A 56867-nucleotide genomic window follows, 5' to 3' on the forward strand; every position below is an offset into this window, starting at 1 on the left:
CGTGAACAGGCTGTAAATGTGTGAACAGAGGTGCGCATGGGAGTCCGTTGACTGGCGAAGCTGCTCAAACTCTGCTTCCGCTGCCTGGACAACCTCGTTGGCTTGTTTCCGCTCCAAATTGAGCGCGTCATCATTTGCTGCGAGCCTGGCAGCTACCAGAAGCTGCTTCGCCAGGCCTGCGTATGCCAGGTCGTATTCGAGCGTCCAGTGAGTCGCAACGAAGGTTTGAACATTCTGGGCATCGTCGCTTTTGAGCATTGCACGACGAGCCGCTAGGGCCTCATCACGGGTTTTCTTGTTATCCCCGAAGTGCCGCATGGCCTTCCACCGACGGTGCTTCCCGAACCACCTGGGATCATTGTCATCGTCTACCAGCCCCAGAATCGCGGGCGCGCAGTCAGGCATCACATCCATGTCCGCAATCCGAGCGACGGGTATATGGAGCATACCGTCCTCCGGTTTTGCCCGTTGCAGTATGCGGGAGTATCGACCTAGCCCGGTGCCGCCCACATTCACCACGGAAACCCCGTGCCGGGTGAAATCCCGGCCCATGATCTTCGCTAGTGCCGGGAGCAGGATCGCCTCGCCATCCCCCTCAACGATGACCACACCTCGCGCGAAGAACAGGTTGGCTTTGGTGACGTCCAGGAACCGCGCTAGAAATCAGTAATCGGTGGCATCAAGGTTGGTTTGCTGCTCCGCGAGCGAGTACGCCTTGTGCCGATGCATGAGCACCAGATTGTTCAATGCAATCTTGGAGCTCAGGTTGGGGCTGTGAGTGGTCAAGATGACTTGCACGGGGCGTTGCTGAGTGGCTTCTTCCGGTTCGGATTCTTCAAGCTTGGGTGCTATCGGTTTAGCCGCCGCTTCCAAAAACTCCATTAGCCGCAGTTGCCGTTGCGGATGCAGGTGCGCCTCCGGCTCCTCGATAAGCAGCAAAGGGAGTCCGTCAGGCTCTCTGCCCAGAAGCAGCAGCTCGCAGGCCATAAACAGCAGGTTGTTGGAGCCGAGTCCGTAGGTACCTTGCGCGTCGCCGGATTGCTGATCCTGTAACCCGAGTTCCAGGCGCTCAAGGATCTGGCGTAAGCGCGATGATTCTGACCCGCCCTCTACAAAGTTGATGCGGCTGTGCAGGTCATCGCCGTCCAACCCCAGGTGCGAAAGGTAGTTTTCGTTGATCGTGCGCTGGGCCTTCTTCACGCCCCCGTGCAAGTTGACCAGGTGCCGCAGGTACTCCGCCAAGCCTGCGAGGCTCAGGGTCGCAGGATCCAAGTCGGCGAGAAGCTGGGCAGCGTCAAAGTCAGCACCGCGCTTGATGTCTGGAAAGTTTTTCAGCACCTGAGACAGGCGAGACCCACGGCCCGGTGACATCTCGCGTTCAGCATCGCGCAGCGGTCGCAGGTACGCGGCGGCTAGCAACTGACGCACATTGACGTCCAAGCTAGGCCCTCCCCCGGAGTGGCCGCTGCGAACCGCGATATCCACCCAGCGGCGAGCCAGCGGTTCGTCGTTCAATCGACGTGCAGTCCAGTGAACGTATACAACTGCTTCTTGGCCATTGAACGTGATGTACTCTGAAAGCGCACCTTGGTCAGCAGTCGAAAGGTCGGAGAACTTGGCGACAATCTTGATTTGGTGAGCTTGCGGGCCATCTTTCGGGATGTGGAAGTCTTCTGGCTGCAAGCGCACGAACTCTCCGTCCCGGGTCTGTAGCACCAACCGTAACGCGTCGATAACGGACGATTTGCCCGCATCGTTCTCACCCACCAGCGCCGTGACGCCCTTGTTGAAGCGAATCATCAACTCCTGCTGGCCGTCTCCAAACTGCCGAAAGTTATTGACCACGAGAGCTGACAAATACATCCATGTTTTCCTGTCGCAAAAGGTTTTGGTGCGAAACGCGCATGCAGTGACATGCCAGGGATAGTAACCGAAGTGGGGTTCTTTTCGTGAAGGCGCCCTTGCTGGTGCCTGGGAACTTGCCTTGAGTTCGACGTGTTTGGCCTGGGTGTCGAGACCAATCTGACAGCAGCACCCACATGTCCGTCAGGCGGTAGTCGAAAATTTCTGGTATCGCTATCCGCCAACTTTAGCAGGGAGCATTTTCCTTGGCTGGGGCAGACTGACTAGAATTCCTCGAACAACCCTTCTAGGCGCCTTTGTAGGATCGTAGACATGGATGCACGGCTAGGACGCGAGCATGCAGCTGCTTGCTTTAATTCCCCCTCGACCTTCAATCAACCGACGCTGCGCAGCAGAGAGTACGCATTGGCCGCACTGGCCGAGATCGAGAGGTTGCAGGTTGACCAACCTGAAATATTGCGAAAATTGCTCAAGGGCGGCAACCAAGGGGCAAAGCTGCTTAATACCGACCCCTTTCAAGGGTTGCGAGAGGTCGTACAGAACGCTGATGACCTAGGTGCCACTACCGTTCGCTTCGGTACTCGCACCTTCAATGGCCGCAAGCAGTTGGTGATCGTACATGATGGTGCGCCGGTGGAACTCCCGCATGTTCTACCGATGATTTATCCCTTTTACTCGACTAAACAAGATTCTGCCGAGCTCAAAGGGCGCTTCGGAATTGGTCTCAAAACCCTCGGCCAGTTGGGTAGCGATTTGACTATCCATAGTCCCCCTTTCCATTTCGGATCAAGGGACGACCATGCTGCGATGGTTGACGAGGCTTCCGCCATCCCAGGGTTCTATGATCCGTCAGCTGAGAACACGCTGTTTACCATCGACCTAGAGCCACAGTACGACCATCAGTCGTTGAAGGACTGGTTCGGGAGCTGGATGCCCAGCGATCTGGTGTTTCTTGATCGAGTTCACACGGTCACCCTCCACGACGTGGATCAGGATGCGGATCCCGAAGTCCTGTCGATTCAGCAGTCCCAGAGCCCCGAGGACTTCCATCTTCCGGTGAGCGGTTTCCCGAGCAAAGTTAGCCGGACTACTTTCTACGTCGCAGGCTGCAACTGGGTACGATTCGTCTGCCAGGTCAAGGTGCCCGCTGGCTTGGCACGGACAGCGAAGGCAACAGGGGATTTATCGCCTATCAGCATCGCGCTATCCGTTGATGGAGGTACACAGGGGCGAATCCATGTTGCACTGCCCACAAAAATCCTCACCCATGCCGCGTTCTCCCTCGACGCCCAGTTCGACCCCTCAACCTCAAGGGAGGAGTTGACTGCGACCAGCTGGAACCAGTGGCTTATTGAGGCGTCGGCTCAATTCATGGGGGCCCTTGCAGTCTATCTGGCGCAGCAGAAATCGCCCCTAGCCTGGTACGTCATTCCAGTATCAGCGCAAACGGACAGCAGTTCGGGCTCGCTTAACCAACAATTTAGACGGCAATGGGCGAAGGCCATTGAAGTGTTCCTCGATTGTCAAACCCTGATCGAGGGCCAGTTTGCCTTGGCGCAGGTTTCGTATTGCGACGAAACCGTGGATGGGTTGTTGACGGAAGCGGATCACATCAGCATCTGCGGATCCCCCATGCTTCCTGGCTGGCTTAGAGATGAAAGAGGGCGATGGCGGGAAGTGATGGACAGCTTGGACGTATCGCCCAGGCTCGGATTGGCAGATGTTCTGGAGCATTGTGGTCGAACAGGCTTTAAGCAGAATCCCCCAGAGTGGTTCCTGGAGGTTGCCCAGCGCTGTCTAGATGCCTATGACGAAGACCTCCTGCTGGACGCAACCTGGGTACCCCTTGCAGAGGGTGGCCGTGCAGCGCCCTTAACGAGTCACGAGGCCGACACCTGGCTCGTCGCACAGCTCCCTGAGTTTGACCTAGCCCACCGCCATAATCTCTGCCAGGCCGTTCACCCCCTTCTAACCAGCCCGCTCTATGAGGCAGTACTAACTTGGCTTACTGAAAATGCCAACTATCTGCCAGACGTCACGGCAGAGCACACGCTTCGAGCATTCTCCAGACGTTACGCTGACACACCTCTCGTTGCAGAGCGCCAGGATCTACTGGATCTTCGCGACCTGTTTGAGTACGTCAAACCGAGTGAGAAGGATTTGGGCCGTGAGGTCGGCGCGGCCCTGCTGATTGAGGCCTTCAGCTATGACGGTAATGGCTCGGGCCGTGGCAGAACCATTAAACAACTCGCGTCGCCAGCCAAGCTCTATCTCCCTCCTTCGATAGCGGATGCCCACGACACCTGGCCACGAGCCGCCGGCCTTACTCCTGGCTTGCTGTGGGCATCGACCAGCTATGCGGAGATGTTTAAGATCAGCAGAGACGTACGCAGGCGAAGCGCCATCGACCCCAAATCGTCAAGCAGAAAGAGGGGCGTGAAACGTTTCCTGATGCTCTTAGGCGCGGAGACTACCCCACGATTTCTTCCGCAAGAGACAGACTCCTCAAGCACCTTCCTTCCCTCACAATACCCCGCCAAGCACTTCTTAGGTCGCGCGCGGGGTGGCTTGAAACAAGACTACATCTGCCCGGATTTAGACTTGGTCGTGAACAACCTGCGGCAATCTGCCCCCGTCCCGAAATCTTCAAGAAAAGGGGCCGCCCGAGCAACAATTGAAATCGATAGAATACTTCAACGTGTAGAGCTTGATACGGCACATTTTAATGTCGGGCTGAAAAATATATTTGGAAAATTTATAGGAAAGCCTAGCATCTATTTTGTTGTTGATGCCTATTCGCGTGTCGTATTAGGTTACGCCATTCATGTTGGAAGGCCGCGAGAGTCATCTGCCTGTGTAATTCATACGCTTCGCTATGCTATTTCACGAAAGAATGACCCTCTATATCCATTTTGCGGAATACCGGCGCGGGTTGTCATAGACCAAGGTGTTGCATACATCTCTGCTGACACCATGCGTTTTTTTGATAACTTGAGGGTCGAAGTGGATTGCACCGGTACCAAAATGGGATGGGGCAAACCCATCGTGGAACGATTCATTGGCACGACCCGTACAGGCCTATTTCAGGGGCTCAAGGGCTATCTGGGAAAGCTTGATCACAGATACAAGTCTGACTCCAGTATAAAGTCCTCTGCAAAGCACACTTTTTCTGAATTCAGGCAATTGTTTAGTGAGTTCATTATCAAGTATCACAACCAGCCGCATTCGGGATTGAATGGCCGAACCCCTGCCGAGGTTTGGCGTGAAAGCGCCAGAAAATACCCGCCAGTAATGGTCGATGAAATTGGATATGACAACTTGCTGCGTGGGCTACGTGAAGAGCACAACCTAGCTCATGTAAAGGGAATTACCTGTGACTATCAGGTTTTCAATAGTGACGAGCTTCAAGCAATTTACCATCGCTCACAAAGAAACCAAAAGCCTCATAAAAAAGACGAAGTCAAGGTAACTGCATACCGTGACCCGCTCGATGCCAGTGCCATTAGCGTTGTAGACCCTTTTACAAATCTGCTTCTGGAGGTTCCAAATATTTTAGGGAGCAAGACCTCGGGACTTTCATTCTCAGAGCTTCGCGTGGGGCGAGTTTATCGCACGACGAAGGATGAATCGCCCACATGGGATGATGGCATCAGTGAAGGCTATAGCGATCCTGAAAAGCCACGCCGTAAGGGGCCAGACATACCGCTCAACTCAGCGGGGACACCTATCGATCTTGAAATACTGCTGAAGTCGCCCGTCAAAGAATACTCAAAAGACAACATTTGTACTGTTTCACCCATTATTGACGAGGATGACGACTATGCAATCACCATCGAGTAATTCCCCACGCCGAAAGCTGCACACGGAAGCATTCTTGCAGCTAACGATTCGAAATCAGCAGTTCGACCTGGCGTATCAAGCGATTAATCGGTGCCATAAAACTGCCGGCCTGAAGCCCAAAAGCATGATGCTGCTTGGAGCCAGCGGAGCTGGTAAATCGACTTTGCTTCATTTATATCGCAAGGCGTTTCCAGATGCTGAGTTGGAAGACCGAACGCTGCGCCCGATTCTCTACATTTCCCTGCCGTCCCGAGTCACTGTAAACGACATTCTCAGCGGATTACTTGAAGCTTGCGGCGATCCCGAGCCTCAGAAAGGAACAGCAAGGTCACTGTTGAATCGCCTTTACGGCCTGACAAAATCACTGGGTGTTCAGCTGATCATCATCGATGAAATTCAACATGTGCTCCCCGAACACACCCACCGGCGGACGCAAGAAGCCGCTGACATGATCAAAAGCATCATGGATCGAAGCCTAATTCCTTTTGTCCTGGCCGGACTTCCCCATGGCAATCGAATTTTGAATGACACCGTCAAAGGTAAGCACAGTGAAGATCAGCTGATTCGCAGGTTTAACGCTTCTGTCCAGCTTAAGCCTCCTGCCCTGGGATCAAATGCTTGGAAGAATCTCATGGCTGTATATCAGAAAACCATTGGTGTTCCATGCATCAACCTGAGCAGTGACGAGATGCTGAAGCGGTTCTATCTTGCCAGTAACGGACTCCATGGATTCATTGCCAACGTGCTTGAGCATGCTCTCGAAAGTACTGACGGGAATCAGCAGCTCTGCATGGCTCATTTGTCGGAGGCATTCGACGTCAGCAGTTGCGCAGAATTGATAGAAAATCCTTTCAAGATGTCCCTGCCTCAAGTTGAACGGGCCCTGGCGTTGCGGGCAAATGTCTGAGCTGCGTCTTCTGCCGGTACGCCTTCGTCCCGAGCCTGGTGAGCATTTTTCCGCTTATCTACTGCGCTTGGCTGTGGCTAATGGGCGCAGCTCTGTAAAGGAGCTGTTTTCTACCCTGAGGATTGGTGGCAGCAAAGCACAAAACCATCAATCGCCTGATACCCAGGCTGTGCTGGCGGGATGGTTAGGCCTGAGTACGGCAGAGCTGAGTGGCTATGTCGTTCGAGATGAGATTCTCGCCAAAGTTACAGCACATGACTCCGCGCGAGTTTACCGAAACCTTGAGCTTCGAGTTCCCCGAATCTGTACGGCCTGCCTTCGGGAGAAAAAGCGGATCCCAGCATATTTTGGTCAGTTGCCATTCACTCATTGCTATGAACATCGTCAGAATTTGATTCATGCCTGCCCGCACTGCAATGACCAGTTTGAGTGGTCAGAAGAGCTGTTCGAATGCTGTTGCCCTTCGTGCAACGTCACCCTCTTAGGCTCTACTAGCCCGGTCACGCTGCCGGCGTATGCATCAGAGCTGCACGCACGCTTGTCAGACCCGCGTGGGCTCAACCATTTCATTCGCGATCTGCTACTAGCCCTTCAATGCGTCCTTGAGCCGCTGAGCAGTGATCTTTCTGTTCGTGAGAGGCCGCCCACAGACGTCGCTCGCTGGCCTCTTCTTCTGGGTCAGGCGTACGCCTTGCTCAATGATTCAACGGCGATGGAGTCATGGGCCGAAGCTTGTCGAGCACACAGATCACCCACTGCTGCCATTGGAGCATCAGCCGTTTACCTGCCGATTTATGCGCTGAAAGAAAAACTAGCGCTGCCCTGGCCTCTGCGGGATTTCGATTGTTCTGCGTGGCGGAGATCGCTCAATGGGCGAACTGAAGAGAGTCCAACATTATTGGCGCCAGTTGATCATCGGTTGCTGTCACAAGTCCTGGGATGTGAGCCTGCTCAGATCCTGCCGTTGATTGAGTCATCTTCCCTTCAGGGGCTCATCGGCCACAGATCTGTTCGGGATGCCCGTTTTGATCTAGTTACATTGGCCAAGCAGATTGAACAGCTGGAGACAGTCGCTTCTGGCCAGATCATTGATATGGTGCATGCTGCGCGAATCGCATCAGCGCATGGCGGCCATATGGGGCATGTACTGACCGGCATCCTGTTAAAAGAAATTCCATTCCGTCCCAAGTCAGATCGGAAAGCTTTGCTTGATGGTGCTTTTGTCGGAGTTGACGGTCTGTTGGCCTGGATGGCGAAGCATCTCGCTTCGCTGGAGACTGCTCATTGCACGCTACTGGAGACCATCGCCATCACAGGGATGAACAAGCAAGAAATTACTACGGCTTGCTCCCTAGGGCTGATCAGGCCATTGGGCTGGAAACGTGAACTTTGTTTCCAGGGTGGCGAGATCAGTCGACTGCTTAGCAGCCATATCTCAATAAAACGGTGGTCGAAGATATCAGGCATTCCTGCTCGTCGGCCATTGGCAAGCCTCGCTGAATCCTCTTTCGAGGCTGCCATTGAGGGCGTTCTTTACAGCCGCACCGAAGAGCTAGATTCCTGGCTGAATAGCTTCACAGGCCGCTGAGGTCATTGCAGCCCGCAGAGCATCACTTCTGGCTCGACTGAGCCGACTCCACCCTTCTAGGGTCTCGTATCAGCAAGGCTAACGACCTCTATTCCTCATTTGACCAGTATTGACAAGTTGTCAATGCGCGGCCACGATTGCTCGATAGAAGTCCATCCGGCAGATCCTGCGTGGCCGCCGCCAATGTGGCCTTCAGGAAAATCTCCACTTAGATGATTTTCGCAATGAAAATCTCGCAATAGCTGACGTTTTCGGCCAACGAAAATCTCACGCTAGATGCGTAAGTCATTGATTCTCCAATGACTTAAATTCTCCAGTTAGCTGACGTACGACACTCACTCAGCTTGACGCGGGTATAGCGCGACCTCGATCAGGTTGCCGTCCGGGTCGCGAAAGTACACCGACTCTATAGGCCCAAGCGCACCGGTGCGCATCACGGGCCCTTCCTCCACAGGCACGCCCTGCTCGGCCAAATGCGCCAGGACTTGCTCGCTCGGCCAGTTGCTGACCAGGCACAGATCGATCGCGCCAGGCTGCGGTCGCAGGGCCTTGGGCTCGAACTCCTGACCGGCCTGATGCAGGTTGAGCTTCTGTTGACCGAATACCAAGGCGCTGCGGCCGCCGGCGAAGCGCTCATGGCGCATGGCCAATACTCGCTGGTAGAAGGCCACGGTTGTGTCGATGTCGGCAACTGTCAGCACCAGATGATCCAGTCGTTCGATCATGCTCAATCTCGATCCAGCAGATGAAAGCGCGGCAGCGAGAAACGCCAGCGTATCGCCGCCATGCGAATACCCAGGACGGTGAGCATGGCGATTCCGGTGTCCAACCAGTGCGGGGTATTGAGCAGGCGCAGGGCAATGAACATCAGCGCCCCGGCGATGCAGGCGGTGGCATAGATTTCCTTCTTGAAGATCAGCGGGATCTCGTTGCAGATCACATCGCGCATCACTCCGCCTGCCACCCCTGTCATCACCCCCATGATCACCGCAGTACTTAAGGGCACCTGATGCTGCATGGCCACCTCGGTACCAATCACGGTGAATACCGCCAGGCCAAAGGCGTCGGCGATCAGCAAGCCGGTTTCATGAATAGGCCGGGTCAGGCGCACCCACAGCACGGTGCCGAGTGCCGCCAGCGTTGCCACGGCGATGTAGGTGTCGTCGCGAATCCAGCTGACCGGATGATTGTCCAGGATCAGGTCGCGCAGCGTGCCTCCGCCCAGGGCGGTGATCACGGCAATGACCAGTACGCCGAATAGGTCCATGGACTTGCGTCCGGCCATCAACGCCCCGGTGATGGCGAACACCGCCACGCCGAACAGGTCGGCCAGATAAAATAGTTGCGCCATGCTGAGTTCAGGATGCGACTGGGGTGCGCATGGTAACAAACTCCTCGGCGGCTGTCGGATGGACGCCTATGGTGTCGTCGAACACCTGCTTGGTTGCTCCGGCTTTCAGGGCAACGGCCAGTCCCTGAACGATCTCTCCCGCCTCCGGCCCCACCATATGGCAGCCGAGCACCCTGTCGGTGTCGGCGTCCACCACCAGCTTCATCAATGTGCGTTCCTGGTTTTCGGTAAGGGTCAGCTTCATGGGGCGAAACCTGCTCTCGTAGACTTTCAGCCGGTGTCCTGCCTCCCTCGCCTGCTCTTCGCTCAGGCCAACGGTGCCGATATTCGGCAGGCTGAACACCGCTGTCGGTATCGTCTGATAGTCGACGCCGCGGTACTCTTCCGGCTTGAACAGCCGTCGGGCCACGGCCATTCCTTCGGCCAGTGCGACTGGGGTCAGCTGCACGCGGCCGATCACATCGCCGATTGCCAGAATCGACGGCGCGCGGGTCTGGAAGTGCTCATCGACCTGGATGAAGCCCTTCTCGTCCAGCGTCACGCCAGTGTTCTCCAGGCCAAGGTCGTCCAGCATCGGACGCCGGCCGGTGGCATAGAACACGCAGTCGGTTTCCAGCACGCGGCCATCCTGCAGGGTTGCGAGCAAACTGCCATCGGACTGCTTATCGATTCGGCTGATATCGCTGTTGAACTGCAGTTCCAGGCCGCGCTTACTCAATTCTTCGCGCAGATGCCGGCGAACGGCGCCATCGAAACCCCGGAGGAACAGCTCGCCGCGATACAGGAGTGATGCTTTGGCGCCCAGGCCATGGAAGATAGAGGCGAACTCCACGGCGATATAGCCGCCGCCGACCACCAACACGCGCTTGGGCAGTTGTTCGAGAAAAAACGCTTGATTGGAGTTGATCGCATGTTCACAGCCGGGAAACTCGGGAATATAGGGCCAGCCGCCGGTAGCGATGAGAATGTGCTTGGCGCTGTAGCGTTGACCATTCAGTTCCAGGCTGTGGTCGTCGAGCAGGCGCGCATGGCCTTCGAGCAGGGTCACGCCGCTGTTGACCAGCAAATTGCGATAGATGCCGTTGAGGCGCTCGATCTCCCGGTTCTTGTTGGCTATCAGCGTCGGCCAATCGAATGAAGTGCCGTCGTGCGACCAGCCAAAGCCGTGGGCTTGCTCGAAGTCCTCCGCGAAATGGGCGCCATACACCAGCAGTTTCTTCGGTACGCAGCCGACGTTGACACAGGTTCCACCCAGGTAGCGACTTTCCGCCACAGCCACGCGAGCGCCGTAGCCTGCGGCAAAACGCGCGGCGCGCACGCCGCCGGATCCGGCACCGATCACAAACAGGTCGAAGTCGTAGGTCATGCTCAGCCTCCTTAGCAGTGCGCCAGCATACCCCATGTGCCACATAATCCTCAGCGTGAGGCCTATCCTTTAACAGTGATCGACGGGAGAACAGCCATGCGCCCTACCCTTACCCACCTGGCCCTGCACGTTCCGGACCTGGATGCCTGCGTAGCCTTCTACACCGAGTTCTGTGGCATGCGCGTCATCCACGAGCGCGCAGGCAAAGGTGCGCGGATCGTGTGGATGGCCGAACCGGGCAAGGAACACAGCTTTATCTTCGTGATCATGCCGGGCGGCGAGGATCGTCAGCTGGCTGCCGACGATTACAGTCACTTCGGTTTCGCCCTGGATAGCCGCGAACAGGTCGACACGCTCGCCGCAAAGGCCCAGGCTGCCGGTTGCCTGGTCTGGTCGCCACGTGACGAGCCCTACCCGGTCGGCTATTACTGCGGGCTGCGCGACCCTGCGGGGAACTACGTGGAGTTCAGCTACGGCCAGCCCCTGGGGCCTGGCTCGGAAGCAATGCCCATCCCCTGAACGCAAGAGAGCCACCGTTAAGGCGGCTCTCTTGGGGTTGCGGCCGATTCAGTAGGCCTTGCCGGTCTTATACAAGTGCTCGAAACAGAAATTGGTGGCGTCGATATAGCCTTCCGCACCGCCACAATCGAAACGCTGCCCCTTGAATTTATAGGCCAGCACGCAGCCGTCCTGGGCCTGCTTCATCAGTGCGTCGGTGATCTGGATCTCACCGCCCTTGCCCGGCGGGGTACTTTCGATGATGTCGAAGATATCCGGGGTGAGAATGTAGCGGCCGATGATCGCAAAGTTCGAGGGTGCATCTTCCGGCTTGGGCTTTTCGACCATGGTGTTCACCCGGAAGATGTCATCACGGATCATTTCCCCGGCGATGACCCCGTATTTGTGGGTCTCTTCCGGGGGCACTTCCTGGATCGCAACGATGGAGCAGCGGAACTGGTTGTACAGCTTGACCATCTGGGTCAGGACCCCGTCACCGTCCAGGTTCAGGCACAAGTCATCGGCCAGCACCACGGCAAAGGGCTCATCGCCGATCAGTGGCCGGCCGCTGAGAATGGCATGGCCCAGGCCTTTCATTTCTACCTGACGGGTATAGGAGAAGGTGCACTCATCAATCAGGCGACGAATGCCGACCAGGTACTTTTCCTTGTCGGTATCACGTATCTGGTGCTCCAGCTCGTAGCTGATATCGAAGTGATCCTCCAGCGAGCGCTTGCCGCGGCCGGTGACCATGGCGATTTCTGTCAGGCCAGCACCGAGGGCCTCCTCGACGCCATACTGGATCAGCGGCTTGTTCACCACCGGCAGCATTTCCTTGGGCATTGCCTTGGTTGCAGGCAGAAAGCGCGTGCCGTAACCGGCGGCTGGGAACAAGCATTTCTTAATCATGGGACTCCTTAGCGAGGAACAGAATGCCGGGGCAGTCTATCAGGCTGCGCTGACCATACAACGCCCCAGGGCCGGCCTGCCGATGCCGCGGTAGAGAAAGCCCAGCTCGGCAAGCTGCTTGCCGTCGTAAATATTGCGGCCATCGAACAGCGCCGGCATGCGCATCAGACTGCGGATCTGCGCGAAATCCGGCTGGCGGAACTGCTTCCACTCCGTCACCAGTACCAGGGCGTCGGCGCCCTCGACGACGCGGTATGGCGACTCGCTCAGGCGCAGCTGTCCGCTCTGTAGAACTTGGCCGTAGCGGGCAGCGACCCCGGCGGTAGCGACCGGGTCGCAAGCCTGTACGGTAGCACCGGCGGCGAGCAGCGCTTCGAGCAGCACCAGGCTTGGCGCCTCACGCAGGTCATCGGTGCCCGGCTTGAACGCGAGCCCCCAAAGCGCCACCACGCGCCCCTGCAGGTGTCCGCTGAAATGCTCGCGCAATAGCTGAAACAGCCAGGTTTTCTGCAACGCATTACGCGCCTCGACCGCCCGCAGGATGCCCGGCTCGATCCCCTCCTGCTCAGCCGTGCGGATCAGCGCGCGGACATCCTTGGGGAAGCAGGAGCCTCCATAGCCGCAGCCAGCGTAGATGAAGTGAGTGCCGATACGCTTGTCGCTGCCAATGCCCCGGCGAACCTGTTCGATATCCACGCCCAGGCGCGCGCAGAGCCCGGCCATTTCGTTGATTAAGGAAATCTTGGTGGCAAGAAAGGCGTTCGCCGCATACTTGCTGAACTCCGCCTCGCGCGCACTCATACACAACAGGCGCTCATGATTGCGCAAGAACGGCGCGTAGAGGCGGCGCAGCAGTTCGGCGCTCGCTACGTCATCACACCCGATGATCACCCGGTCCGGACGCATGAAATCGTCGACCGCCGAACCTTCCTTGAGAAACTCCGGGTTGCTTGCCACTGGAACCTGAAAGCACTTGTTGCGCTTGCCTAGACGGACGTTGATCCGCTGCGCCACCCGCTCGGCAGCGCCAACCGGCACCGTCGATTTATCGACTACCAGGCAAGGTTGCGACAGGGTGTCGCCGAGTTCGTCGGCAACCGCCAATACATGGGACAGGTCGACCGAGCCATCCTCCGCGCTCGGTGTACCCACCGCGATGAAAGTGACCTCGGCGTGCGCCGTGCCCTCCGCCAGGTCCTGGCTGAAGCTCAACTGCCCGCTGGCCAGGTGGGCCAGCAGCAGGGGCTGCAGCCCTGGCTCGTAGATCGTCGCCTCACCGCGCCTCAGACGGGCAACGCGAAATGGATCACGCTCGACACAGATCACCCGATTGCCCATTTCCGCGAAACATGCCGCCGTAACCAGGCCGACATAGCCAGCCCCGATAACGCAGATCTTCATCGCCGTCCCTCCGAAACATGCTCAACAGCGATTGCAACCGATGTCCGTGGCAGGCATGTGTCTATGTGATGACAGGGCGGTGAAGGGCAAGCTGCAGGGAGCGCCGGACAACAAGAGCAGCAAAGCAGGTCGGGCGTGGCAGCCATACGCCCAGGCAAAGGCGCGGCCGCATCGGCATTCGACGAACGCCGGGGGTGGCAGCTGGCCAACAGCGGCTATAGTCATAGCCCGATGGCCCTGGCCTATAATGCACATTGGCCAATGGCCAGTATCGCAGTCTGTCTTCTGGAGAGGTGTCATGGATACACGTTCGCTGCCACATACGATCGAGGTAGCGGTTGATGATCTGAGCATTGGCATGTATGTCGCCAAACTGGATCGCCCCTGGACAGAAACCCCCTTCCTTTTCCAAGGCTTTCTTATCCGCGAACAGCAGGAATTGCACCTGCTGCGAGAGCACTGCCAGTCGGTCTGGGTCGACGCCAAGCAGTCGACCGGCGCAAGCGTGCAACAACTGGGCCAACCCGCTGACCGCGCAACACGCGAGGCGGCAATCGCCAAGGTCAAATTCGATAATCGCATGCAGCAGGCACTCCCCATCTGGCAGGCCGCGCGCGAGTCTTCGCTGCGCATCCTCAATGCCGTCAAGTTCGGTCAGAGCCTGGATGTCACGACCGTCAAGGAAGTGGTCAAGGAGTGTGTAGACCATATTCTCGAGAGCCCCTCGGCGATGCTGTGGCTGGCGCGCATCAAGGACAGCGATGAATACACTGCCGAACACTGCCTGCGTGTCGGCATCCTCTCCATCGCCTTGGGCCGCGAACTGGGCCTCATGCCACTGGAACTCGAACAAGTTGGCATCTGCGGCATGCTCCACGACGTAGGCAAGCTCAAGGTACCGGATGAGATCCTGAACAAGCCCGGCCGCCTGACCGAAGACGAGTTCAACGTCATGAAGTTGCACTCGATCGAGGGGCGCAAGCTATTGCTTGCCAACGGCCAGGTTCCCGCCGCTGCGGTAGATGTCGCCTACTCCCACCATGAGCGCATGGATGGTGGCGGCTATCCCCGAGGATTGAAGGCGAACCAGATACCCTATTTCGCCAAGATCATTGCGGTGGTCGACGCTTACGACGCCATCAACAGCGACCGGGTCTACAGCAAGGGCCGATCGACCATGGAGGCATTACGCATCCTCTTCGACGAGGCTAGTACGCAGTTCGACGAAGAAGTTGTACTTGCCTTTATCCGCATGATCGGGATATTCCCGCCAGGCGAGATCGTGGAGTTGACCAATGGCGAGATCGCGATCATCACCGCCTGCTCAGCAGACCATAAGCTAAAGCCACGCCTGCTGCTGGTACTCGACAGCGACAAGAAACCCTGCAAGCCCAAGATCATTGACCTGATAAAAAACCCTACCGACCAGAACGGTCTGCCTTACCGGGTGGGCGAAGTTCATCCGACCGGCGCCTTTGGCATCGATATCGAGGTCTATCGCCGCGAAGGACTCATCATTCCAGGGCACCTTTGAGGTACCGACTATGGCGAGCTTTCTCCAGGACGGGGAAGTGAGGGCATAAAAAAACCGGCTGATAATGCCGGTTTCTTGTGCTCTGCAGTCCCGACGGAGATCGTCTGCAACCGCTTCTAATGGTGCCCCGAGCCGGAATCGAACCGGCAAGACCTTGCGGTCGGCAGATTTTAAGTCTGCTGTGTTTACCAATTTCACCATCGGGGCGCTTAGACGTGGGGCCGGACTATATACAGCAGTCACCGGCCTCGCAAGTTTTCAAATCTCATTAAAAAAGCCCCGTAAATCTCTGATCTACGGGGCTTTTAAATTGGAGGCTGAGGTCGGAATCGAACCGGCGTTCACGGATTTGCAATCCGGTGCATAACCACTCTGCTACTCAGCCTTGAAACCAAACGGGCCGTCGTAAACGGCCCGTTGAAACTGGAGCGGGAAACGAGACTCGAACTCGCGACCCCGACCTTGGCAAGGTCGTGCTCTACCAACTGAGCTATTCCCGCTTGTCTTGGTGACGGGCGCCATTCTATAGGTTCATGACGTCCCGTCAACCCCTTGATTCGAAAAAGTTTATTTCTTTTCGGCAGTGGTGCTGAGGTGCGGCCAGGCTGCCAGCAGATATTGCAGCATCGACCACAGGGTCAGCACTGCCGCGACGACCAGCAACACGTAACCGAGCACGACCCAGAGGGTAAACGATGGTGGATTCGCCAAGAGGATAATCAGCGCCACCATCTGTGCCGCGGTCTTCCACTTGGCCAGACTGGACACCGCCACGTGGGCGCGAGCCCCCAGTTCGGCCATCCACTCGCGCAGGGCCGACACGACGATTTCCCGTCCGATGATGATGGCGGCCGGCAGCGTCAGCCACAGGTTGGCGTGCTCGGCCACCAGCAGGACCAGGGCGACAGCCACCATCAGCTTATCGGCAACCGGATCGAGGAAGGCGCCGAAGGGAGTGCTCTGCTCCCAGCGCCGCGCCAGGTAGCCATCGAGCCAATCGGTCACCGCAGCGCAGGCGAACACGCCGCTGGCAGCCCAATAGCTCCACGAAAAAGGCAGGTAGAACAACAGTATGAAGATCGGGATCAGCAGGACGCGGAGCACGGTAAGCAGGTTGGGGATATTCATCGGCACAACTGGGCTGCGAGGTGAGTCGGCATTCTACTCGCTGTGCAATGCGGCATAAATCGACTCGGCGAGCTTTTTACTGATCCCCGGCGCCTTGGCAATCTCCTCGACGCTGGCGCGGGTCAATTCCTGCAAACCGCCAAAGTGATTGAGCAGCTCCCGCCGGCGCTTCGGCCCCACACCGGCGACCTGCTCCAGGCTCGAGGTGCGCCGGGCCTTGCCGCGGCGGGCTCGGTGCCCGGTTATGGCGAAGCGATGGGATTCGTCGCGTATCTGCTGGATCAGGTGCAATGCCGGCGAATTGCCTGGCAGGGTGAACTCATGGGCCGCATCGTTCAGGTAAAGGGTTTCCAGCCCGGGCTTGCGGGTCGTGCCCTTGGCCACGCCGAGAAGGACCAAGTCGGGAACCGCCAACTCCTCCAGCACCTCCCGTGCCATGGCCAGCTGCCCCTTGCCGCCGTCGACCAGGAGGATATCCGGCAACTTGCCCTCGTCATCCTTGACCTTGCTGAAGCGCCGGGTCAGCGCCTGATGCATGGCGGCATAATCGTCGCCGGCGGTGACACCTTCGATGTTGTAGCGGCGATAGTCCGACTTCAACGGGCCTTCGGGACCGAATACCACACAGGACGCCACCGTGGCCTCGCCACTGGAGTGGCTGATGTCGAAACACTCCAGGCGGTGCGGCAATTCATCCAAGTCCAGCGCTTCGGCCAGAGCCTCGAAGCGCGCGGCCACGTGCTGGCGATTGGCCAGGCGTGCGCCGAGGGCCTGCTCGGCGTTGGTCACCGCCAGCTGCTGCCAACGCGCCCGGGTGCCGCGCACGCGGTGGCTGATGCTCAGCTCGCGACCTCGCGCCTCGGCGATGGCGGCTATCAGGGTTGGGAAGTCCTCGTGCAGCGCGTTGACGATCAGCTCACTGGGCAGATCGCGCTCCTGACTGCTCAGGTAGTACTGGGCGAGGAAGGCCAGCAGCACTTCGCTGCCCTCCTCCTCGATCGCCACCTGGGGAAAGAAGTTCTTGCTGCCGAGCACCCGCCCGCCGCGCACGCTGATCAGGTGCACGCAGGCCCCACCGGGATTGACCATGGCGGCGACGATATCCACGTCGCCACTGCCGCCCTCCATGCTCTGCTGGTCCTGTACGCGACGCAGCAGGGCGATCTGGTCGCGCAACTCGGCTGCGCGCTCGAAGTCGAGCGCCATCGCGGCCTGCTGCATGCTCACGGACAGTTCATCGCTCAAGGCATTGCTACGGCCCTCGAGAAACATAACCGAGTGGCGCACGTCCTCGGCGTATTCCGCCGGATCGACCAGCCCGACACAAGGGCCCTTGCAACGTTTGATCTGGTACTGCAGGCAGGGGCGCGTGCGATTCTTGAAGTAGCTGTCCTCACACTGGCGCACCAGAAAGGCTTTCTGCAGCAGGCCAAGACTCTCGCGAATCGCACCGGCGCTGGGATAGGGGCCGAAATAGCGGCCCTTGAGTTTCTTCGCGCCGCGATGAATACCCAGGCGCGGAAACTCGCCATCGGAGAGAAACACGTAAGGGTAGGACTTATCGTCGCGCAGCAGGATGTTATAAGGCGGCCGCCACTCCTTGATCAGCGTCTGCTCGAGCAGCAGCGCCTCGGTCTCGTTGGCGGTGATGGTGGTTTCGACCTGGGCGATCTTGCCGACCAGCGCCGCGGTCTTCGGCGCCAGACCACTCTTGCGGAAGTAGCTGGCCAGGCGCTTTTTCAGGTTCTTCGCCTTGCCGACGTAGAGCAGCCTGGCGTCCCCATCGAACATGCGGTAGACGCCGGGCCGACCGCTGCATGTGGCGAGAAAGGCGCTGGCGTCGAATGGCGCGGTCATCTCAACTGACGGCATCGACCATGCCGTGGCGCACCGCCAGCAAGGCCAGCTCGACATCGCTGGTGATCGCCAGCTTCTCGAAGATGCGGTAGCGGTAGGTGTTCACCGTCTTCGGCGATAGACACAGCTTGTCGGAGATGCTCTGGACTTTCTGGCAACCGGCGATCATCAGGGCGATCTGGATTTCGCGCTCGGACAGCAGGTCGAATGGCGAGGCATTGGCCTGTGGTTGGAAAGGCTTCAGGGCCAGCTGCTGGGCGATCTGCGGGCTGATATAGCGCTGGCCGGCAAAAACCTGGCGGATGGCCTGAACCATCTCGGCCAGGCCGGCGCCTTTGGTCAGGTAGCCGGCGGCACCAGCCTGCAGCAGACGAGTGGGAAACGGATCGTCTTCGCAGGCAGTGACCGCCACCACTTTCAGGTCAGGGTGACTGCGCAGCAGCTTGCGGGTCGCCTCAAGGCCGCCGATGCCGGGCATCTTGACATCCATCAGGACCACATCGGGCTTGAGCTCCCGAGTCTTCTGCAGGGATTCCTCGCCAGATTCGGCCTGACCGACGACTTGCAGGCCGTCGATGTCCGCCAGCATGCGTGTGATGCCTGTTCGAACCAGATCGTGGTCATCGACCACCAGCACCCTAATCAAGCGGACTCCCCATGCGCAGCAATCTGCAGTCTGAATTGGCGTTATTTTTCGCCGCTCACCATATCAAAAAAGCGGCTGACAGACCTAGTTTGGTGCAGCGCAGTCAAATAGCAACCGTCAAAAAACAGTGTTGGCCAAGGCCCCCTCTCGGCTAACGGTTGTGCCTGCGCCTGTCCCTCGAGCCCTTGTCGCTACCGCTATCGCCTGACGCGGGTTCCTCCTCGGGCCCAGGAGCTCTGGAACCCATCGGAGCATAAGGCACCACGTCGAAGCGCAGCATCATGGCGTGGTCTTCGTGAATCAGGTTATGGCAGTGCATTACGTACCTGCCGAGAAAATCGCGAAAGCGGATCAGTACCTTGATCCTAGAGTTCGGCGGCAAGGCAAATACGTCCTTACGCCCCTGCTCATGCGGCGGCACCGGTACTTCGTCCTCAGGGTCGATACCATCGAGAAATTTGGCAATGATCCGCGCTTCCTCCATATGGATATGGATGGGGTGGGACCAGCCTCCCGACTTATTGACCAGGTCCCAGACCTCGACCGCGCCCTGGCGAATATCGACGGCGCTGCGCAGCGGGCTGAAGAACTTGTCATTGGTCGCCCACATGCCATTGCGCCGCTCGAACTCGAAGCGGCGCACCGGCGCATTGGCGATGACATTGGGGTCAAGGGGACGCAGCTCACGCAGCACGGCCGGCACCCGGCTGAGGTCCTGGCGCGGCGGATAGCGGTCGACGATCAACTTGAGCACCGGCACGCCCGGAGCCTCGACCTCGTCAGGTTTGCGGGTATCGTCCTGGGCGAGGCGATTGACCAGGTACAGCTCGGTACCGATCGGGTAGCGGGCGAAGTCCACGACGATATCGCCCCGCTCGGCCACGCTGAGACGCAGCCGATGCTGGTTGAACAAAGGCGCCGGGAGCAGATTGCCGTCGTTGGCGATATAGGTGAAGGCTTGCACCACGCCGCCTGCATCGACCAGGTAGAACTCATAGATGCGACTCGGGCCGCCATTGAGCAGGCGCAGGCGATACTTGCGCGCGGCCACTCGCAACACCGGCTCGACACGACCGTTGACCGTGACCTTGTCGCCCAGCACGCCCTCCGGATCGACCTGATCCCAGTACAGCATGCCGTGGCGGTCAAACAGCCGGTCGGAGAAGTCCAGCGGGTAGTCATAAGGGTAGCTGGGCAGGCGCAAGGCATTGGGGCTGGAGTCGAGTTCGTTGCCGGAGTCGATATGGTCGAACAGCAGGTAGAAGCCAGACAGCCCGCGGACCAGGTTCGGCGCGGTGAAGTCCATCGTGTGGTCATGGTAGAACAGCGTGCCCAGGCCCTCGCGCGGATCGCCGATGCCATTCTGCTGCTCGTCGTAACCGGCGTAGATATTGGGGTAGAAGTGATCCTTGAATTGCCCGGGCGCGGCCAGGGTCGGCCCGGCCTTGAACGCGCTGTAGTAGTCCCCGGGAAAGCCGTCGCTCTCCGAAGCCGTGTGGGCATTGTGCAGATGAGTGGAGATCTCCGGCGTGCCGAACCCTTTGTGCTCCCGCGGAAGACGATTGTGGATGCGCACGATGGTAGGCTGGCCGTAGCGCGCGACCAGGGTGGGTCCCGGCGAGGTCGCGGCTTTGCCGCCATAGGCGAAACCCCAGATACGCTGCGGCGGATAGGCCGGATTGAACAGCCAGGCGGGATTCTCCTCGACGCTCAGCTCGTAATGAGTCGGCGGATATTCGCGTGGGCGCACATACAACTCATCCCAGCGCTGATGATCGTCGCGACCGGCTTCACCGGCTGCCGTATTGGCCTGCTCCATCGGCAACGGGTCGAGCACCACTGGCGCAAACGGGTCAAAGGCCAGAGGCAATTCGATCTGCCAGGGGATACTCGGCGGGCTCTTGGCCGGTCGGTTGCCCGGCGCCCGCTCCTCGTCCGCCTCGCGCCTCTTACCGCTGCCCTTGGCGCTCAGCAGCAGCGGCGCCGCCAGGGCCACTGCCGCGCCCTTAATGAAGCCGCGCCTGCCGTTCACCTCGCCCTCTGGCGCCGACGTGCCGGCGCCCCCCTCCGGCACATGGTCGCTATCTGAGTCAATGGCCCCCTTGACCTTGTCCTGCTTGGTCGATGTGGATTTCATGACGCTTGCCCTCTAACGAGGCCCAAGCACTTCCCTGCGACGTTATTCCGAGCCCACTGTTTAACGATTCCTCCCCGCCTGGACACGACGAGAGCAGGCAGTTACCTCGCTCGCCTTCTAGCCCAGGCGAGAGGTAGCCTCATTGCCCTTGTAAGCGGTATGCACCATGGCGCCATCGACATGGTTGATGGTGCTGATGATGCGTTCCGGGTTGGCCAGGGCCGGCGCCATCGTCCAGCGCTGGTTGCGGTCGTTGCCCACACGCAGCATGCCGGTGTGGGTGGCCAGGTTACGATCAACTTCCGGGTCGGGATCATAGAAGCCCAGGCCGAAGCGCAATCGCTCTACATCGGCGGGTTCGCCAGTGAGGAACTTCCACCCGGGCAGCAACCGCTGCTGCCTGACGTACTCCTGCAGATGCTCGGGTCTGTCGAGCGCTGGCTGCAGGGTGATCGAATACATGAACACGTCCTTGCCCAGGCGCTCGCCCAGCAGCTCCTGCACCCGGCGCAGGTTGGACGTCATGGTCGGGCAGGCGCCAGAGCAGTCGACGTACATCATGTTGACGGTGACGATCTTGCCTCGCACCAGGTCGTCGTAGAAACGTACCTGCTCGCCCTCATGGGTATAGAGCGGGACGTTGGGGAAGTAGCTGTCGTCAACACCGTCGGCCTCGCCGGCGACATCGATGATGCTTTCCGCCTCAACCGGGAAACGCTGCCAGAGCAACCCGCCCAAGGCTACCGCCCCCATGCCGGCCAGTACTTTTCTTCGCGTGTTCATGGCATATCCTCCAGGCTCGGCGACTAGTCGTCTTCCTTGATGTCCCAGCGCAGCATCATGGCGTGATCCTCATGGATCAGGTTGTGGCAGTGCATCACGTACTTGCCGACGTAATCGCGGAAGCGCAGGAACACCCGGATGCTCGACATCCTTTCGAGTACATAGACATCCTTGCGCCCTTGCATATGCGACGGAACCGGAACCGCGACGCCGTCCTTGGTCATGCTGAGGATGCGCCCCTCCTCGAAGTGGATGTGGATGGGGTGGTCCCAGCCGTTGTCGATGTTCACCAGTTCCCAGACCTCGGCGCCACCCTTGGGAATGACGGCCCGCGGCTGATTGGGATCGAAAAACCGGTCATTGATCGCCCACATGCCGTTCTTGCGCTCGAACACCCAACGCCGCACCGGTGCGGCGGCGATCTCCGCGGGGTCCAGCGGCCGCAGCTCACGCAGCACATTCGGCACCTGGCTCAGATCCTGCTCGTCCGGTTCTCGATCGACGATGAACTTGAGCACCGGAGTAGCGGCGCCAAGCCCTTCGTGCCGTCGCGTCTCGGTTTGCTGCAGACGGTTGGACAGATACAGCTCGGTGCCAATCGAGTACCGGGAGAAATCGATGACGATGTCGGCGCGCTCGGCCACGGCAATGCGCACGCTAACCTGATTGCGTAACGGCGCTGGCAGCAGGTTGCCATCATTGGCGATGTAGTCGAACGTCTGTGACACACCGTTGGTTCGGGTCAGGAAAAACTGGTAGATGCGGCTCGGGCCGATATCCAGCAGGCGGAAACGATACTTGCGCCGCGCCACCCGCAGCACCGGCTCGATCTTGCCGTTGACCGCGATCTTGTCGCCCAGGGTGCCATCCGGACCAACCTGGTCGTAGACCAGCATGCCGTTGGCGTCGAAACGGCGGTCGCCAAAGCTCAATGGGTAGTCGTAGGGGTAGCTTGGCAGGCGCAGGGCCGTGGGGCTTGGATCGCGCTCATCACCCGAGTCGATATGGTCGTACAACAGATAGAAGCCGGCCAGGCCGCGGTAGAGGTTGGGCGCGGTGAAGTCGAAGGTATGGTCGTGGTACCACAAGGTACCCAGAGCGTTGCGCTGGTCGCCAATACCGTTCTGCATCTCGTCGTAACCGGCGTAGATATTCGAGTAGAAGTGATCCTTCCATCGCCCCGGTGCGGCCAGGGTCGGCCCTGCTTTGACCGGGCTGAAATAGTCGCCGGGGAAGCCGTCGCTCTCCGAACCGACGTGGGCGTTGTGCAGATGCATGGAGATTTCCGGCGAGCCGAAACCGACATGATTCTGCGGCAGGTTGTTTTGGAAGCGCACCACCACCGGCTGGCCATAGCGCGCCAAGATGGTAGGCCCCGGAGTGGTCGCCTTGTCGGAGTCGCCGGTAAAGCCCCAGATGCGCTGCTTCGGATAGGCCGGATTGAATTCCCAGCCGTCGTTCTCCTCGACGCTCAGCAGGTAGTGCGCAGGCGGGTACTGCCGCGGCGTGGCATACAGCTCCGCCCAGCGCTGATGGTGCTCACGTCCGCATTCGCCGCTAATCTCCTGCGGGGCGCCAGTGGGCTCCGGGTCATCGAGGGTTACCGACTGCAGAATAGGCGGCTCTTCCGGTAGTTCCTCCACCCAGGGAACGCTCGGCGGGCTCGGCGGCAGTGCAACTGGGCCAGGTTCCGGCTCAGGCTCTGGCTCGGGCTCCGGGTCGCGCCCCCGGCGCCTGCGCCGGGCCTCGCTGGCGGCGGAAGCGAACAGCAAGGGCGCGGCCATCGCCGCAGCCGTGAGCTTGAGAAAGGAGCGCCTTTGCTTGCCGTCGGACAACTCGTCAGGAAGCTCAGGTAGGGGTTCCCACCCCTCAGAGCGAATGGAAATCTTCCATGCTCCCGCTTCCAGCCTGTCCACGCTGTCGAGCATTCGGGTCTTCATGGCTTGGTCCTCATCAGCATTTCCAGCACCGCCACCCCAAATCGAGGCAGCATGAAACACCCCTCCGCCTGACCGCAGAAACATGGATGTTTATTGCTTGATTGAGTGGCCACACCGGCCTCAGTCGCGACAATCGGCTAAAGGCTTGCCGCGAAACTGCGAGGCGTAGGAGTGGCACGGCAGCCGCCTGGGGCTACGGATCACAAACGAGGTGGGCCATGCAGGCGAATCGACAGGATGAATTCACGACGAGATTGCCTGCTGTCTAGGATATGTAGAACCCCGCCCATAACAATCTCCCAACACATTATCCCGTGGTTTACTCGCGCCCTCTCCTTCGCGAAGAACCTGACACATCATCCCTCCCTCATTGCTAACTAAAGGATCACGACCGGTCCTTGTCAAGGAGTCGACACCCAACCCACGCACTCATTAGACAAGCCTGTAAAACCTTGTTTTTAGTGCATTTATTTTAACCTTGCTGAGATTCAGTAACGGCGTCGACAAGTGAAACCAGCGGCAAGCAGTGCTCGGCTGATTGATCGGCTTTGGGCGCGCGGACTGACAGACCTACCACCAGAAAGCGCGGAATCTTCACTGGTGCCCCATCGCGACACTCTTGAGTCGAGAGATGGGCCCAGATTGGGGTCAAGCAGCCCAGGCCGAAGTTCGAAGCTCGCCGCGCCGCAGCTTTACCCAACTATTCAAGCCCGCTGACCTGCCCTTACGCCGCGCGGGAGCTCCCTGAATGCCAGCGCACCAAAACAGGAAAAAAAGGCGCTATCTCTATGCTCGATCGCATTGCACTACTGAGCCTGGCTATGGCGCTGCTGATCCTGGGTGGCTGCACATATCACGGACAAAGCCATCCAAGTGCCGCCCCGCATGGCGATGCTCATGCAAGACACCACATCGCCCATCACCACGGGAACGCGCATCACACGTGCGCCCCCCTTCGCAGACACCATCGACACTCGCTTCGCCATGAGACAACTCTGTCAGAAGGACTATGAAGCGGCCATTCGCCGCGGTAACGGCCCGGAGGGGTTGGCACGGCCTGCAGATGCAGCAGGGCTGGAGGAGCACTCGGGATATCGCAGAAACGAAAAACCCCTGAGCCGAAGGGCATCAGGGGTTCTCGATAATTTGGCGGAAGCGGTGAGATTCGAACTCACGGAAGAGTTTCCCCTTCGACGGTTTTCAAGACCGTTGCATTCAACCGCTCTGCCACGCTTCCGGCTTCTTTCGGGCGGCAATCTTACCCGAACGCAACACACTGTCAAACTCTCTGGCTTGGCACCGTCAAATGCTCTGTTATGATCCTTCTCAACGCTGTTTACGGAACCCCAAGCCACTGAAGGAGTGTCGCCATGCGCGAACAAGATTACGCACTCAGCCACTCACAGGTTGAGCAACAAGAAGTCAGCCGCGTGCTGCGCAACACCTACGGCCTGCTGGCCATCACCCTGGCCTTCAGCGGCCTGGTGGCCTTTTTCGCCCAGCGCGCCAACGTGCCGTACCCGAATATCTTCGTGGTGCTGATCGGCTTCTACGGCCTGTTCTTCCTTACCGCGAAGCTGCGCAACTCGCCTTGGGGCCTGGTGTCCACCCTCGCCCTGACCGGTTTCATGGGCTACACCCTGGGACCGATCCTCAACCGCTATCTGGGCATGGCCAACGGTGCGGAAGTGGTCAGCTCGGCGTTCTCCATGACCGCACTGGTATTTTGCGGCCTGTCCGCCTACGTACTGACCACGCGCAAGGACATGAGCTTCCTCAGCGGCTTCATCACCGCTGGATTCTTCGTCCTGCTCGGCGCCGTGGTGGCCAGCTTCTTCTTCCAGATCAGCGGCCTGCAACTGGCGATCAGCGCCGGCTTCGTGCTGTTCTCCTCGGCCTGCATCCTGTTCCAGACCAGCGCGATCATTCACGGTGGCGAGCGCAACTACATCATGGCCACCATCAGCCTGTATGTATCGATCTACAACCTGTTCGTCAGCCTGCTGCAACTGTTCGGCCTGATGGGCGACGATTAAGCCGGCAAAGCCTAACGAAAGCCCGCTTCGGCGGGCTTTTTCATGCCTGCGGCGAGCATCTTGCGCGCGCAAGCTTTATCATTCCGCCAGATTTCCCCGCTTGGCCTGCCCATGAAATTCGCCATCGCCCTGTTTTCCGCCCCCCACGCACCCTCCTCGCGTCGTGCCCTGCGCTTCGCTCAGGCCGCCTTGGCCGGCGGACACGAGATCGTGCGCCTGTTCTTCTATCAGGACGGCGTGCACAGTGCGTCGAGCAACCCGGTCAGCGCCCAGGATGAACCGGACCTGCCCGCCGAGTGGCGCGAGCTGGTCCGTACGCAGCAGCTGGACGCGGTGGTGTGCATCGCCGCAGCCCTGCGCCGGGGGGTGCTGAACGACGAAGAAGCCCAGCGCTATGAGCGCAACGCCGCCAATCTGAGCGCCCCCTGGGAGTTGTCGGGCCTCGGCCAGTTGCATGAGGCCACGCAGATGGCCGATCGCCTGGTGTGCTTCGGAGGCCCATGACATGAGCAAGTCCCTGTTGATCATCAGCCGCCAGGCGCCGTGGGCCGGGCCGAGCGCCCGCGAGGCGCTGGACATCGCCCTAGCCGGCGGCGCCTACGACCTGCCGATCGCCCTGCTGTTCCTCGATGACGGCGTATTCCAGCTGGCCAGTGCCCAGCAGCCCAAGGTCCTGCAGCAGAAGGACCTGGGCGCCAACCTGCAGGCGCTGCCGATGTTCGGCATCGAGTCGCTGTACGCCTCGGCGCACAGCCTGCGGGAGCGCGGCCTGGCCGATCAGGCGCTGGCACTGCCCGTCGAGGCACTGGATGACGAGGCCCTGAGGGCACTTATCGACCGCTACGATCAGGTGATTACCCTCTGATGGCTACCCTGCACGTCCTTTCCCATTCGCCCTTCGGCGACAACCGCCTGACCAGCTGCCTGCGCCTGCTCGGCCCCTCCGACGGCCTGCTGCTGTGCGGCGATGCGGTGTATGCCCTGCAGCCAGCCAGTGCACCGTGCGAAGCGCTGCAGCAGGCTCCCGAATGCGTCGGCCTGTTCGCCTTGCTCGAAGACCTCGAGGCCCGCGCCATCAAGCCTCCTGCGCGCGTGCAGGCGGTGGATTACCCGCAGTTCGTCGAACTTAGCTGCCGCTTCGACAAGGTCAATAGCTGGCTATGAAGCACTTGATAGTCGACGGCCGCTCCATCGCGCTGGACAAGGATGGCTACCTAGTCGAACTGGCGGACTGGTCCGAAGCGGTGGCCGAGGCCCTGGCCCGGGAGGAAGCGCTGCACCTGGGGGCCGAGCACTGGGAAATCCTCCATCTGCTGCGTGCCTTCTACGCCGAGTTCCAGCTGTCGCCGGCCAATCGCCCGCTGATCAAGTACGTGGCGCTCAAGCTCGGGTCGGAGAAAGGCAACAGCCTGCACCTCAACCTCCTGTTCAAAGGCGCTCCCGCCAAACTCGCCGCCAAGCTGGCGGGCCTGCCCAGACCGACGAATTGCCTATGAACCTAGTCGCCCCACCGGAACACCCCTTCGCCCAGTTCGTCCGCATCCTCGGCAAGGGCAAGCGCGGCGCGCGCAACCTGACCCGCGCAGAGGCCCGCGAGGCCATGGGCATGCTCCTTGACGACAAGGTCGAGGACACCCAGCTCGGCGCCTTCCTGATGCTGCTGCGGCACAAGGAGGAAAGCGCCGAGGAGATGGCGGGCTTCGCCGAGGCGATCCGCGAGCGCCTGCAACCCCCTTCCATAGCCGTGGATCTGGACTGGCCCAGCTATGCCGGCAAGAAGCGCCACCTGCCCTGGTTCCTGCTGGCCGCCAAGGCCCTGGCACAGAGCGGGGTACGCATCCTCATGCACGGCGGCGGCGCACACACCGCAGGGCGCCTGTACAGCGAGCAGTTCCTCGGCCTTCTCGACATTCCCCTGTGCCACGACTGGGCCGCGGTCGAGCAGGCCCTAGAGGACAGGCGACTGGCCTTTATGCCGCTCGGCGCCTGGATGCCACAGCTGCAACGGATGATCGACCTGCGCAACACCCTCGGCCTGCGCTCGCCGATCCATTCCCTGGCACGGATTCTCAATCCGCTTGGCGCGCGCTGCGGCCTGCAGAGCATCTTCCATCCCGGCTACCAGGCGGTGCATCGCGAGGCCAGCCAGTTGCTCGGCGACAGTGCCCTGGTGATCAAGGGCGAAGGCGGCGAGATCGAGGTCAACCCCGACGCCACCAGCCACCTCTATGGCACCGCCGATGGAGTCAACTGGGACGAGGACTGGCCACCGCTGTCGGCGCAGCGCCACGTCAAACCGGAGCGCCTGGAGCCCGCACATCTGCAGGCGTTCTGGCGTGGCGAAGCGGACGATGCCTATGGCCGCCTGGCCGTTCTGAGCAGCATGGCGCTGGGCCTGCGCGCATTGGGGATGGCGCGTGAGGAGGCCTTCGTAGAGGCCGAGCGCCGCTGGGACGCACGATAAGTATCTAACTGAACGATATATACTGGCAGTTATTTGCGCTTTTATATCGATAGCATCCCGATAGACTGAGTCTCTACTTTCCGGAGAAGAGGACGCGAGCGATGGGACTGCTGATCGAGGGGCGCTGGCGAGACCAGTGGTACGACACGGGCGAAGACGGCCAGTTCAAGCGCGAGAAGGCCCAGCGGCGCCATTGGATCACCGCCGACGTCGCCCCTGGGCCGAGTGGCGAAGGCGTCTTTGCCGCTGAAGCCGGGCGCTACCACCTGTATGTATCCTTGGCCTGCCCCTGGGCCCATCGCACCCTGATCCTGCGCAGACTCAAGGGCCTGGAGGCGCTGATCGACGTTTCCGTGGTCAGCTGGCTGATGCGCGACAACGGCTGGACCTTCGACCCTGAGCATGGCTCCACCGGCGATGCGCTTGATGGGCTCGAGTTCTTGCATCAGCGCTACACCGCCGACGATCCGCACTACAGCGGGCGAGTCACCGTGCCACTGCTGTGGGACAAGCAGCAGCAATGCATCGTCAACAACGAATCGGCGGAGATCATCCGCATGTTCAATTCGGCCTTCGACGACCTCACCGGCAACACCCTGGATTTCTACCCGCCGGCGCTGCGTGGCGAGATCGATGCACTCAACCAGCGCATCTATCCGGCGATCAACAATGGCGTGTACCGGGCCGGCTTCGCCACCAGCCAGCAGGCCTATGAGGAGGCCTTCGATGAGCTGTTCGGTGAACTGGGTCGACTGGACGCCCTACTCGACCAGCGCCGCTACCTGGCCGGCGAATACCTCACCGAGGCCGACTGGCGACTGTTCACCACGCTGATTCGCTTCGATGCCGTGTATCACGGCCACTTCAAGTGCAACCTGCGGCGCATCGAGGACTACCCCAACCTGTCCCACTGGTTGCGCGAGCTGTACCAGTGGCCGGGGGTCGCACAAACCGTGGATTTTCGCCACATCAAGCAGCATTACTACGCCAGCCACACCACCATCAACCCGACCGGCGTTGTACCCAAAGGACCGATGCTCGACCTCGATCGCCAGCATGACCGCGCGCGCCTGCCCGGCAGAGGGATCTGGCAGCGCCCCTGAGGCATGCGCTGCAGACAGTGCCCCAGGCTCAATCCTGAGCCTGGGCGCCCTCGAACCACGCCAGCTTGTCGCGCAACTGCACGACCTCGCCGACTATCACCAGGGTTGGCGCATGCACCTCGTGGTGGGCAACCAGGTCCGCCAGGTTGCCCAGGGTGCCGGTGAACACCCGCTGATTGCTGGTCGTGCCCTGCTGGATCAGCGCCGCCGGCGTACCCGCCGCCCGACCATGGGCGACCAGTTGCTCGCAGATCAATGGCAGCCCGACCAGGCCCATGTAGAACACCAGGGTCTGGCTCGGCGCCGCGAGCTCGGCCCAGGGCAGGTCGCAGCTGCCATCCTTGAGGTGACCGGTGACGAAGCGCACCGATTGCGCGTGGTCACGATGGGTCAGCGGGATGCCCGCATAGGCCGCGCAGCCGCTGGCCGCGGTGATGCCGGGTACGACCTGGAAGGGTATGCCCTCGGCCGCCAGCTGTTCGATTTCCTCGCCGCCGCGACCGAAGATGAAGGGGTCGCCGCCCTTCAGGCGCAGAACCCGCTTGCCCTCCTTGGCCAGGCTCACCAGGCGCTGGTTGATCTGCTCCTGGGGCAACGCATGCTCGGCGCGCCGCTTGCCGACATAGATGCGTTCGGCATCACGCCGGCACAGCTCGATGATCGCCGGTGCCACCAGCCTGTCGTAGAGCACCACGTCGGCCTGCTGCATCAGGCGCAGGGCGCGGAAGGTCAGCAGGTCCGGGTCGCCAGGACCGGCACCGACCAGGTACACCTCGCCGAGGGCCTGGGGCGCGGCGCCGGCGATCTTGTCCTCGAGCAGGCGCTCGCCTTCGTGCAGCTTGCCGGCAAACACGCTCTCGGCGACCTGACCCTGGAACACGTCCTCCCAGAACACCCGGCGCTGCTGCACATCGGGAAACAGCCCCTTGACCTGGGCACGAAAGCGCTTGGCCAGGCCGGCCAGCTGGCCGTAGGTGGCCGGAATCCAGGTTTCGATCTTGGCGCGGATCAGTCGTGCCAGCACCGGCGCATCGCCGCCACTGCTGACCGCGACAATCAACGGCGAGCGATCGACGATCGCCGGGAAGATCACGCTGCACAACTTAGGCGCGTCAACCACGTTGACCGGAATGCCGAGGGCCTGGGCCTGGGCGGATATCTGCGCATTCAGCGGCTCATCATCGGTGGCAGCGATGACCAGTGCCATGCCGGCCAGGTCATCGGCCTGGTAGCCACGCTGCAGCAGCCGATGGGCGCCCTGCCCGGCCAGCTCGCGCAACTCGTCACGCACCTGCGGCGCGACCACCCGCAACGTCGCGCCGGCATCCGCCAGCAGGCGCGCCTTGCGCAGGGCCACCTCGCCGCCACCAACCAGCAGCACGGTGCGACCCTGAAGTTTATGAAACAACGGAAGGAAATCCATCGCAGCCTCGGCGAGCAAGAAACGTAGGGTGGAAAACCGCGACGGGCTTTCCACCGAGGGAGGCATCCGGTGGAAAAGACCTTCGGTCGTTCTCCACCCTGGGGATCAGCCGATCACTTCGATTCCGCCCATGTAGGGCTTCAACACGTCCGGCACACGAACGCTGCCATCGGCCTGCTGGTAGTTCTCCAGCACCGCCACCAGGGTACGCCCCACGGCCAGGCCGGAACCATTGAGGGTGTGCAGCAGTTCCGGCTTGCCGGTCTCCGGGTTGCGGAAGCGCGCCTGCATGCGCCGTGCCTGGAAATCGCCACAGTTGGAGCACGAGGAGATTTCCCGGTACTTGTCCTGGCTCGGCACCCAGACTTCCAGGTCGTAGGTCTTGGTCGCGCCAAAACCCATGTCGCCGGTGCACAACGCCAGCACGCGATACGGCAGCTCGAGCAGCTGCAGGACCTTTTCGGCGTTGCCGGTCAGCTCCTCCAGCGCCTGATAGGAAGCGCTCGGCTCGACGATCTGCACCATCTCGACCTTGTCGAACTGGTGCTGGCGGATCATGCCGCGGGTGTCCCGCCCGGAGGCGCCGGCCTCACTGCGGAAGCACGGAGTGTGGGCGACGAACTTCAGCGGCAGCTGCTTGGCCTCGAGGATCTCCCCGGCGACTATGTTGGTCAGCGACACCTCGGCGGTGGGGATCAGGTACAGGTCGGCCTCGTTCTCGCGGCCGATCTTGAACAGGTCTTCCTCGAACTTCGGCAGCTGGCCGGTGCCCTGCAATGCCGGGGCCTGCACCAGATAAGGGGTGTAGGCCTCCTCGTAGCCGTGCTCGCGGGTGTGCAGGTCGATCATGAACTGCGCCAGGGCGCGGTGCAGGCGGGCGATCGGACCGCGCAGCAGGGCGAAGCGCGCGCCGGACAGCTTGGCGGCGGTCTCGAAGTCCAGCCAGCCATGCTGCTCGCCGAGGCTGACGTGGTCCTTGATCTCGAAATCGAAGGCCTTCGGCGTACCCCAGCGGCGCACCTCGACGTTGTGCTCTTCATCCTCGCCCACCGGTACCGATTCATGCGGCAGGTTGGGGATGCTCAGCAGCAGGCTGTCGAGCTCGCGCTGGATGGCATCCAGTTCCTGCTTGCCGGCCTCCAGCTCGCTGCCCATGCGGTCGACGTCGGCCAGCAGCGGGACGATGTCCTCGCCGCGCTGCTTGGCCTGGCCGATCGCCTTGGAGCGGCTGTTGCGCTCGGCCTGCAGCTGTTCGGTGCGGGTCTGCACGGTCTTGCGCTGGGCTTCCAGCGCCTCGAAGCGCGCCACATCCAGCTCATAGCCGCGGGTGGCGAGGCGCTGGGCAATTTCCTGCAGTTGGGTGCGCACCAGTTTGGAGTCGAGCATGTCAGGTTCTCGTCAATCAGAGTTTGGTGAAAGATAGGCCGGCCCAGGTCGCGAGCAGGCCACCCGACACGCTGAGCAGCACATAGCCAATGGCCAGTGGTGCCTGCCCGCTTTCCAGCAGACGCAGGGTGTCGAGGGAAAAGGAAGAAAAAGTGGTCAGGCCGCCGAGGAAGCCGACGATCACGCCGGCGCGCACCTCCAGCGGCACCTCCGGACGCAGCAGGAACAGCCCGTAGAGGTAGCCGATCAGCAGGCAGCCGAGCAGATTCACCGCCAGGGTGGCGATATTGAAGTGCTGCGGCCAGTGGGCATTGATCCAGTTCGCCGTGGCGAACCGCAGCAGGCAGCCCGCCGCCCCGCCTGCCGCCACGGCCAGGGTCGCGCCGATCATGACTTTCTCCGCTGGCGAACACTGGCCCGGTCCTGCTCGGCCAGGTGCCTGAGCTTGTCGCCGATCTTCAGCTCGAGCCCACGGGGCACCGGCTGGTAATAGCGACGCGGCGCCAGCTGCTCGGGGAAGTAGTCCTCGCCGGCGGCGTAGGCGTCGGGCTCGTCGTGGGCGTAGCGATACTCGTCACCATAGCCCAGCTCCTTCATCAGCTTGGTCGGCGCATTGCGCAGGTGCAGCGGCACCTCCAGGGAGCCATGCTCCGCCGCTTCGCGCAGCGCCGCCTTGAAGGCGTTGTACACCGCATTGCTCTTCGGCGCGCAGGCCAGGTAGACGATGGCCTGGGCCACCGCCAACTCGCCTTCGGGGCTGCCCAGGCGCTCCTGCACATCCCAAGCGTTCAGGCACAGGGTCAAGGCCCGCGGATCGGCGTTGCCGATGTCCTCGCTGGCCATGCGCACCACGCGGCGGGCGATATACAGCGGGTCGCAACCGCCATCGAGCATGCGCGCGAACCAGTACAGCGCGCCGTCCGGGCTGGAGCCGCGCACCGACTTGTGCAGCGCGGATATCTGGTCGTAGAAGGCCTCGCCGCCCTTGTCGAAGCGCCGCCGGCTGTCGCCGAGCAGGTCCTGCAGCAACTCGACGCTGATCTCGCCGCCGTCCTCGGCCAGGTCCGCGGCATTCTCCAGGAAGTTCAGCAGGCGGCGGCCGTCGCCGTCCGCGGCGGCCAGGAGCACCTGAAAACTGGCGTCTGGCAGGCTCAGGCGGCGCTCGCCCAGGCCCTTGGCGTCGCTCAGGGCGCGTGTCACCAGCTTGCGCAGCGCCGTCTCGTCGAGGCTCTTGAGCACATAGACCCGTGCCCGGGAGAGCAAGGCGTTGTTCAGTTCGAAGGAGGGGTTCTCGGTGGTGGCGCCGATGAAGATCAGCGTGCCGTCTTCCACATAGGGCAGGAAGGCATCCTGCTGGGACTTGTTGAAGCGGTGTACTTCGTCGACGAACAGGATGGTTCGGCGGCCGTACTGGGCGGCGTGCTGCTGGGCGACCTCGACCGCCTGACGAATCTCCTTGACCCCGGAAAGCACCGCGGAAATCGTCTCGAAGTGGGCGTCGGTGACCTGGGCCAGCAGTCGCGCCAGGGTGGTCTTGCCGACTCCCGGCGGGCCCCAGAAGATCATCGAGTGCAGGGCGCCCTGCTCCAGCGCCTCACGCAGCGGCTTGCCGCGCGCGAGCAGATGCTCCTGGCCGACGTACTCGTCCAGGCTGGCCGCGCGCAAGCGGGCGGCCAGGGGTTGTGCGACGGGAGCCTTGCTGAACAGGTCCATGGAGCCGGGTCGTGGCCTCTTACTCTTGAATGACGTCCGCGCCCTCGGGAATGTCGAAGCTGAACTGCCCGTCATCCAGGCTTTCGTTCATCTGCACATTGAGGAACAGGATATTAGTGCGCTGACCGATGCTGTCGATCAGCTGCATGTCGTTGAGCACACCGCCGCGGAACGACAGGCGCAGGCTGTCGAACAGGCTGTCCTTGGACTTGGGCTTGAGCATGAAGTCGACCACGCTGCCGCCTTCCTTGTGACTGATCTCGAAGTTGTCCTGGATCTTCGACACGTCGCCGGACAGCAGCAGCGCCGGGGTGTGGGTCAGGCGCTGGTCGAGGGTCTGGATGGTGACCTGTTCCAGGTCCGGGTCATACAGCCAGACCTTCTCGCCGTTGGACACCAGCAGTTGCTCCATCGGCTCGTCGGTGTGCCAACGGAACAGCCCCGGACGCTTCAGCGCCAGCTGGCCGGCGGTTTCCTGCAGCTGGGTGCCGCTGCCATCCAGGGTCAGCTGGGAGAAGCGCGCGGTAATGGTCTGGGCCTGGTTGAGCAACTGGGTCAGACGCTGCACCGAGACCTGCTCATCGGCCAGGGCGGCGCAGCTGGTGACGCTCAGTACTGCCAGCAACAACATGCGAATCAGGCGCATGGAACTCCTCATCAGGTCGGTTTCCCGGTATCAGTCGCGGACGGGCCCGGGCGCTATCACTTCGCGCGAGCCATTGGTGTTCATTGAGGTCACCACGCCGGCCATCTCCATGGCCTCGATCATCCGTGCCGCGCGGTTGTAGCCGATCTTCAGCTTGCGCTGCACGGCGGAGATCGACGCGCGCCGGCTCTCGGTGACGAAGCGCACCGCCTCATCGTACAGCGGGTCCTCCTCGCTGCCTTCGCCGCCCGTTTCGCCGCCACCGTCGAAGCCGCTGCCGGCCTCTTCCACACCGGCCAGGATGTCTTCGATATAGTCCGGCGTACCGCGCTGCTTCCAGGCTTCGACCACCCGATGCACCTCGTCGTCGGAGACGAAGGCGCCATGCACGCGAATCGGCAAGCCGGTGCCGGGCGGCAGGTAGAGCATGTCGCCGTGACCGAGCAACTGCTCGGCGCCACCCTGGTCGAGGATGGTGCGCGAGTCGATCTTGCTGGACACCTGGAAGGCCATACGGGTCGGAATGTTCGCCTTGATCAGGCCGGTAATCACATCCACCGACGGCCGCTGGGTGGCGAGGATCAGGTGAATGCCGGCTGCCCGGGCTTTCTGCGCAATCCGGGCGATCAGCTCTTCGACCTTCTTGCCGACGATCATCATCATGTCGGCGAACTCGTCGACTATGACCACGATGGTCGGCAAGGGGTTCAACAGCGGCGCCTCGTCTTCCATGCTCTGGCGCTTGTAGAGCGGGTCAGGCAGGGGCGTGCCCGCCTCGATGGCGTCCTTGACCTTGCGATTGAAGCCGGCCAGGTTACGCACGCCCATCGCCGCCATCAGGCGGTAGCGCCGCTCCATCTCGGCCACGCTCCAGCGCAGGGCGTTGGCCGCCTCCTTCATGTCGGTGACCACCGGGCACAGCAGATGGGGAATGCCCTCGTAGATCGACAGTTCGAGCATCTTCGGGTCGATCATGATCAGCCGCGCGTCTTCCGGCTTGGACTTGAACAGGATTGACAGGATCATGGCGTTGACCCCGACCGACTTGCCCGAGCCGGTGGTACCGGCCACCAGCAGGTGCGGCATCTTCGCCAGGTCGGTGATCACCGGTTTGCCGCCAATATCGTGGCCCAGGGCCAGGGTCACCGGTGACTTGGCGTCATCGTACTCGCTGGACGACAGCACCTCGGAAAAGCGCACGATCTGCCGGTCTTCGTTGGGGATCTCGATACCCACGGTGGTCTTGCCGGGAATGACTTCCACTACCCGCACACTGATCACCGCCAGCGAGCGGGCCAGGTCCTTGGCCAGATTGGAGATGCGGCTGACCTTGACGCCGGCGGCCGGCTGGATCTCGAAACGGGTGATCACCGGCCCCGGGTGCACCGACTCGACGATGACCTCGACACCGAACTCCTTGAGCTTGATCTCCAGCAATCGCGACATGGCTTCCAGCGACTCAGGGGAAAACTGTTTCTGCTTCTTCTCCGCCACATCCAGGATGGAAATGGGTGGCAGCGAGCCCTCCACCGCGGCGTCGACGAACAGTGGCGCCTGCTTTTCCTTAAGCACGCGCTTGCTCGGCTCGGCGGGCTTCGGCTCGGCTGGCGGGGTAATGATCGGTGCCGGGCGCTTCTCCCGCTCGCTCATGTGCTTGCTCAGCGCGTCCTCGCGCTCGATCAAGCGCTCCTTTACCTTGGCCTGCTCGCGGCGGTCATGGACCACCGGGGCGGCAACCTCGCTGACCCGCTCATCAGCCTCGCGCAGCTTGGCGACCCGTTGCTTGCGCTCCTGCCGCGCGCTCCACCAGCGATTGACCAGGCCGTGGATCAGCTCGACCAAGTCCAGGGTGATCTTGCCGGTCAGGTCCATGACCTTGAACCAGGACAGGTCGGTGAACACGGTCAGGCCGAAGAGGAACAGTGCGATGAACATCAGGGTACTGCCCTGTACGTTCAAGACATTGACCGCCAGCTGGCCAAGGCTCTCGCCCAGTGCGCCGCCTGCCGAAGCGGGCATGCTGGCACCTGCATTGAAGTGGATATAGGCCAGGGCCGCGCCCGACAGCACCAGGAACACCAGGCCGATCAGCCGCCAGGAGAACAGCCAGCCGCTCCACTGCCAGGGTTGGTGGCGGGCACGAAAGACCTGCAGGGTCTTGACGCCCAGCAGCAGCGGAAACAGGTAGGCGAAGTAACCAAGCGCCATGAACAGGATGTCGGCGAACCAGGCGCCGGCGCGTCCGGCCGCATTCTGCACCTGCTCGACGTTGCTGGTGTGGGTCCAGCCCGGGTCGGCGGCGTCGTAGGTCAGCAGCGCCATCCACAGGTACAGGCACAGCGCGCCCAGAGCGATCAGCGCACCCTCCTTGAGCCGGTAAGGCAGTTGCTGGCGCCAGAGTGGCGCCTGAGCGGTAGAGCTAGAGTTCTTCAAACGCATCCATTCCTGCGTCGGCAACACGCCGATTCTTAGATTAACGGCGAAAGTAGCCTATTGTACGGGTTTGCCCGGGTGATGCCACGCCACCCAAGCAGTGACGCAAAACGCTGGGCTAGCCCCTGGAACGCTGGCTCCCGCTTCCCCCATGCTTCGGTGTAGCATAGCCAGCAACAACTTCCGTGCGGCTCAATTGGAGCATGCATTCTCTTTTGTGACAAAGGCTTATGAGGTGTTTTTATGAGCGAAGTCAAGCATTCGCGCTTGATCATTCTGGGTTCCGGACCGGCCGGATACAGCGCTGCGGTCTACGCCGCCCGCGCCAATCTCAAGCCCGTGGTCATCACCGGCATCCAGCCCGGCGGCCAGCTCACCACCACCACCGAAGTGGACAATTGGCCCGGTGATGTCGAAGGCCTGACCGGACCGGACCTGATGGTGCGCATGCAGAAACACGCCGAGCGCTTCGACACCGAGATCGTCTACGACCACATCCACACCGCGGAGTTGCAGCAGCGCCCCTTCACCCTCAAGGGCGACAGCGGCACCTATACTTGCGACGCCCTGATCATCGCCACCGGCGCCAGCGCCCAGTACCTCGGCCTGCCTTCGGAAGAGGCCTTCGCCGGCAAGGGCGTTTCGGCCTGCGCCACCTGTGACGGCTTCTTCTACCGCAACCAGGTCGTTGCCGTTGTAGGCGGCGGCAACACTGCCGTCGAAGAGGCACTGTACCTGTCCAATATCGCCAAGGAAGTCCACCTGATTCATCGCCGCGACAAGCTGCGTGCCGAGAAGATCCTGCAGGACAAGCTGTTCGACAAGGCGGAGAACGGCAACGTGGTCCTGCATTGGAAGCACACCCTTGACGAAGTGCTGGGCGATGCCAGCGGAGTCACCGGCGTGCGCCTGAAGGACACGGCCAGTGGCGCGAGCAAGGAGCTGGCCTTGGCCGGCGTATTCATCGCCATCGGCCACAAGCCCAACACCGAGCTATTCCAGGGACAGCTGGAAATGCGCGACGGCTACCTGCTGATCAAGGGCGGTAGCGAAGGCAATGCCACGGCGACCGCCATCGAAGGCGTGTTTGCCGCCGGCGATGTGGCCGACCACGTCTACCGCCAGGCCGTGACTTCGGCGGGCGCCGGCTGCATGGCGGCACTGGATGCCGAGAAGTTCCTCGACGACATCTGATCGCCCGAGAGCGGGCGCCTGGCGCCCGCCCTACCCTCTTGCGGCCCAATTCGATGCTGACCTGGCTACAACGCGACTCACTAAGCTTCCCCCCGCTCGAACGCGCCCTGCACGAGCCCAACGGACTCCTGGCCGCCGGCGGCGACCTCCGCGCCGAGCGCCTGATCCAGGCGTATCGCCACGGCTGCTTTCCCTGGTTCCAGGACGGCCAACCCATTCTCTGGTGGTCGCCGGACCCGCGCACCGTGCTACGCCCCCAGGAGCTGCATATCTCCCGCAGCCTGGCAAAGCTGCTGCGCCAAGGTCGCTACCGAGTGACCTTCGACCGGGCGTTCGCCGATGTCATCCAGGCCTGCGCCGCCCCCCGGCCTTATGCTGACGGCACCTGGATCACCTCCGACATGCAACGCGCCTATCTTGAGCTGCATCGGCGCGGCATCGCCCATTCGGTCGAGGTATGGCAGGAGGAGCGCCTGGTCGGCGGCCTCTACGGCCTGGCCATGGGCCAGCTGTTCTTCGGTGAATCCATGTTCAGCCGAGCCGACAACGCCTCCAAGGTCGGCTTCGCCACCCTGGCCAGACAACTGCAACGCTGGGAATTTGCCCTGATCGACTGCCAGATGCCTACCCAGCACCTGGAAAATTTCGGTGCCCGCTCGATCCCCCGCAGCGAGTTTGCCAGACTGCTTGCTGAGCATCTGGACCAGCCCAGCGGCGCCGACTGGCTCGCCTAGGCGAGCACGGCCGCCTGGCATACACTTACTCAAGGCTTACCCCGAGAGTCGACCATGACCGAGCTGGCCCGCTTAAAGTTCTATGCCACTCAGCCCCATCCATGCAGCTACCTGCCCGCAGAACAGGCCACAACCCTGTTCCTCGACCCCAGCCAGCCCATGGATTCGGAGGTCTACGCCGAGCTCTCGGAAATGGGTTTTCGCCGCAGCGGCGACCACCTCTACCGCCCCCATTGTCAGCACTGCAACGCCTGCGTTGCCGCCCGCATCCCCGCCAGCCTATTTCATCCCAATCGCCAGCAGCGGCGAATTTTCAAGCGCAACCAGGACATCCAGGTTCGCCCGGTTCGCCCGGCATTCTGCGAGGAGTATTACGCCCTTTACGTGCGCTATATCGAGCAGCGCCACGCCGACGGCGACATGTACCCGCCCAGCCGCGAGCAGTTCTCCACCTTCCTGGTTCGCGACCTGCCGTTTTCCCGCTTCTACGAATTTCGCCTCGACGGTCGATTGCTGGCGATCGCCGTCACCGACGTACTGCCCAACGGCCTTTCCGCGGTCTATACCTTCTACGAGCCGAGCGAAGAGCGGCGCAGCCTCGGCCGCTTCGCCATTCTCTGGCAGATCACCGAGGCCGCACGCCTCGGCCTGCACGCCGTCTACCTTGGCTACTGGATAAAGAACTGCCGCAAGATGAACTACAAGACGCAGTACCGCCCGATCGAGCTGTTCGTCAATCAGCGCTGGATAACGCTTAGCTGAAGACCTTGGCGGAACCCCCTGTTTTCGGGCACAATGCACGCCGCTTTTGCCTGGGGCCAGTTGCGCCGGGCCATTCTTTGGATACCGAGGGCTTTACTGCATGTCGAAAGAAGACAGCTTCGAAATGGAAGGCACTGTCGTCGACACCCTGCCCAACACCATGTTCCGTGTGGAGTTGGAAAATGGGCACGTCGTTACCGCGCACATCTCCGGAAAGATGCGCAAGAATTACATCCGCATTCTGACTGGCGACAAGGTTCGCGTAGAGCTGACACCTTATGACTTGAGCAAGGGTCGCATCACCTACCGCGCCCGCTAAACCAAGCACCAGTGAAAACGCCCGGCATTACCGGGCGTTTTTTGTTGCGACTCCACCTCAGGCCATCTCGGCCGTGGTCTCGAAGCTGAAGGTCAACTCACCTTCGGCGAGCTCGACGTGCACTACGCCGCCATGCTCGGCCAACTCCCCAAACAGGATCTCCTCCGCCAACGGACGCTTGATCTTGTCCTGGATCAGCCGCGCCATCGGTCGAGCCCCCATCTGCACATCGTAGCCCTGCTCTGCCAGCCAGTCGCGCGCCTCGTCACTGACCTCGAGCATGACTCGCTTGTCCTCAAGCTGCGCCTGCAGCTCGGTGAGGAACTTGTCGACAATGCTCTTGATCACCTCATGACTCAGACGACCGAACTGGATGATGGTGTCCAGGCGATTGCGGAACTCAGGCGTGAAGCTCTTCTTGATCACTTCCATCGCATCCGATGAGTGATCCTGATGGGTAAAGCCTATCGAGGCCCGAGCAGCAGTCTCCGCCCCGGCGTTGGTGGTCATGATCAGGATGACATTGCGGAAGTCGGCCTTGCGCCCGTTGTTGTCGGTCAGGGTACCGTGGTCCATCACCTGCAGCAGCAGGTTGAAGACCTCCGGGTGCGCCTTTTCGATCTCGTCGAGCAGCAGCACGCAGTGCGGCATCTTGGAGATCGCCTCGGTCAGCAGACCGCCCTGATCGAATCCGACATAACCCGGCGGCGCACCGATCAAGCGCGAAACCGTGTGCCGCTCCATGTACTCGGACATGTCGAAACGCACCAACTCGATGCCCAAAGCCTTGGCCAATTGGCGCGCCGCCTCGGTCTTGCCGACACCAGTCGGGCCGGCGAACAGGAACGAGCCGACCGGCTTGTCCGGCGCCTTGAGGCCCGCGCGCGACAGCTTGATCGCGGTGGAAAGCGAGTCGATTGCCGCATCCTGGCCGAACACGGTGAGTTTCAGATCACGCTCCAGATTGCGCAACAGCTCCTTGTCCGAGCTACTGACATGCTTGGGCGGAATCCGCGCGATCTTGGCGACGATATCCTCGACCTGAGCCACATCGATACGTTTCACGCGTTTATCTTCAGGCTGCAGCCGCTGATAGGCGCCCGCCTCGTCAATTACGTCGATAGCCTTGTCGGGCATGTGCCGATCATTGATGTAACGAGCAGCCAATTCAGCCGCGGCGCGCAACGCCTCATCGCTGTACTCAATGCTGTGATGCTGCTCGAACTTCGCCTTCAGACCACGCAGGATGCCAACGGTGTCCTCGACCGACGGCTCGACCACGTCAACCTTCTGGAAGCGCCGCGCCAAAGCGCGATCCTTCTCGAAAATTCCGCGAAATTCCTGGAATGTAGTCGAGCCTATGCAGCGGATTTCGCCCGAGGACAGCACGGGCTTGAGCAGATTGGACGCGTCCATCACACCGCCGGACGCCGCGCCGGCACCGATGATCGTGTGGATCTCATCGACGAACAGGATGGCATGGGGACGCCGGCGCAACTCATTGAGCAGCGCCTTGAAGCGCTTCTCGAAATCGCCCCGGTACTTGGTACCGGCGAGCAGCGCCCCCAGATCCAGCGAGTAGACCACGCTATCGGCCAACAGGTCGGGGACCTGCTCGTCGACGATGCGCTTGGCCAGACCCTCGGCGATGGCGGTCTTGCCCACGCCGGCCTCGCCGACCAGCAGCGGATTGTTCTTACGCCGGCGCGCGAGAATCTGCGCCACGCGCTCGACCTCGAGTTCGCGACCGACCAAGGGATCGATGCGCCCCAGGCGCGCCAGTTCATTCAAGTTGCTGGCGTAGGCATCCAAAGGATTGCTGGAGGTGGAAGACTCACCTCCCTCTTCATCCTGCAACTCCTGCTCGGACTCCGAATGCCCTCCATGCCCCGGCACCTTGGAAATACCATGGGCGATGAAGTTGACCACATCGATCCGCGCAACGCTCTGCTGCTTGAGCAGAAACACCGCCTGGCTTTCCTGCTCGCTGAAGATGGCCACCAGCACGTTGGCCCCGGTGACTTCGCGCTTCCCAGAACTTTGCACATGAAACACGGCGCGCTGCAGAACGCGCTGAAAGCCCAGGGTAGGCTGTGTCTCGCGCTCCTCATCATGCTGCGGGATCAGCGGCGTGGTGGAGTCAATGAACTCCAGCAGGTCATGCCGCAACTTGTCCAGGTTGGCGCCACAGGCGCGCAACACGCTGGCCGCTGCTTCATTGTCCAATAGTGCCAGCAGGAGGTGCTCAACCGTCATAAATTCATGACGCTTGGTGCGAGCCTCTTTGAAGGCCAGATTGAGGGTGACTTCGAGCTCTCGATTTAACATAGCTTCACCTCATGCCCAAGCGGCCGGCGTTAACCGTCCTTCTCGATCTCACAGAGTAATGGATGCTGGCTTTCTCTTGCGTATTGGTTGACCTGCATAGCCTTGGTTTCGGCTATATCCCGGGTGAACACCCCACATACGGCCCGCCCCTCTGTGTGGACGGTAAGCATGATCTTGGTCGCCAGCTCCCGGTTCAGATTGAAGAACACTTCGAGCACCTCGACCACGAAGTCCATGGGTGTGTAGTCATCATTGAATAAGACCACCTTATACAGCGGTGGTGCCTGCAACGCCGGTTTGGATTCCTGCACGGCAAGGCCGGTGGAGTCGTCCTCGTGCGTTTCAGGGCGGTCCTGATTGAATGTTAGTCGAATCTGGCTACTTGCATGCATGCTGAAAATTAGCTTCGGGGTTGGGCGAATACGGATGCTAGAAGGAGTTTGAACGGCTTCGCAGCTGGTTGCAGCATTGCCTTGACTATCGGCAAAACGGTGTTACAAACAATGAATACCCACTACGGGTAGAGGGATTCCGCACCTTCGCCCAACCCGGTCGTTTCTTGCGCGGAATCGAAGTGGATGATACTCCAGTGATGGAGTCCTTTGCAGAGGGATATGAGCATGCTTAGCGGTAAGGTCAAGTGGTTCAACAACGCCAAAGGCTATGGGTTCATCCTCGCCGACGGCCGAGATGAGGACCTGTTCGCCCACTACTCGGCTATTCAGATGGATGGTTACAAAACGCTCAAGGCCGGCCAGCCGGTCAACTTTGACATTATCCAAGGCCCCAAAGGGCTCCACGCCGTGAACATCCGCGCAGCTTCGGCCAGCGCCGAAACGCCCGCTGCCATCACCCAACCGCAGGGCACGACGATCGAAGCCTGAGAACAGGACTGCCACCCACCCATGAAAAAAGGCCGGTCAATCGACCGGCCTTCTTTTTCATGCTCTCAACCCGCTCACATGTGCGCGATCATCGCGTCGCCGAACTGCGAGCAGGACATGAGGGTCGCGCCCTCCATCAAACGCTCGAAGTCATAGGTCACCGTCTTCGCCGCGATGGCGCCGTTTGTCCCCTTGATGATCAGATCCGCCGCCTCGGTCCAGCCCATGTGGCGCAGCATCATCTCGGCAGAAAGGATCACCGAACCCGGGTTGACCTTGTCCTGACCAGCGTACTTCGGCGCGGTGCCGTGGGTAGCTTCGAACATGGCGATGGTATCCGACAGGTTGGCGCCGGGCGCAATGCCAATACCGCCCACTTCGGCGGCCAGTGCGTCGGACAGGTAGTCGCCATTGAGGTTCAGGGTAGCGATCACGTCGTACTCGGCCGGACGCAGCAGGATCTGCTGCAGCATGGCATCGGCGATGGCGTCCTTGACCACGATCTTCTTGCCGGTCTTCGGGTTGCTGAACTGCATCCACGGGCCGCCATCGAGCAGCTCCGCGCCGAACTCATCGCGCGCCACTTCGTAGCCCCACTCCTTGAAGGCACCTTCGGTGAACTTCATGATGTTGCCTTTATGAACGAAGGTCACGGAGCTGCGATCATTGTCGACTGCGTACTGCAGCGCCTTGCGCACCAGGCGCTTGGTGCCCTCCAGGGAGACCGGTTTGATGCCGATGCCGCAGTTCTCGGTGAAGCGGATTTTCGTGACACCCATTTCCTCGGTCAGGAACTTGATGACCTTCTCGGCTTCGGGCGATCCGGCCTTCCACTCCACGCCGGCATAAATGTCCTCGGAGTTCTCGCGGAAGATCACCATGTCCACGTCACCGGGCTTCTTCACCGGGCTTGGGACTCCCTCGAACCAGCGTACCGGGCGCTGGCAGACATACAGGTCGAGCTCTTGGCGCAGGGCCACGTTCAGCGAGCGGATACCGCCACCGACGGGGGTGGTCAGCGGCCCCTTGATGGACACCACATAGTCGCGGACGGCTTCTAGGGTCTCTTTCGGCAGCCAGGTGTCCTGGTCGTAGACCTGAGTGGCCTTCTCACCGGCATAGACCTCCATCCAGGAAATCTTGCGCTGGCCGCCGTAGGCCTTCTCCACGGCCGCATCGACGACCTTGATCATCACCGGGCTGATGTCGACACCAATGCCATCACCCTCGATGAACGGGATGATCGGGTTGTTCGGCACGTTGAGCGACATGTCGGCATTGACGGTGATTTTGTCACCGGTTACTGGCACCTGGATCTTTTGGTATCCCATGCTGGACTCCGTCTTGTGGTTAAACAGCGGTCAACGACCGAGAGTAGCGCACTTGAATCGACCGAAACCATATGTTCGTTGGTCTCATGCACAAGAGCGTTCTGCGTCACTAGGCCGCAGTGATATACTGCGCGAATGACTACTAGGTCATCAGAGCCGGCTTGACTTGAACGAGATGAGCCGCTCTTGGAACCGACGCATTGCCACCGCGATTCGCCGGCTCGAATTGCTCGACACTCTACTGGTGCATCCATCATCACTGCGGCGAGTTCTCGACTCCTGGTCCAAACGGAGGACCCTGGCGCCTACCCGCGCACGTCGAGATTCTGTGTACGCTCAGCAAAGAAGAGAGTTAACTCTAATATGTCCACCCGTTCGAAGATTATCTATACCTTCACCGACGAAGCTCCAGCGCTCGCCACCTATTCGCTCCTACCCATTGTAGAAGCCTTCGCCGCATCCGCTGACATAGCCGTCGAAACACGCGACATCTCTCTTGCAGGGCGTATTCTTGCGAGCTTTGCCGACCAGCTGGGTGCCGACAAGCAGGTCAGCGACGACCTCGCCGAGCTGGCCGTTCTGGCCACCACGCCGGACGCCAACATCATCAAGCTGCCGAACATCAGCGCCTCGGTGCCCCAGCTCAAGGCCGCGATCGCCGAGCTGCAGGCCCAGGGCTACAACATCCCCAATTACCCGGAAGACCCGCAGACCGATGCCGAGAAAGACGCCCGCGCCCGCTATGCCAAGGTGCTCGGCAGCGCGGTGAACCCGGTCCTGCGCGAGGGCAACTCCGACCGTCGCGCACCGGCGGCCGTCAAGGCCTACGCCCGCAAGCATCCGCACTCCATGGGCAAATGGAGCATGGCCTCGCAGTCCCACGCCGATTACATGCGCGGCGGCGACTTCTTCTCCAGCGAACAGTCCATCACCATGGACAAGGCCGGCGACGTGCGCATCGAGTTCGTCAGCAAGGACGGCAAGGTCGAGGTGAAGAAGCAGCTCGCCCTGCAGGAAGGCGAAGTGTTCGACAGCATGTTCATGAGCTGCCGCAAGCTGCGCGACTTCTTCGAGAAGACCCTGCAGGACTGCAAGGAAACCGGCGTCATGTGGTCGCTGCACGTCAAGGCGACCATGATGAAGGTCTCCCACCCGATCGTCTTCGGCCACGCCGTCAGCGTCTACTACAAGGAAGCCTTCGATAAGTACGGCGAGCTGTTCAAAGAGCTGGGCGTGAACCCGAACAACGGCATCAGCAGCGTCTACGACAAGATCAAGGTGCTGCCGGCCTCGCAGCAGGAAGAAATCCTCCACGACGTTCACGCCTGCTACAGCGGCCGCCCGGAAATGGCCATGGTCGACTCGGTCAAGGGCATCACCAACCTGCACATCCCCAGCGACGTGATCGTCGACGCCTCCATGCCGGCGATGATCCGCAGCTCCGGGCAGATGTGGGGCAAGGACGGCAAACTGAAGGACACCAAAGCCGTCATGCCGGAAAGCACCTATGCGCGCATCTACCAGGAGATGATCAACTTCTGCAAGACCAATGGCGCCTTCGATCCGACCACCATGGGCTCGGTACCGAACGTCGGCCTGATGGCGCAGAAGGCCGAAGAGTACGGCTCCCACGACAAGACCTTCGAGATGACTGCCGACGGCACCATGCGCGTGGTCCTGGCGGACGGCACCGTGCTGATGCAGCACGAAGTCGAAGCCGGTGACATCTGGCGCGCCTGCCAGACCAAGGACGCGCCGATCCGCGACTGGGTCAAGCTGGCCGTGACCCGCGCCCGTCAGTCCGACACCCCGGCGATCTTCTGGCTGGACCCGGAGCGCGCCCACGACCGCGAACTGCAGAAGAAGGTCGAAAGCTATCTGCAGGACCATGACCTGAGCGGCCTGGATATCCGCATGATGGGCTACAACGAAGCCATCCGCGTGAGCATGGAGCGCATGATCCGCGGCCAGGACACCATCTCGGTGACCGGCAACGTGCTGCGCGACTACCTCACCGACCTGTTCCCGATCATGGAGCTCGGCACCTCCGCCAAGATGCTCTCCATCGTCCCGCTAATGGCTGGCGGCGGCATGTACGAGACCGGCGCCGGCGGTTCTGCGCCGAAGCATGTGCAGCAGCTGATCGAAGAGAACCACCTGCGCTGGGACTCCCTGGGCGAGTTCCTGGCCCTGGCGGTTTCCCTGGAAGAGACCGGCATCAAGACCGACAACCCGAAGGCCAAGCTGCTGGGCAAGACCCTCGATGCGGCCACCGGCAAGTTGCTCGACAACAACAAGTCGCCATCGCGCAAGACCGGTGAACTGGACAACCGCGGCAGCCACTTCTACCTGGCGCTGTACTGGGCTCAGGAACTGGCCGCGCAGAGCGAAGACCCCGAGCTGCAGGCGCGGTTCGCGCCGCTGGCCAAGGCCCTGACCGACAACGAGGAAACCATCGTCGCCGAGCTGGCCGCCGTCCAGGGCCAGCCGGTCGACATCGCCGGCTACTACCGCGCCAACCCGGAACTGACCAGCAAGGTCATGCGTCCGAGCGCCACCTTCAACGCTGCCCTTGCAGCGCTGGCGTAAGGCGTAGCACCCGCCCCACGGAAACCCCGGCCAAGTGCCGGGGTTTCTGCTTTTCACCCAGGCAAAACCGCGAGTCGCGCCTGCTATGATCGCCCCCTCCTCACGAGACACCCGCTATGGACTGGAACCCACACATCACAGTTGCCACCATCGTCGAAGATCGCGGTCGCTTCCTTCTGGTAGAAGAAGCCAAAGGCGGGGGCCTGGTGCTCAATCAGCCCGCCGGCCATCTCGAAGCCAACGAAACCCTGCGCCAGGCCGCCGTGCGCGAGACCCTCGAGGAGACCGGCTGGGACGTCGAGCTCACCGGCGTCGTGGGCATCTACCTGTATACCGCTCCGAGCAACGGGGTGACCTATCAGCGCGTCTGCTTCGCCGCCAAGGCCCTGCGCCACGACCCACAACGCCCGCTCGACAGCGGGATAGTCGGCGCCCCCTGGCTGAGCCGCGCCGAGTTGGCCGCCCAGCCCGAACGCTGGCGCAGCGAACTGGTGCTGCGCTGCATCGACGACTACCTCGCCGGTCCGCTGCACGCACTGGACGTAGTCCGCGACTGAACGTCGGCTTCGCCTTGCCATGGCCGGCCTGTTAGAATTTCGTCCTTTTGCAGACCCACTCCGAATTCCTATGCACGATCCAGCCCGTCCATCCCCAGAAAAGCCACGCGTCATAGTCGGCATGTCCGGCGGCGTCGACTCGTCCGTTTCCGCTCTGCTGCTGCTGGAACAGGGCTATCAGGTCGAAGGCCTGTTCATGAAGAACTGGGACGAGGACGACGGCACCGAGTACTGCACGGCCATGGACGACCTGGCCGACGCCCAGGCCGTCTGCGACAAGATCGGCATCAAGCTGCACACCGCCAACTTCGCCGCGGAGTACTGGGACAACGTGTTCGAGCACTTCCTCGCCGAGTACAAGGCGGGCCGCACGCCGAACCCGGACATCCTGTGCAACCGCGAGATCAAGTTCAAAGCCTTCCTCGACTACGCCCTGGCCCTGGGCGCCGACCTGATCGCCACCGGTCACTACGTGCGCCGCCGGGATATCGACGGCCGTACCGAGCTACTCAAGGGGTTGGACCCGAACAAGGATCAGAGCTACTTCCTGCATGCCGTCGGCGGTGAGCAGATCGCCAGGACCCTGTTCCCGGTCGGCGAGCTGGAAAAGCCCCAGGTACGCGCCATCGCCGAGAAGTATCAGCTGGCCACCGCGAAGAAGAAGGACTCCACCGGCATCTGCTTCATCGGCGAACGGCGTTTCAGCGACTTCCTCAAGCAGTACCTACCGGCCCAGCCGGGGAATATCGAGACCACCACCGGCGAGATCATCGGCCGCCACCACGGCCTGATGTATCACACCATCGGTCAACGCCAGGGCCTGGGCATCGGCGGCTTGAAGGACGCCGGCGACGAGCCCTGGTACGTGTTGCGCAAGGATCTGACGCGCAACGTGCTGGTGGTCGGCCAGGGCAATGCGCACCCCTGGCTGTTCTCCCGCGCGCTGCTGGCCTCGGAGATCTATTGGGTCAACCCGATCGACCTGCACAGCCCGCGCCAGCTCACCGCCAAGGTGCGCTACCGGCAAGCCGACCAGCGCTGCACCCTGGAGAAGACCGCCGACGGCTATCGTGCACTGTTCGACGAGCCACAACGCGCGGTGACGCCCGGGCAGTCGGTGGTGTTCTACGATGGCGAGGTCTGCCTCGGCGGCGGCGTGATCGAAACGGCCGAGCCCTGGAGCCCTGAGGAAGTGCAAGCATGACCCCGACGCAGGAGCAGCTGGTCGCCCTGGGCGCCGTATTCGAATCCGCCGTGCTGGTCGACAAACTGGCCAGGACCGGCCAGATCGGCGAGCCGGCCCTGGCCTGCATGCTCGGCAGCCTGCTGGCGCGCAACCCGCAGAGCACCCTGGATGTCTATGGCGGCGATGACCTGGGCCTGCGCGATGGTTATCGCGCCCTGGTCGGCGCCCTCGAGCGCGACCCGAGCAGCCTGCAACGCGACCCGCTGCGTTACGCCCTGGCCCTGCTCGGCCTGGAGCGCAAACTGGACAAGCGCGACGACCTGCTGCAGATCATGGGCAGCCGCCTGGACCAGATCCAGCAGCAGACCGAGCATTTCGGCGTGGTACACGACAACGTGATCGCCTCCTGCGGAAGCCTGTACCAGGACACCATCAGCACCTTCCGCCAACGTATCCAGGTGCAGGGCGACATGCGCCACCTGCAGCAACCAAGCAATGCCGCGAAGATCCGCGCCCTGCTGCTGGCCGGCATCCGCGCGGCGCGGCTGTGGCGTCAACTCGGCGGCCATCGCTGGCAGCTGCTATTCAGCCGCGGCAAACTGCTCAAGGAACTCTACCCGCTGCTGCGTGGCTGACCGATGCAGACGCGCCTGGTCCGCCCCGTTCAAGGCGCCGCGCTGCTGGCCTGCTCGGCGCTGCTGTTCTCCCTGATGGGCGTGGGCATTCGCGAGGTTTCCACCAGCGTCAACAACGAGTCGGTGGTGTTCTTCCGCAACCTGGTCGGCGTGCTGTTCTTCCTGCCGCTGATCCTGCTCAAGGGCTGGCGCCCGCTGCAAACCGCGCGCATCCGCTCGCACCTGTGGCGCTCCGGCTACGGCCTGGCGGCGATGTATTGCTTCTTCTACGCCATCGCCCACCTGCCCCTGGCCGACGCCATGCTGTTCACCTACTCGGCGCCGCTGTTCACCCCGCTGATCGCCTGGTGGTGGCTGAAGGAGCCGGTGACCCGACGCATGCTGCTCACCAGTGGCGTCGGCCTGTGCGGCGTGCTGCTGGTCGCCAAGCCCTCCGCCGCCCTGCTCGACGCCCAGGCGCTGATCGGCCTGGCGGCAAGCATCCTGGCGGCGTTCGCCTTCGTCTCGATTCGCGAGATGAGCGACACCGAGCCGGCCTTTCGCATCGTCTTCTATTTCGCCCTGTTCGCCACCCTGGCCTCGGCCATTCCCCTGACCTGGGCCTGGCAGCCCCTGAGCGAGCGACAGCTCGGCTCGCTGCTGGCCATCGGCCTGCTCGCCACCGTCAGCCAGATCATCATGTCCAAGGCCTACGGCCTGGCGCCACCGGGGCTGATCGGCCCATTCGCCTACCTGGCCATCGTCTTCGCCGGGCTGCTGGCCTGGCTGCGCTGGGGCGAAACGCCGGACCCCAGCTCGCTGCTGGGCGCCGCGTTGATCTTCGCCGCCAGCCTGCTATCGATCCGCCGACCAGGCCGCTGAACGGCGTCACGCCGATCGCGGCCCGGCCCGCGATTTCATGTATGATATGCGCCCTTTTCAACGCCCGACTGTCCGAGAACGCCTCCCATGCAGCTTTCTTCGCTCACCGCGGTTTCCCCCGTCGATGGCCGCTACGCCGGCAAAACCAGCGCCCTGCGCCCCATTTTCAGCGAATACGGTCTGATCCGCTTCCGCGTCCTGGTCGAAGTCCGCTGGCTGCAGCGCCTGGCCGCCCATGAGGGCATCGGCGAAGTGGCGCCCTTCTCCGCCGAAGCCCAGGCAATCCTCAACGAACTCGCGGAGAACTTCGCCCTCGAGCACGCCGAGCGGGTGAAAGAGATCGAGCGCACCACCAATCACGACGTCAAGGCCGTGGAATACCTGCTCAAGGAACAGGCCGCCAAGCTGCCGGAACTGGAGAAGGTCAGCGAGTTCATCCACTTCGCCTGCACCAGCGAGGACATCAACAACCTGTCCCACGCCCTGATGCTGCGCGAGGGCCGCGACAGCGTGCTGCTGCCGCTGATGCGCCAGACCGCCGAGGCGATTCGCGAGCTGGCGGTGAAGTTCGCCGACGTGCCGATGCTGTCGCGCACCCATGGCCAGCCGGCCTCGCCGACCACCCTCGGCAAGGAACTGGCCAACGTGGTCTACCGCCTGGAGCGGCAGATCGCCCAGGTTGCCGCCGTGCCGCTGCTGGGCAAGATCAATGGCGCCGTGGGCAACTACAACGCCCACCTCTCGGCCTACCCGCAGGTCGACTGGGAAGCCAACGCCCGCGAGTTCATCGAAGGCGATCTGGGCCTGCAGTGGAACCCCTACACCACCCAGATCGAGCCGCACGACTACATCGCCGAGCTGTTCGACGCCATTGCCCGTTTCAACACCATCCTCATCGACTTCGATCGCGACGTCTGGGGCTATATCTCCCTCGGCTACTTCAAGCAGAAGACCATCGCCGGCGAGATCGGCTCCTCGACCATGCCGCACAAGGTCAATCCGATCGACTTCGAGAACTCCGAAGGCAACCTGGGCATCGCCAACGCGCTGTTCCAGCACCTGGCCAGCAAGCTGCCGATCTCGCGCTGGCAGCGCGACCTGACCGACTCCACGGTGCTGCGCAACCTCGGTGTGGGCTTCGCCCACAGCGTCATCGCCTACGAGGCAAGCCTCAAGGGAATCAGCAAGTTGGAGCTCAATGCTCAACGCATTGCTGAAGATCTGGATGCCTGTTGGGAAGTGCTCGCTGAGCCGATCCAGACCGTGATGCGCCGCTACGCCATCGAGAACCCCTACGAGAAGCTCAAGGAGCTGACGCGCGGCAAGGGCATCAGCCCCGAGGCCCTGCTGAGCTTCATCGATGGCCTGGACATGCCGGCTGCGGCCAAGGCCGAGCTCAAGCAGCTGACCCCGGCCAACTACATCGGTAATGCGGTGGCCCAGGCCAAGCGCATCTAAACGGCGACAGCCCATCGGACGCCCGGCTGTGCCGGGCGTTTTTATTTATGGGTATTTATTACTTTCAAGGGCTTACCGATGAATCCTGATACTCCGCTGCAACTGCTGGGTGGCCTCACGGCCCGCGAATTTCTGCGCGACTACTGGCAGAAGAAACCCCTGCTGGTGCGCCAGGCCATTCCCGACTTCGAAAGCCCGATCTCGCCCGACGAGCTGGCCGGGCTGGCCCTTGAAGAAGAAGTCGAGTCGCGCCTGGTCATCGAACACGGCGAGCGCCCCTGGGAGCTGCGTCGAGGCCCCTTCGCCGAAGATGCCTTCGCCACCCTGCCCGAGCGCGACTGGACCCTGCTGGTGCAGGCCGTCGACCAGTTCGTCCCGGAAGTTGCCGAGCTGCTCGAGCAGTTCAAGTTCCTGCCCAAGTGGCGCATCGACGACGTTATGATCAGCTTCGCCGCGCCCGGCGGCGGCGTCGGTCCGCACTTCGACAACTACGACGTGTTCCTGCTGCAGGGCCACGGCAAGCGGCGCTGGCAGGTCGGCCAACAGTGCAACTCCGACAGCCCGTTGCTGGCCCACGCCGACCTGAAGATCCTGGCCGAATTCGAAAAAACTGAAGAATGGGTGCTGGAGCCCGGCGACATGCTCTACCTGCCACCGCTCCTGGCCCACTGTGGTACCGCTGAGGATGACTGTATGACGTATTCCGTAGGCTTCCGCGCGCCGAGCGCCGCCGAAGTGCTGACCCATTTCACCGACTTCCTGGGCCAGTTCCTGCCCGAGGAAGAGCGCTACAGCGATGCCGGCGCCGAGCCGGCCAGCGACCCGCACCAGATCCAGCGCGACGCCCTCGATCGCCTGAAGGCCCTGCTCAACGAGCACATGGGCGACGAACGCCTGCTGATGACCTGGTTCGGCCAGTTCATGACCGAGCCGCGCTACCCGGAACTGGTCAACGGCCTGGAGATCGACGAGCAGGCCTTCCTCGGCAGCCTGGAGGACGGCGCCGTGCTGATCCGCAACCCTAGCGCCCGCCTGGCCTGGTCCGAGGTCGGCGAAGACCTGGTGCTGTTCGCCAGCGGTCAGAGCCGCCTGCTCTCGGCGAACCTGCGTGAGCTGCTCAAGCTGGTCTGTTCGGCCGACGCGTTACATATCGACAATCTTGGCCAATGGCTGGCCGACGACGAGGGGCGTAATCTGCTCTGGGAACTGGTCAAGCAAGGAAGTCTGGAGTTTGCCGATGAATGAGATCCACGTCCGCCTGGCCGATTGGCAGAAGGACAACGCCGAGCTGCGGCGCATTCGTGAAACCGTGTTCATCGCCGAGCAGGCGGTGCCGCCGGAGCTGGAATGGGATGCCGAAGACGCCGAGGCCATGCACTTCCTCGCCTATGAGGGCGACTATCCGATCGGCACCGCGCGCCTGCTGCCCGACGGCCATATCGGCCGGGTGTCGGTGCTCAAGGACTGGCGCGGCCTGAAAGTCGGCGATGCGCTGATTCGCGCGGTGATTGCCGAGGCGGAAAAACGTGGCCTGCGCCAACAAATGCTCAGCGCCCAGGTGCACGCCACCGCCTTCTATGAAAGGCTAGGCTTTGCCATAGTCAGCGGCGAGTACCTGGACGCCGGCATTCCCCACGTGGACATGGTGCGCCAAAGCCCAACCCCCTGAGGTTCCGATGAGCGACGAGAACGCCCCGCCAGACCGGATCGACAGCGACGAGCAGCACGCGCTTGCCGCTATCGAATTCGAGTCGCCGGGGCGCTTCGCCGTGCATAACCCCGAACAACCGGCAGCAGATGCCCAGCGCTGCGAACCGGCGCCGTTCAAGCTCGGCGAACACTTGCCGCTGGAGCGCTTCACCCTGCCGGAACAGGCCCGCGCCCACGCCCTGGCGCTGCTGCAACAGGCCCGGCGCAACCTGTGCATCTTCAGCGACGACCTCGAACCCTGGCTGTATCACCACAGCAGCGTGCAGGACGCCTGCACGGCCTTTCTCCTGGCCAACCCGAAGAACCGTCTGCGCATTCTGCTCAGGGACGCCACGCGAGCGGCCAAGCAGGGGCATCGTCTGCTCACGCTGTCGCGGCGCCTGTCGAGCAACCTGCACATCCGCAAGCTGCACCCGGATTACCCGGCCGAAGAGCTCGCCTTCCTCCTGGCCGACGACTGCGGCCTGCTGCTGCGCCCGGAACTGGAGCAGTTTTCCGGCTATGTCCTGTATCAGGACCCGGCGCGCGTGCGCCTGCGCCAGGCGCAGTTCGATCAGGCCTGGGAGACCAGCGTCACCGACCCGGATCTACGGAGTTTCCTGCTATGAACCTGCGCACGCTGATCGCCGGCCTGCTGCTCGCCGCCAGTGCCGCGGCGAACGCCGCCACCGAAGTCATTGCCCTTAACTACCGCAGCGCCGACGAGGTCCTGCCGGTGGTGCAGTCGGTGCTGGGCCAGGATGGCCGCGTCAGCCCCTATGGCAACCAACTGGTGGTCAACGCCTCGGCGGAGAAGATCAAGGAGATCCGACAGCTGCTCGAGCAACTAGACACCCGTCCACGCCGCCTGCTGATCAGCGTCGACAGCAACGAATCGAGCCAGCAGACCGATCGCGGCTACCGCGCCGATGGCACCATCAGCGCCGGAGGCGCAGAGCTGGTGATCGGCGAAGGCGAGATCAACGGCCGCGATCAGGTACGCATCATCCGCCGCAGCACCGACAGTCGCGGCGGCGGTACCCAGCAGGTGCAGGCTACTGAAGGCTATCCGGCGCTGATCCAGGTCGGCCAGAGCGTGCCCCTCACCACCACCAGCCGTAGTTACTACGGGCAGGAGTACAGCAACACCCAGTACCGCGATGTGACCCGCGGTTTCTATGTCACCGCCAGCCTGAGCGGTGAAATGGTGCATATCAGCATCAGCAGCAACCGCGATCGACTGAGTCCCGGCCAGCCTGGGGTCATCGACCTGCAGAGCGCCGATACCCGGGTCAGCGGGCGGCTCGGTGAGTGGATCAGCATCGGCGCGGTCAACGAGCAGACCCGGGCCGAGCATGGCGATTTTCTCCAGCAGCGCTCGACCCAGGGTCGCGAAAATCTGACCCTGCGGGTAAAGGTCGAAGTGGTCGAATGAATCCCCTTAAACATGACCGAACGGTCGCCCCGAGAATATGTAGTAGCGAAAAAAAAGCACTACAAAACGTTTGACGAACCCTTTCCTCGAAGGCATGATGGCCTCGCTCCCGCTAATCAGGGGCCCTAGAAAGGGCCTCCGGATCGCTCTCCAGACTTACCGTCCGAGACGATGCGTGTTGTAAAGCCCACAAGGCAGTTCGACGAGATTGCGACTGGAACGAAGTTGTCCTGAGGGACGGGGAAGCGTTTAAAGCATCAACCTGCCAGACAGTCACAGTCAATCTGCCCAACGGCATCCACGAGCCGGCAAGCAGTCGAGTCGATTGTCAGCGCCCGGTGCAGCTCGTCACCCCCTCCTCCCGGTTTCAACGCCGTCCTGGTCAATTTTTCGCCGCATTGCAGTGAGCCCCACAGCCATAGCCTTAGCTTTGCAGGTTCTGAGTGGGAAAGCCGGTGCTCAACCAAACACATACATTGAAGGATTGACCATGTCCGCATATCAAAACGACATCAAGGCAGTCGCTGCGCTGAAAGAAACGTTCGGCAGCACCTGGAGCGCGATCAACCCGGAATCCGTGGCTCGTATGCGCGCTCAGAACCGCTTCAAGACTGGTTTGGATATCGCCAAGTACACTGCCGCCATCATGCGCAAGGACATGGCCGAGTACGACGCCGACTCTTCCGTCTACACCCAGTCCCTGGGTTGCTGGCACGGCTTCATCGGTCAGCAGAAGCTGATCTCGATCAAGAAGCATCTGAAGACCACCAACAAGCGCTACCTCTACCTGTCGGGCTGGATGGTCGCCGCCCTGCGCTCCGACTTCGGCCCGCTGCCGGACCAGTCGATGCATGAGAAGACCGCCGTTTCCGGTCTGATCGAAGAGCTGTACACCTTCCTGCGTCAGGCCGACGCCCGCGAGCTGGACCTGCTGTTCAGCGCCCTGGATGATGCCCGCGAAGCCGGCGACAGCGCCAAGGCCGCCGAAATCCAGAACCAGATCGACAACTACGAGACCCACGTGGTCCCGATCATCGCCGACATCGACGCCGGTTTCGGTAACCCGGAGGCCACCTACCTGCTGGCCAAGAAGATGATCGAAGCCGGTGCCTGCTGCATCCAGATCGAAAACCAGGTGTCCGACGAGAAGCAGTGCGGCCACCAGGACGGCAAGGTGACCGTGCCTCACGAGGACTTCCTCGCCAAGATCAACGCAGTTCGCTACGCCTTCCTCGAGCTGGGCGTGGATGACGGCGTGATCGTTGCCCGTACCGACTCCCTGGGTGCCGGCCTGACCAAGCAGATTGCCGTGACCAAGCAGCCGGGCGACCTGGGCGACCAGTACAACTCCTTCCTCGACTGCGAGGAAATCTCCGAAGCCGAACTGGGCAACGGCGACGTGGTAATCAAGCGCGAAGGCAAGCTGCTGCGTCCCAAGCGTCTGCCGAGCAACCTGTTCCAGTTCCGTAAGGGCACCGGTGAAGACCGCTGCGTACTGGACTGCATCACTTCGCTGCAGAACGGTGCCGACCTGCTGTGGATCGAGACCGAGAAGCCGCACGTTGGCCAGATCGCCGGCATGGTTGACCGCATCCGTCAGGTGATCCCGAACGCCAAGCTGGTGTACAACAACAGCCCGTCGTTCAACTGGACCCTGAACTTCCGCCAGCAGGTGTTCGACGCATTCGTCGCCGAAGGCAAGGATGTCTCCGCCTACGACCGCGCCAAGCTGATGAGCGTCGAGTACGACGAGACCGAACTGGCCAAGGTGGCCGACGAGAAGATCCGCACCTTCCAGCGCGACGGTTCGGCTCAGGCCGGCATCTTCCACCACCTGATCACCCTGCCGACCTACCACACGGCCGCACTGTCCACCGACAACCTGGCCAAGGGCTACTTCGCCGACCAGGGCATGCTGGCCTACGTGAAAGGCGTTCAGCGTCAGGAACTGCG

50 protein-coding genes and 4 tRNA genes (2 of these 54 cut by a window edge) are annotated in these 56867 nt (G+C 61.6%); 28 read left to right on the top strand and 26 right to left on the bottom strand.

Going from position 1 to position 56867, the window contains the following annotated elements:
- Together ACSX1D_RS11295 and ACSX1D_RS11300 are read right to left on the bottom strand one after the other, a co-directional pair.
- A protein-coding gene (locus ACSX1D_RS11295) for a TOPRIM nucleotidyl transferase/hydrolase domain-containing protein (RefSeq protein WP_439858619.1) crosses the window boundary here: on the bottom strand, positions 1–609 show its 5' portion. Its footprint begins 186 nt before the window's first position; only the first 609 of its 795 coding nucleotides appear in the window; it begins with the start codon at positions 607–609; the stop codon falls past the left edge of the window.
- 54 nt (positions 610–663) lie between these two features.
- Positions 664–1863, bottom strand: a complete 1200-nt coding sequence (locus ACSX1D_RS11300; protein WP_439858620.1) for an ATP-dependent nuclease — start codon at positions 1861–1863, stop codon at positions 664–666.
- A gap of 312 nt (positions 1864–2175) precedes the next feature.
- Here ACSX1D_RS11300 and ACSX1D_RS11305 point away from each other — a divergent pair, with 312 nt between their 5' ends.
- From ACSX1D_RS11305 to ACSX1D_RS11315, 3 genes are read left to right on the top strand one after another with little or no spacing between them, the layout of a single operon-like run.
- On the top strand, positions 2176–5703 hold the full coding sequence (locus ACSX1D_RS11305; RefSeq protein WP_439858621.1) for a sacsin N-terminal ATP-binding-like domain-containing protein: 3528 nt from the start codon (positions 2176–2178) through the stop codon (positions 5701–5703).
- Positions 5684–6610: a TniB family NTP-binding protein gene (locus ACSX1D_RS11310; protein ID WP_439858622.1), complete on the top strand. Its 927-nt coding sequence runs from the start codon at positions 5684–5686 to the stop codon at positions 6608–6610. The genes ACSX1D_RS11305 and ACSX1D_RS11310 overlap by 20 nt, the downstream gene beginning before the upstream one ends.
- Positions 6603–8198, top strand: coding sequence for a TniQ family protein (locus ACSX1D_RS11315; protein ID WP_439858623.1), 1596 nt, complete (start codon positions 6603–6605; stop codon positions 8196–8198). The genes ACSX1D_RS11310 and ACSX1D_RS11315 overlap by 8 nt, the downstream gene beginning before the upstream one ends.
- 335 nt (positions 8199–8533) lie before the next feature.
- Here the strand turns inward: ACSX1D_RS11315 and ACSX1D_RS11320 are convergent, their stop codons facing one another.
- The 3 genes from ACSX1D_RS11320 to gorA are packed head-to-tail and all read right to left on the bottom strand — an operon-like array spanning position 8534 to position 10915.
- The gene (locus ACSX1D_RS11320) at positions 8534–8923 is read right to left on the bottom strand and encodes a VOC family protein (protein WP_439858624.1); all 390 of its coding nucleotides are present in this window, start codon (positions 8921–8923) and stop codon (positions 8534–8536) included.
- A 2-nt stretch (positions 8924–8925) separates the two neighbouring features.
- Positions 8926–9549, bottom strand: coding sequence for a trimeric intracellular cation channel family protein (locus ACSX1D_RS11325; RefSeq protein ID WP_439858625.1), 624 nt, complete (start codon positions 9547–9549; stop codon positions 8926–8928).
- A 7-nt stretch (positions 9550–9556) separates the two neighbouring features.
- On the bottom strand, positions 9557–10915 hold the full coding sequence (gene gorA / locus ACSX1D_RS11330) for a glutathione-disulfide reductase (protein ID WP_439858626.1): 1359 nt from the start codon (positions 10913–10915) through the stop codon (positions 9557–9559).
- A gap of 96 nt (positions 10916–11011) precedes the next feature.
- On the opposite strand from gorA, the gene ACSX1D_RS11335 reads away from it, so the two are divergent.
- A complete protein-coding gene (locus tag ACSX1D_RS11335) occupies positions 11012–11434 on the top strand; it encodes a VOC family protein (RefSeq protein WP_439858627.1) in 423 nt (140 codons plus the stop codon).
- Positions 11435–11482: 48 nt separating this feature from the next.
- Here ACSX1D_RS11335 and galU read toward each other — a convergent pair whose 3' ends face one another.
- Both galU and ACSX1D_RS11345 read right to left on the bottom strand, forming a co-directional pair.
- Positions 11483–12322, bottom strand: coding sequence for a UTP--glucose-1-phosphate uridylyltransferase GalU (gene galU, locus ACSX1D_RS11340; RefSeq protein ID WP_439858628.1), 840 nt, complete (start codon positions 12320–12322; stop codon positions 11483–11485).
- A 39-nt stretch (positions 12323–12361) separates the two neighbouring features.
- Complete coding sequence (locus ACSX1D_RS11345; protein ID WP_439858629.1) at positions 12362–13723, bottom strand: UDP-glucose dehydrogenase family protein; 1362 nt, start codon at positions 13721–13723, stop codon at positions 12362–12364.
- A gap of 298 nt (positions 13724–14021) precedes the next feature.
- Between ACSX1D_RS11345 and ACSX1D_RS11350 the strand changes: the two genes are divergently transcribed.
- Positions 14022–15257, top strand: coding sequence for an HD-GYP domain-containing protein (locus ACSX1D_RS11350; protein ID WP_439858630.1), 1236 nt, complete (start codon positions 14022–14024; stop codon positions 15255–15257).
- Positions 15258–15377: 120 nt separating this feature from the next.
- On the opposite strand, the gene ACSX1D_RS11355 is transcribed toward ACSX1D_RS11350, so the two are convergent.
- From ACSX1D_RS11355 to ACSX1D_RS11400, 10 genes are all read right to left on the bottom strand, one after another.
- A tRNA-Leu gene (locus ACSX1D_RS11355) sits at positions 15378–15464 on the bottom strand.
- A 104-nt stretch (positions 15465–15568) separates the two neighbouring features.
- A tRNA-Cys gene (locus ACSX1D_RS11360) sits at positions 15569–15642 on the bottom strand.
- A 39-nt stretch (positions 15643–15681) separates the two neighbouring features.
- A tRNA-Gly gene (locus ACSX1D_RS11365) sits at positions 15682–15757 on the bottom strand.
- Between the two features lie 67 nt (positions 15758–15824).
- Positions 15825–16385 carry a CDP-diacylglycerol--glycerol-3-phosphate 3-phosphatidyltransferase gene (gene pgsA, locus ACSX1D_RS11370; RefSeq protein WP_439858631.1) on the bottom strand — a complete coding sequence of 187 codons (561 nt, stop codon included), beginning with the start codon at positions 16383–16385 and terminating at the stop codon, positions 15825–15827.
- 33 nt (positions 16386–16418) lie between these two features.
- Positions 16419–18242, bottom strand: a complete 1824-nt coding sequence (gene uvrC / locus ACSX1D_RS11375) for an excinuclease ABC subunit UvrC (RefSeq protein ID WP_439862311.1) — start codon at positions 18240–18242, stop codon at positions 16419–16421.
- Between the two features lies 1 nt (position 18243).
- Positions 18244–18888, bottom strand: coding sequence for a response regulator transcription factor GacA (gacA, locus tag ACSX1D_RS11380; protein WP_439858632.1), 645 nt, complete (start codon positions 18886–18888; stop codon positions 18244–18246).
- Between the two features lie 151 nt (positions 18889–19039).
- Complete coding sequence (locus tag ACSX1D_RS11385) at positions 19040–21025, bottom strand: multicopper oxidase family protein (RefSeq protein ID WP_439858633.1); 1986 nt, start codon at positions 21023–21025, stop codon at positions 19040–19042.
- A gap of 117 nt (positions 21026–21142) precedes the next feature.
- Positions 21143–21808, bottom strand: a complete 666-nt coding sequence (locus tag ACSX1D_RS11390) for an SCO family protein (RefSeq protein WP_439858634.1) — start codon at positions 21806–21808, stop codon at positions 21143–21145.
- A 23-nt stretch (positions 21809–21831) separates the two neighbouring features.
- The gene (locus ACSX1D_RS11395; protein ID WP_439858635.1) at positions 21832–23451 is read right to left on the bottom strand and encodes a multicopper oxidase family protein; all 1620 of its coding nucleotides are present in this window, start codon (positions 23449–23451) and stop codon (positions 21832–21834) included.
- A 1444-nt stretch (positions 23452–24895) separates the two neighbouring features.
- Positions 24896–24985: transfer RNA gene (locus ACSX1D_RS11400), tRNA-Ser, on the bottom strand.
- A 133-nt stretch (positions 24986–25118) separates the two neighbouring features.
- Here ACSX1D_RS11400 and ACSX1D_RS11405 point away from each other — a divergent pair.
- The 7 genes from ACSX1D_RS11405 to ACSX1D_RS11435 all read left to right on the top strand — a co-directional run bounded on the left by ACSX1D_RS11405 (position 25119) and on the right by ACSX1D_RS11435 (position 29351).
- Positions 25119–25784 (top strand): Bax inhibitor-1/YccA family protein, encoded by a 666-nt coding sequence (locus tag ACSX1D_RS11405; RefSeq protein ID WP_439858636.1) that lies wholly within the window; start codon positions 25119–25121, stop codon positions 25782–25784.
- Positions 25785–25895: 111 nt separating this feature from the next.
- Entirely contained in the window at positions 25896–26288 is a 393-nt protein-coding gene (tusD, locus tag ACSX1D_RS11410; protein ID WP_439858637.1) for a sulfurtransferase complex subunit TusD, read from the top strand.
- A 1-nt stretch (position 26289) separates the two neighbouring features.
- The gene (gene tusC / locus ACSX1D_RS11415) at positions 26290–26649 is read left to right on the top strand and encodes a sulfurtransferase complex subunit TusC (RefSeq protein WP_439858638.1); all 360 of its coding nucleotides are present in this window, start codon (positions 26290–26292) and stop codon (positions 26647–26649) included.
- Positions 26649–26948 carry a sulfurtransferase complex subunit TusB gene (gene tusB, locus ACSX1D_RS11420; protein WP_439858639.1) on the top strand — a complete coding sequence of 100 codons (300 nt, stop codon included), beginning with the start codon at positions 26649–26651 and terminating at the stop codon, positions 26946–26948. Before tusC ends, tusB begins: the two co-directional genes overlap by 1 nt.
- A complete protein-coding gene (locus ACSX1D_RS11425) occupies positions 26945–27280 on the top strand; it encodes a TusE/DsrC/DsvC family sulfur relay protein (protein WP_439858640.1) in 336 nt (111 codons plus the stop codon). The genes tusB and ACSX1D_RS11425 overlap by 4 nt, the downstream gene beginning before the upstream one ends.
- Complete coding sequence (locus ACSX1D_RS11430; protein ID WP_439858641.1) at positions 27277–28248, top strand: glycosyl transferase family protein; 972 nt, start codon at positions 27277–27279, stop codon at positions 28246–28248. The genes ACSX1D_RS11425 and ACSX1D_RS11430 overlap by 4 nt, the downstream gene beginning before the upstream one ends.
- Positions 28249–28349: 101 nt before the next feature.
- Complete coding sequence (locus ACSX1D_RS11435) at positions 28350–29351, top strand: glutathione S-transferase family protein (RefSeq protein WP_439858642.1); 1002 nt, start codon at positions 28350–28352, stop codon at positions 29349–29351.
- Positions 29352–29379: 28 nt separating this feature from the next.
- Here the strand turns inward: ACSX1D_RS11435 and cysG are convergent, their stop codons facing one another.
- From cysG to ftsK, 6 genes are all read right to left on the bottom strand, one after another.
- Complete coding sequence (gene cysG, locus ACSX1D_RS11440; RefSeq protein WP_439858643.1) at positions 29380–30774, bottom strand: siroheme synthase CysG; 1395 nt, start codon at positions 30772–30774, stop codon at positions 29380–29382.
- 105 nt (positions 30775–30879) lie between these two features.
- Positions 30880–32160: a serine--tRNA ligase gene (serS, locus tag ACSX1D_RS11445; RefSeq protein WP_439858644.1), complete on the bottom strand. Its 1281-nt coding sequence runs from the start codon at positions 32158–32160 to the stop codon at positions 30880–30882.
- A gap of 16 nt (positions 32161–32176) precedes the next feature.
- On the bottom strand, positions 32177–32551 hold the full coding sequence (crcB, locus tag ACSX1D_RS11450; RefSeq protein WP_208706903.1) for a fluoride efflux transporter CrcB: 375 nt from the start codon (positions 32549–32551) through the stop codon (positions 32177–32179).
- Positions 32548–33873 (bottom strand): replication-associated recombination protein A, encoded by a 1326-nt coding sequence (locus ACSX1D_RS11455; protein WP_439858645.1) that lies wholly within the window; start codon positions 33871–33873, stop codon positions 32548–32550. Before ACSX1D_RS11455 ends, crcB begins: the two co-directional genes overlap by 4 nt.
- 19 nt (positions 33874–33892) lie before the next feature.
- Positions 33893–34519: an outer membrane lipoprotein chaperone LolA gene (gene lolA, locus ACSX1D_RS11460; protein ID WP_439858646.1), complete on the bottom strand. Its 627-nt coding sequence runs from the start codon at positions 34517–34519 to the stop codon at positions 33893–33895.
- Positions 34520–34549: 30 nt separating this feature from the next.
- Complete coding sequence (ftsK, locus tag ACSX1D_RS11465) at positions 34550–36952, bottom strand: DNA translocase FtsK (protein WP_439858647.1); 2403 nt, start codon at positions 36950–36952, stop codon at positions 34550–34552.
- 243 nt (positions 36953–37195) lie between these two features.
- On the opposite strand from ftsK, the gene trxB reads away from it, so the two are divergent.
- From trxB to infA, 4 genes are all read left to right on the top strand, one after another.
- Positions 37196–38146, top strand: coding sequence for a thioredoxin-disulfide reductase (trxB, locus tag ACSX1D_RS11470; protein ID WP_439858648.1), 951 nt, complete (start codon positions 37196–37198; stop codon positions 38144–38146).
- A gap of 53 nt (positions 38147–38199) precedes the next feature.
- A complete protein-coding gene (aat, locus tag ACSX1D_RS11475) occupies positions 38200–38880 on the top strand; it encodes a leucyl/phenylalanyl-tRNA--protein transferase (protein ID WP_439858649.1) in 681 nt (226 codons plus the stop codon).
- Positions 38881–38934: 54 nt separating this feature from the next.
- Positions 38935–39642 (top strand): arginyltransferase, encoded by a 708-nt coding sequence (locus tag ACSX1D_RS11480; RefSeq protein ID WP_439858650.1) that lies wholly within the window; start codon positions 38935–38937, stop codon positions 39640–39642.
- Positions 39643–39742: 100 nt separating this feature from the next.
- Positions 39743–39961 (top strand): translation initiation factor IF-1, encoded by a 219-nt coding sequence (infA, locus tag ACSX1D_RS11485; protein ID WP_002553999.1) that lies wholly within the window; start codon positions 39743–39745, stop codon positions 39959–39961.
- Between the two features lie 57 nt (positions 39962–40018).
- On the opposite strand, the gene clpA is transcribed toward infA, so the two are convergent.
- Both clpA and clpS read right to left on the bottom strand, forming a co-directional pair.
- On the bottom strand, positions 40019–42289 hold the full coding sequence (clpA, locus tag ACSX1D_RS11490; RefSeq protein ID WP_439858651.1) for an ATP-dependent Clp protease ATP-binding subunit ClpA: 2271 nt from the start codon (positions 42287–42289) through the stop codon (positions 40019–40021).
- A gap of 29 nt (positions 42290–42318) precedes the next feature.
- Positions 42319–42681, bottom strand: coding sequence for an ATP-dependent Clp protease adapter ClpS (clpS, locus tag ACSX1D_RS11495; protein WP_208706911.1), 363 nt, complete (start codon positions 42679–42681; stop codon positions 42319–42321).
- A gap of 228 nt (positions 42682–42909) precedes the next feature.
- Here clpS and cspD point away from each other — a divergent pair, with 228 nt between their 5' ends.
- Positions 42910–43173, top strand: coding sequence for a cold shock domain-containing protein CspD (cspD, locus tag ACSX1D_RS11500; RefSeq protein ID WP_439858652.1), 264 nt, complete (start codon positions 42910–42912; stop codon positions 43171–43173).
- 74 nt (positions 43174–43247) lie between these two features.
- On the opposite strand, the gene icd is transcribed toward cspD, so the two are convergent.
- Entirely contained in the window at positions 43248–44504 is a 1257-nt protein-coding gene (gene icd, locus ACSX1D_RS11505; RefSeq protein WP_208706913.1) for an NADP-dependent isocitrate dehydrogenase, read from the bottom strand.
- 363 nt (positions 44505–44867) lie between these two features.
- On the opposite strand from icd, the gene ACSX1D_RS11510 reads away from it, so the two are divergent.
- The 11 genes from ACSX1D_RS11510 to ACSX1D_RS11560 form a co-directional block, all read left to right on the top strand.
- A complete protein-coding gene (locus ACSX1D_RS11510; protein WP_439858653.1) occupies positions 44868–47093 on the top strand; it encodes an NADP-dependent isocitrate dehydrogenase in 2226 nt (741 codons plus the stop codon).
- 116 nt (positions 47094–47209) lie between these two features.
- Entirely contained in the window at positions 47210–47650 is a 441-nt protein-coding gene (locus ACSX1D_RS11515) for an NUDIX hydrolase (protein ID WP_439858654.1), read from the top strand.
- Between the two features lie 70 nt (positions 47651–47720).
- Complete coding sequence (gene mnmA, locus ACSX1D_RS11520; protein ID WP_439858655.1) at positions 47721–48854, top strand: tRNA 2-thiouridine(34) synthase MnmA; 1134 nt, start codon at positions 47721–47723, stop codon at positions 48852–48854.
- Complete coding sequence (hflD, locus tag ACSX1D_RS11525) at positions 48851–49471, top strand: high frequency lysogenization protein HflD (RefSeq protein ID WP_439858656.1); 621 nt, start codon at positions 48851–48853, stop codon at positions 49469–49471. Before mnmA ends, hflD begins: the two co-directional genes overlap by 4 nt.
- 3 nt (positions 49472–49474) lie before the next feature.
- Complete coding sequence (locus tag ACSX1D_RS11530) at positions 49475–50332, top strand: DMT family transporter (protein ID WP_439858657.1); 858 nt, start codon at positions 49475–49477, stop codon at positions 50330–50332.
- Between the two features lie 87 nt (positions 50333–50419).
- Positions 50420–51790 (top strand): adenylosuccinate lyase, encoded by a 1371-nt coding sequence (gene purB / locus ACSX1D_RS11535; protein ID WP_208706919.1) that lies wholly within the window; start codon positions 50420–50422, stop codon positions 51788–51790.
- A gap of 78 nt (positions 51791–51868) precedes the next feature.
- A complete protein-coding gene (locus ACSX1D_RS11540; protein ID WP_439858658.1) occupies positions 51869–53035 on the top strand; it encodes a ribosomal protein uL16 3-hydroxylase in 1167 nt (388 codons plus the stop codon).
- A complete protein-coding gene (locus tag ACSX1D_RS11545; protein ID WP_439858659.1) occupies positions 53028–53459 on the top strand; it encodes a GNAT family N-acetyltransferase in 432 nt (143 codons plus the stop codon). Before ACSX1D_RS11540 ends, ACSX1D_RS11545 begins: the two co-directional genes overlap by 8 nt.
- 7 nt (positions 53460–53466) lie before the next feature.
- Positions 53467–54108, top strand: a complete 642-nt coding sequence (locus ACSX1D_RS11550; RefSeq protein ID WP_439858660.1) for a histone acetyltransferase HPA2 — start codon at positions 53467–53469, stop codon at positions 54106–54108.
- Entirely contained in the window at positions 54105–54914 is an 810-nt protein-coding gene (locus ACSX1D_RS11555) for a secretin N-terminal domain-containing protein (RefSeq protein WP_439858661.1), read from the top strand. Before ACSX1D_RS11550 ends, ACSX1D_RS11555 begins: the two co-directional genes overlap by 4 nt.
- A 490-nt stretch (positions 54915–55404) precedes the next feature.
- On the top strand, positions 55405–56867 hold the 5' portion of the coding sequence (locus ACSX1D_RS11560) for an isocitrate lyase (RefSeq protein ID WP_439858662.1). 133 nt of this gene lie beyond the right edge of the window; only the first 1463 of its 1596 coding nucleotides appear in the window; its start codon is at positions 55405–55407; its stop codon lies beyond the right edge, outside the window.

Source organism: Pseudomonas sp. MBLB4136, assembly GCF_051904765.1.
GTDB lineage: Bacteria > Pseudomonadota > Gammaproteobacteria > Pseudomonadales > Pseudomonadaceae > Aquipseudomonas.

What these genes read in the sequence shown, in the direction of transcription:
- ACSX1D_RS11300 (WP_439858620.1), bottom strand. Translation starts at nt 1,863, where the DNA reads ATGTATTTGTCAGCTCTCGTGGTCAATAACTTTCGGCAGTTTGGAGAC.
- ACSX1D_RS11305 (WP_439858621.1), top strand. Translation starts at nt 2,176, where the DNA reads ATGGATGCACGGCTAGGACGCGAGCATGCAGCTGCTTGCTTTAATTCC.
- ACSX1D_RS11310 (WP_439858622.1), top strand. Translation starts at nt 5,684, where the DNA reads ATGCAATCACCATCGAGTAATTCCCCACGCCGAAAGCTGCACACGGAA.
- ACSX1D_RS11315 (WP_439858623.1), top strand. Translation starts at nt 6,603, where the DNA reads ATGTCTGAGCTGCGTCTTCTGCCGGTACGCCTTCGTCCCGAGCCTGGT.
- ACSX1D_RS11320 (WP_439858624.1), bottom strand. Translation starts at nt 8,923, where the DNA reads ATGATCGAACGACTGGATCATCTGGTGCTGACAGTTGCCGACATCGAC.
- ACSX1D_RS11325 (WP_439858625.1), bottom strand. Translation starts at nt 9,549, where the DNA reads ATGGCGCAACTATTTTATCTGGCCGACCTGTTCGGCGTGGCGGTGTTC.
- gorA (WP_439858626.1), bottom strand. Translation starts at nt 10,915, where the DNA reads ATGACCTACGACTTCGACCTGTTTGTGATCGGTGCCGGATCCGGCGGC.
- ACSX1D_RS11335 (WP_439858627.1), top strand. Translation starts at nt 11,012, where the DNA reads ATGCGCCCTACCCTTACCCACCTGGCCCTGCACGTTCCGGACCTGGAT.
- galU (WP_439858628.1), bottom strand. Translation starts at nt 12,322, where the DNA reads ATGATTAAGAAATGCTTGTTCCCAGCCGCCGGTTACGGCACGCGCTTT.
- ACSX1D_RS11345 (WP_439858629.1), bottom strand. Translation starts at nt 13,723, where the DNA reads ATGAAGATCTGCGTTATCGGGGCTGGCTATGTCGGCCTGGTTACGGCG.
- ACSX1D_RS11350 (WP_439858630.1), top strand. Translation starts at nt 14,022, where the DNA reads ATGGATACACGTTCGCTGCCACATACGATCGAGGTAGCGGTTGATGAT.
- pgsA (WP_439858631.1), bottom strand. Translation starts at nt 16,385, where the DNA reads ATGAATATCCCCAACCTGCTTACCGTGCTCCGCGTCCTGCTGATCCCG.
- uvrC (WP_439862311.1), bottom strand. Translation starts at nt 18,242, where the DNA reads ATGACCGCGCCATTCGACGCCAGCGCCTTTCTCGCCACATGCAGCGGT.
- ACSX1D_RS11385 (WP_439858633.1), bottom strand. Translation starts at nt 21,025, where the DNA reads ATGAAATCCACATCGACCAAGCAGGACAAGGTCAAGGGGGCCATTGAC.
- ACSX1D_RS11390 (WP_439858634.1), bottom strand. Translation starts at nt 21,808, where the DNA reads ATGAACACGCGAAGAAAAGTACTGGCCGGCATGGGGGCGGTAGCCTTG.
- ACSX1D_RS11405 (WP_439858636.1), top strand. Translation starts at nt 25,119, where the DNA reads ATGCGCGAACAAGATTACGCACTCAGCCACTCACAGGTTGAGCAACAA.
- tusD (WP_439858637.1), top strand. Translation starts at nt 25,896, where the DNA reads ATGAAATTCGCCATCGCCCTGTTTTCCGCCCCCCACGCACCCTCCTCG.
- tusC (WP_439858638.1), top strand. Translation starts at nt 26,290, where the DNA reads ATGAGCAAGTCCCTGTTGATCATCAGCCGCCAGGCGCCGTGGGCCGGG.
- tusB (WP_439858639.1), top strand. Translation starts at nt 26,649, where the DNA reads ATGGCTACCCTGCACGTCCTTTCCCATTCGCCCTTCGGCGACAACCGC.
- ACSX1D_RS11425 (WP_439858640.1), top strand. Translation starts at nt 26,945, where the DNA reads ATGAAGCACTTGATAGTCGACGGCCGCTCCATCGCGCTGGACAAGGAT.
- ACSX1D_RS11430 (WP_439858641.1), top strand. Translation starts at nt 27,277, where the DNA reads ATGAACCTAGTCGCCCCACCGGAACACCCCTTCGCCCAGTTCGTCCGC.
- ACSX1D_RS11435 (WP_439858642.1), top strand. Translation starts at nt 28,350, where the DNA reads ATGGGACTGCTGATCGAGGGGCGCTGGCGAGACCAGTGGTACGACACG.
- cysG (WP_439858643.1), bottom strand. Translation starts at nt 30,774, where the DNA reads ATGGATTTCCTTCCGTTGTTTCATAAACTTCAGGGTCGCACCGTGCTG.
- serS (WP_439858644.1), bottom strand. Translation starts at nt 32,160, where the DNA reads ATGCTCGACTCCAAACTGGTGCGCACCCAACTGCAGGAAATTGCCCAG.
- crcB (WP_208706903.1), bottom strand. Translation starts at nt 32,551, where the DNA reads ATGATCGGCGCGACCCTGGCCGTGGCGGCAGGCGGGGCGGCGGGCTGC.
- ACSX1D_RS11455 (WP_439858645.1), bottom strand. Translation starts at nt 33,873, where the DNA reads ATGGACCTGTTCAGCAAGGCTCCCGTCGCACAACCCCTGGCCGCCCGC.
- lolA (WP_439858646.1), bottom strand. Translation starts at nt 34,519, where the DNA reads ATGCGCCTGATTCGCATGTTGTTGCTGGCAGTACTGAGCGTCACCAGC.
- trxB (WP_439858648.1), top strand. Translation starts at nt 37,196, where the DNA reads ATGAGCGAAGTCAAGCATTCGCGCTTGATCATTCTGGGTTCCGGACCG.
- aat (WP_439858649.1), top strand. Translation starts at nt 38,200, where the DNA reads ATGCTGACCTGGCTACAACGCGACTCACTAAGCTTCCCCCCGCTCGAA.
- ACSX1D_RS11480 (WP_439858650.1), top strand. Translation starts at nt 38,935, where the DNA reads ATGACCGAGCTGGCCCGCTTAAAGTTCTATGCCACTCAGCCCCATCCA.
- infA (WP_002553999.1), top strand. Translation starts at nt 39,743, where the DNA reads ATGTCGAAAGAAGACAGCTTCGAAATGGAAGGCACTGTCGTCGACACC.
- clpA (WP_439858651.1), bottom strand. Translation starts at nt 42,289, where the DNA reads ATGTTAAATCGAGAGCTCGAAGTCACCCTCAATCTGGCCTTCAAAGAG.
- clpS (WP_208706911.1), bottom strand. Translation starts at nt 42,681, where the DNA reads ATGCATGCAAGTAGCCAGATTCGACTAACATTCAATCAGGACCGCCCT.
- cspD (WP_439858652.1), top strand. Translation starts at nt 42,910, where the DNA reads ATGCTTAGCGGTAAGGTCAAGTGGTTCAACAACGCCAAAGGCTATGGG.
- icd (WP_208706913.1), bottom strand. Translation starts at nt 44,504, where the DNA reads ATGGGATACCAAAAGATCCAGGTGCCAGTAACCGGTGACAAAATCACC.
- ACSX1D_RS11510 (WP_439858653.1), top strand. Translation starts at nt 44,868, where the DNA reads ATGTCCACCCGTTCGAAGATTATCTATACCTTCACCGACGAAGCTCCA.
- ACSX1D_RS11515 (WP_439858654.1), top strand. Translation starts at nt 47,210, where the DNA reads ATGGACTGGAACCCACACATCACAGTTGCCACCATCGTCGAAGATCGC.
- mnmA (WP_439858655.1), top strand. Translation starts at nt 47,721, where the DNA reads ATGCACGATCCAGCCCGTCCATCCCCAGAAAAGCCACGCGTCATAGTC.
- hflD (WP_439858656.1), top strand. Translation starts at nt 48,851, where the DNA reads ATGACCCCGACGCAGGAGCAGCTGGTCGCCCTGGGCGCCGTATTCGAA.
- ACSX1D_RS11530 (WP_439858657.1), top strand. Translation starts at nt 49,475, where the DNA reads ATGCAGACGCGCCTGGTCCGCCCCGTTCAAGGCGCCGCGCTGCTGGCC.
- purB (WP_208706919.1), top strand. Translation starts at nt 50,420, where the DNA reads ATGCAGCTTTCTTCGCTCACCGCGGTTTCCCCCGTCGATGGCCGCTAC.
- ACSX1D_RS11540 (WP_439858658.1), top strand. Translation starts at nt 51,869, where the DNA reads ATGAATCCTGATACTCCGCTGCAACTGCTGGGTGGCCTCACGGCCCGC.
- ACSX1D_RS11545 (WP_439858659.1), top strand. Translation starts at nt 53,028, where the DNA reads ATGAATGAGATCCACGTCCGCCTGGCCGATTGGCAGAAGGACAACGCC.
- ACSX1D_RS11550 (WP_439858660.1), top strand. Translation starts at nt 53,467, where the DNA reads ATGAGCGACGAGAACGCCCCGCCAGACCGGATCGACAGCGACGAGCAG.
- ACSX1D_RS11555 (WP_439858661.1), top strand. Translation starts at nt 54,105, where the DNA reads ATGAACCTGCGCACGCTGATCGCCGGCCTGCTGCTCGCCGCCAGTGCC.